The sequence below is a fragment of the Glaciecola punicea genome, from assembly GCF_001756615.1.
Classification (GTDB): Bacteria; Pseudomonadota; Gammaproteobacteria; order Enterobacterales; family Alteromonadaceae; genus Glaciecola; species Glaciecola punicea.
This window is the reverse complement of record NZ_LZXY01000003.1, coordinates 115,344-173,014: the sequence shown is the minus strand read 5'-3', so window position 1 is coordinate 173,014 and position 57,671 is coordinate 115,344. Positions and strand designations below refer to the sequence as shown.

Genomic DNA, 57,671 nt, shown 5'->3' with positions numbered 1-57,671 from the left:
CTTGCAATCTGGTTTAATGGACGGCACGCTCAACCCATTTGGTATCGCATATGCTTTACCAGACTTTATTTCTCCTAAAGATGGTACTAGCATCGCAGCTCATGATCTGGATAGCTACAACAATAACATTGGTTACATCACCACTAATATTCGCACAAGCTCACAACAAACCGTTGATTTTGTAATGAGCAACAGTGAAGTTTTTGAGCTGGACGCTGGCTATGTAGGTGTTGCTTTTGGTTTTCAAAATCGCCAAGAAACATTTACTTTCACGCCTGATAGAATAACAAGTGCGGGTTTAGGAAGTGTTGCATCGTCAAGATCGCTGTCCGTTAATGGCGAGACAGATGTTGATTCAGTGTTTGTTGAAGTCGCAATACCAGCCCTGGAAAATTTAGATTTACAGCTTGCCTTACGCTATGAGGACCATGGAAAAGAAATCGGCACTACTACCGATCCCAAAGTTGCTGCATTATACAAGCTAACAGAAGATATCTTACTGCGCGCATCATACGGTTCATCTTTTCAAGCACCAACGGCAATTCAAGCAGGAGGAATAACAAGCAATACCGGTGTTGATTTTCTAACAGCAAATGGACGAGTTACTTGCAACGCTCAAAATGCAGAACAAGGCGACTTTATTGCAGATACTTCGGCTAAAGTCCTTGGCAACTTAAACCCACAGTCAGCTGACAACATCAACTTAGGGATAGTGTGGCAAGCCTCGAATAAAAGTAGCGTGTCGGTAGATTACTGGCAATACGATTACAAGGGTCTTATTGTAAATGCTCAATCGCCGCAAGCCGTATTAGATAGCGATTGCGACGATGGGATATTGAATGACCCTAATATCACCAGAGCTTCTGACGGGGTTCCTCTATTTATTAATACTTCCTTAGAAAATGCCGATAGTGCAAAAACTGATGGTATTGATGCTAAATTTAAATATGGCTTTGACAGCAATATGGGTGCATTTGATTTTAATGTCACAGTATCTTATGTTATGTCGTTTGAAGCGGTTCTAAGCGGGGTTACTATCGACGTAGCAGGAAGACGCAACGCCAACACAAACTCTTTTGGAGCGATGCCAGAACTGACGGGGAATGCTAGTGGGAGGTGGACAAAAGATAACCACCAAGCAACGCTTACTTTTCGTTATACAGATTCTTATTTACAAGATGATGCAGCGCGAAACAACGATCTTTTAGGGCAAAACATAGATAGCTTTACGACTCTAGATTTTCAATACCGGTATGATGCCTCACAGATAATCGGAATTGGAAGTTGGATAATGCTCGGGGCTAATAATCTCACCGATGAAAACCCACCACGATATGGTGCTCGTCCATTTTTTGATGAGGAAGCGCACTCCATCCGTGGCAGAGTCCTTTATGCAGAAATTGGTGTAACATTTTAATACGGATGTAATAAACAGTCTATTCCCGAGGTAAAGATCATGCTATGCCGCCAAAATTTCGATAGCAGAGTTTACTTCGGGGCTATTTATTGTATATTCTGGCGAAGGTGAATACCTATTCTGCGCTAAATAATAGTTTTGGATTCTGCAAATTCACCTGCGAAGAAAAAGAGTTCTCCGAGGCACACAAGTATCCTCAATTATTAAGGAAAATCAATGCGTCAAAAAGTATTAGCCGTCCTATTATTTACCACTTTCTTGGCAGGATGCGCAGGCAGTGCACCTAGATTAGGCATCACAAATGGCGAGTTGAGCCCATGCCCCATCACACCCAACTGTGTAAACACGCAAGCAAGCACTGATGTCGACTCTATACAACCAATCTTGTTCACCGGAACACAGGCTGAGGCAAAAGAGCGACTCTTAACCGTTCTTAAGCAAATGAAGCGAACCCAAATCACACAAGAGCGTGAAGATTACATTCGAGCCGAAACTATCTCTGCAATTTTCCGATTTGTCGACGATGTTGAGTTTTATTTCCCCTCACGAGAGAGTGGAAAAATCATCATACACGCACGCTCTGCTTCACGCCTTGGCATTTCAGATCTTGGCGTAAACAAAAAACGAATAGAAAGCATTAGAGAACAATTCAACGCAAATTGATAACGCTAATTAAAGTACTTAACATACGCTCAAGTCGTATGCTAAGTAACACTGTGAGGTGAATAGTTTATGCTATGGCTGCTAAGAGCTTTTCAGCGGCCAGTTCTGAACTTGCCGGATTTTGGCCAGTTATCAATAAGCCGTCTTGAACAGCAAACACACTCCAATCTTCACCTTTATGATAGTTACCACCACGCTTAATTAACTCATCTTCTAATAAGAAAGGCACAATGTTAGTCAACTGAACGGCCTCTTCTTCACTGTTCGTAAAACCTGTGACGGTTTTGCCCTTAACAGAGTACTGACCTGAAGTATCTTTAATATTCAAGAAAGCAGCGCTTGCATGACATACCGCAGCGACTGGCTTATTGGCCGCTAAGAAGCCTTCGATTAAGGCAATAGATAGCGCATTATCCGTTAAATCCCACATTGGTCCGTGCCCGCCTGGATAGAAAACGGCGTCGTAATCTGCCGCCTTAACATCGCTTAATGTAGCGGTGTTGGCAATTAGGGCTTGCACGTTGGTGTCAGCATCGTAGCGTTTGGTTGCCGGGGTTTGAAAGTCTGCTTGTTCACTTTTTGGATCAATCGGTGGCTTGCCGCCTAGTGGAGACACTATGCTCACTTCTACGCCTGCATCGATAAACGCATAATAAGGTGCTGCAAATTCTTCCACCCAAAAACCAGTTTTTTCACCACTATCGCCTAGCTCGGCATGCGAGGTTAACACCATTAAAATGTGTTTAGTTTTTGCTTGTGTATTCATTATTTTTCTCGCATCTGCTTTTAAAGTCCAGGCAGTCTATGTCTTTTTATAATTTCTAACAATATGTAGAAAATAAACAACATTGTTTTAATTATTGATACAATGTTTGTTATGATGCATTATGAATGTACATTTCGAACAACTCAAAAGCATGATGGTCTTTGCTCAGATCGTTGAGCAAGGCAATCTTACTGCGGCCGCTCAACATATTGGTTTGTCTAGAGCCGTGGTTAGCTATCACCTCAAAAAGCTAGAGTCTCAGCTTGAGGTGAAGTTACTTAATCGCTCTACCCGATCAATTTCATTGACACAGGCCGGCACTGAGTATTATCAGTCTTGTCGAATGATTGCCGAACACGCCATCATGGCCAATCAGCAAATTGAAAATCTCAAAAGTGAACCCCAAGGCTTATTGAAGATTACCTGCCCGGTTAATGTTGGCCTGAATATGGTGGTGCCTGCACTCAATAATTTTCGCAGCCTATATCCCAAAATACAGCTTGATGTAACCTTAACCGACGAAGTACTCAATATTATGCAAGAAGGAATTGATCTTGCTATTCGCGGCGCTCCCCTACCCGATTCAGGCTTACAAGCACTCAAGCTTTCTAAACTGTCGACCTGCTTATGCGGCTCTGCTGACTATTTTAAGAAACGAGGCCGGCCGACCCAGCCAGCTGATTTACACGAGCATGAATGGGTAGTGTATAAGCTCAGCTCTAACACCCTTGAACTACGTAAAGGCATCCTTTCATATACCATTGAAATGAAAGGCGGCATTACCACCAACAACGCTGCTGCACGCACGGCCTTTATTGAAGGCGGGCATGGTTTGGGCAGGATCCCGGTATATGACGCTTGGCCCAAAATTCAAGCGGGTACCTTAGAGTCGGTACTAGATGATTATCAGCTAAACGACATCGATATATATGGCGTTTTTCCTCCAGGTAGCGCTGCCTCTAAGAAACTTCGGTTGTTAATCGATTACTTGAAAGAATATTTCATAAAGATTGATCGCCAAACTCGCAAAACTATGTCTAATAGACGATCTTAGCCTGCTACGTCGTATGCAATTAGCGTAACGCAGTGAACGTCTAATGAACAAAAAATCGGGCATTTAAGTAATTCAAATTTTCGGGTAACAAAATGCTCTATTTACCATTACTCAGAAAACGATGCGACTCGATGGTAATCGCTAGACCGTCAGTGTCTTTTAACATCTCTGGTAGGAAGGACTGATCAATTTTAATTAAGTACACTGCAGGTTCATGTCGCCCAAGATGGCTTAGAAATTGAAGCCTTAATTGCGCTGCCAAAATTTGGTAAGGCTCCACATCTTACAGTAATAAATCCGCATGGCGGACCTGGCACAAAAGACCGAGACGGTTTTGCTCCTTGGGTGTATTACAGATTCAATTTAGCGGCGCTGCCTTTTCATGCCAGTGCCGCTATGCCTACGCGCATTCATGCTATATAATTACGTAACTTAATTTTACAAAAGACTTTACATGTCCTCTACCGAACTTCCAAAAGCAGCAGACTACAACGCCTTTTTCAACAGTGTTTTACGCCGTCTTAGATTTGCCTTGTCCTTAGACGATAACGCCACTATTAGCATATTCAAGCTTGTTGATTACAAGATGGAAGAAGAATATTTGCACGGCATGATGAAAAAAGAAGAAGAAACAGGTTTTATACCTTGTCGCGATAAAGTGTTAGCGCTGTTTTTAGATGGCCTTATTATTAAAAGACGCGGTAAGCAAGACAACCCAAATGCGAAACCAATAAAAGTACTTAGCGGCAGCGACAGGCTTTCAAACAATGACATTTTGCGTAAAATCAGAATTGCCATGAGCTACCGCGAGGAAGACATGATGGCTATTTTACGCCTAGCTGAATTTAATGTGGGTAAAAGCGAGTTAACGGCTTTGTTTAGAAATACTGATCATAGAAGCTACCGCCCCTGCCAAGACCAAATGCTTCGTAATTTCTTGCAAGGCATGGTAATTAAATACAGACCCGATGCGAAAAACAAAAAATAAGGCGCTTTGTTAGGCGCGCCAATCTACCGCTTTATTATTTTTCCGTACCCTACGTACTTCATGGCCACGTTGCATCTTTCGTAGCTCTGGCCGTAGGTTTGCATAATTTCTGTGCTGTGTACAAAGCCATTTTTTTCGTACAGGTGAATAGCGGCTTCACACTTTGCATTGGTTAGCAAAAATAGCGTTTTTACTTTCATGCTCAAGGCTTGATCAATGACGTGATGCAGTAGCTTTTCACCTACTTTCAAACCGCGCACTGGTGACAAGACCCCCATTTTGGTAAGCTCAAAGACACCTTCGCCTTTACTGATAAATGCACAAGTGCCTACTACTTTGTGCTTAGGATGCTGCGCAAACCATATTTTTCCACCCTTATCAATAATGTAGTGCTGGGGCTCGTTGAGCACCTTTTTGTCGATCTCTTCAAGCACAAACATGTCGTCTATCCACTGTTTGTTTATTGCGCCAAAATGATGAGCCAAGGCTGGTGTATAGTCGATGAAGGTGATTATATCTTTGCTACTTTTCTGCATGCGTCTTTACCTTGGCATCACTAGCGTTAGCCTCATCAACCTCAACAACATCGGCCACAACAGCATCAAACTCAGCATTATTAAGCTCATCAAGCTCCGAGCCGCTAGGCTGTGGCTTTAACGTGGCATATAAACGATTGTCCGTCACCAAATATTGCTTTGCAGCCTCTTTTACCGCCGCTAAGGTAACACTGTCAACCAAGGCCTTATAATCATCTATTGGCAGAGGCATGAAGGGCGTATAGTGATTCAGCATGTAGTTTAACCAAAACCCGTTTTCTTTTAGATTTTTTTCACGACTGGTTTTTGCCTGTGTTTTGAAGTTGTCTATTGCCTGTTCATCAATATTACCATCAACAAAGCTTGCAAATATGGCGTTTACTTCTTCATAAAGTTCATCCACTCGCTGCGGATCACAGGTAAAGCTCACGTTTATACTATAGTTTTCATAAGGCCAGCGACTCAATCTGGCGCGCACGCTCACCGAATAAACCCCAGCTAAGTCCTCGCGTAAACGAAGCCTTAAGTCTTTTTCTAAAGCAGCGTTAAGGGCAGACATTGTCATTTGATTCTGATACGTCCACACTGCATCACCAAACAAACTCATAATTACCGTGGCTTTGTCTTCAGTGCCTTTTTCCATATGAATTTGATAGTCACCGCGAAGGGCGTAGTCAGGCAGTTTGTTGCGCGGATCTTTGACGCTAGTGGTGGGTAAGCTCGCTACGTAAGTCGACAAATAAGCATCCATGTCATCTAAGTTAATATCGCCTACAAAAATGAAGGTGAAGTCACTGGAGTTTGCAAATCGCTGTTTGTAGACAGTGTAAATGGTGTCTAAATTTTGCTGGTCGAGCATGCCCACATCAAACTCAACGTTGCGCGGATTATCCGACTGTGTTTTAGACTGTATTGCCGCATAAAACTGTGCACTAGAGCTGTTGTACTTATTTTCTAGCTGAGGTCTGTATGTTTCTTTCAACCATTCAAAGCGCTCAAGATCTTTAACCGGCGCTGTAAAGCGCAAATAAATGCTTTGCATCATGTACATTAAGTCTTCTTTATTGCTGCCTCCGCGCATACTTTCACTGTAAGTACTAATGTTCGGGTTGACTGAAAAACGTTTTTCACGCGAAAACTGGGCAAGCTGCTCCGTGTTTAATTCACCTAAGCCCATAAAATCAAGGCTGTTCATAAGCCCAAACGAGCGTAAGTAGGTTTCGTCATCTACAAGGGCATATCCGCCGTCACTGATGGCGGCAAACTGTATTGCGTTTTCTTTAAAGGGAGTGGGTTTTAGGATGATCTTTATGCCATTTGATAATACCCATTCATGCGCATCCCACTTTTCAATACGTCTTTTAGACAGCACGCTGCCAGCCTTAGGCAGCTCGCGCATAAGCACAGACACCTGCTCTTTATCGGCTAAAACCTGAGTAGGGACGCTTTGCACCTGCTGCCAAATTTGCGCTAATTCATCTTCATTAGGCAGTTCACTTAACATATTGGTAGGCGCAGTTAAAAATACCACAGCATTTTGATGGGCGGCCCACTCAATCATTTGCGCCTGCAAATCAGCCAAGATAATTTCATCTATAAACACTTTAGATAAGACATAGTCTTGCGCTAAGCTAGTAATGGGGCCTTCGTTTAAGAAGTACTCCACGTATCCGCCTAAATATGCCGAGTGGCTTAGGGTGTTTTGGCTCTCAAGAGCACTTTCAAACCATTCCAAATACAATCTTTTTTCGGTCGCAAGCTCTTGCTCGCTTATGCCATGGTCAACTACGCGCTTTACTTCCGTTAGCAAGCGCGTAAATGCCGCCTTGGTTTGCTCAGGTTTAACACTGGCTCTAAAGAAAAATTCTTCCGACGTTGGTATTGTTTGATTGGAGCCTATAAGCGCGCCTGTAAAGGGACTGCTTGTGTCAAGCGCCAAGTCACTTAAACGCTTGCTTAACACCCCATTCAACAAATTTTTAATCACCTGTTGTTTATACTGTGTTTGCGTAGTAAACGCAGCGAATGGCTTCGTGTTTCGCCACGAACTCGAGAGCGTTATGCCGCTAAGCTCCTCATCTGTAAACACATTAAATACCGCAGAGTCATAAACGTCCAAGTATTGTGCGGGCACAACAACGGGCGTCTTTGGCCGCTTAATATCCCCAAAGTACTTTTCAATTAAACCTTGAATTACTGCCGCATCAAAATCACCCACCGCCACAACCGACATTAGGTCGGGCCGGTACCACGTATTATAAAAGCGAATAAGGTCTTCATGCTTACCAAAGGTAATTATTTCCTGCGTGCCAATAGGTAGACGACTCGCATAATTAGTGCCTGCAAACATAACCGGCCACTGCTGTTTAGCGATACGCTCGCCTACCCCTTTACGCGAGCGCCATTCTTCAAGCACAACCCCGCGCTCTTGGTCTATGGCAGTAGGGTCAAAGGTAACTTTGTGCGCCCAATTTTCGAGTATATGTATCGCCTTTTCAATAAGCTCAGGATTATCGGTGGGTACTCGCAGCTTATAAATGGTGTTATCAAAGCTGGTGCTAGCGTTTAAATGAGCGCCAAAGCGCATACCAATAGACTCTACAAATTCAATAATTTCTTGTTCTTGGAAGTCTTGCGTGCCGTTAAACGCCATATGCTCAGCAAAGTGCGCAAACCCCTGCTGACTATCATCTTCAAATATAGAACCAGTTTTTACGACTAGCCTTAACTCAGCGAAATTTTCCGGTTTTGCATTTTCACGAATAAGGTAATTAAGACCATTGCCAAGGGTTCCCTTTACTATATTTTCATCAACGGGCAAAACATTAGAAAGTTGCTGCACAGCCCTTATGCTTGTGTCACTTGCCACTGGCACACTTGCTATGGTGACGTTTTTAGCCGATTCACACGCAAAAAGAAAAGCACAAAGGCAGAAAATCAGCAGCAATTTGGCACTTAGAAATCGTGTTTTGCTGACACAAAGGCCGTTGTAAGCATGACTGTTTAGCACGCATTTATCATTGGAAAAGCTCAGTAGCATCTATAAAGACCTATTTTAATGTGGACGCACATAATATGTTATTTTCACTTTTTTGAGAATGAAAAAGCAGAAGACCTTATTCACATCAGATAAACAAAGTGTAAACCAACACACGCTAGCTCAGCAGCAACCAGTAATGAGGAACAAGGGTTGCCATTGACAGCGCCCACGCTAAGCTGCGCAAAATATGTAAATTAGCACAATAAAGCGCAATATAAACAAGCCGAAGCACGACAAAGGCAACACACCATGCCCCAGTATTCGCATTTTGAGCATCTAGTGCTAATACCAACAAAATTGTTGGTGCAAAATAAGCAATGGCTTCATAGCAGTTTTGGTGCGCCGCAAGTGCTCTAGCCCCTAAGCCTTCTAGGTTAGCCTGCTGCTGACGTGGATGCATATTGTCGTATTTACCTTGCCTTGACATAGCAAAAGCCAAGGGCACTTTTGCAACCATGGGCATGAATATCACCGCTGCAACACATATAATAATGATAAACACTTGATCTCCTTATTTTTACTGACTAATCTAGCTACACAAAATGCACCGTAGCTATATGAAGCATGCACACTACAGTAATTTAACCTGAAAAAGGATACTATCTTGACTGAGTTTTACCAATGAATATATTATTAGTAGAAGACGAACCCACCGTAGCAAGATTGATCCAAAAAGGACTAAGTGAGAGTGGTCATAGCTGTGAACATGCAGACAACGGTAAAGATGGCTTGAGTTTCGCTACGTCAAAACAATATGACGTTATTATTTTGGATCGCATGCTGCCACAAATGGACGGAATAGAGGTTCTTAACAGCTATAGGAGCCAAGGTGTAATAACACCAACGCTTATATTGAGCGCAAAAAATAAGGTTGAAGATAAAGTAAAAGGCCTGCGCGCGGGCGCTGAAGACTATTTAACTAAGCCCTTCGCCTTTGAAGAACTATTAGCCCGTATCGAAATTTTGGCTTCTCGCAATGCACCCTTAAGTAATACTAATTTAACCTTAGGTGAACTTGACCTAGATTTGATTAACCGCAAGGTAACGCGTGAAGGCAAAGTAATAGACTTGCAGTCAAAAGAGTTCAAACTGCTAGAATATTTGATGCACAATCCTGGTAAAATTGTCACACGTACCATGCTGCTTGAAAAAGTATGGGAGTACAATTTTGACCCGCAAACCAATGTCATTGACGTACATATTAGTAGGCTACGCAATAAAATAGACAAGGGCTTCGATTATCCTATGATTGAAACTATTCGCGGCGCTGGTTACATGATTAACAACCGTTAATTAGCTAGCCTTTCAAAATGCCCATTAAACAGGAAAGACACCGTGCGAGCCATCTCCGACTATACGAAAAGCTCCAGTTTTGTGGTCAGCGTTTTCTTCATTATTTTGTTAATGGCGGGCGTAGGCTTTAACACTTACACGCTAACCGTGGCCAGCGATGACTTATTAGTACGCGAAACCCAAGCTGCGATTCAAGCCGACTTAGGAGGCTTTCGAAGCCTCTACAACGGCTCAGGCCGTCAAGCTGTAGAACAGGCTATTGACGAACGTATTAGTAATAAAGCCAACGATTTTTTATACTATTTTAAAGATAAAAATAGCACCTACCTAGCCGGTAATTTAGCCCAATGGCCAAGTGAAAACATAGCCCTTTTTAGCAATGGCGTACTCGACATTCAAGTGTCTTTAGGGCAAAAGTACAGCCAACAAGGTAACCCTGCTATGGCCCAAAAAGAGCGAGCCATGGCAATGGTTATTGAATTTACGAATGGCGATAGCCTGTTAGTTGCCCGCAGTTTACAAGACATTGAGTTTGCAGTTGCGCTCGCGCAAACCTCGTCTTGGGTTCTGATAGTCATCGTTTTTGTAATCGCTATCACCAGCTTAGGGGTGTCTTATTATGTGGTAAGTCGAATCAATAATATAGCCGATACCGCCGGAGATATAATCACCACCGGCAATTTAAGTGATCGTTTGTATATTGAGTCGCAGTGGGACGACTTAAGTAAGCTTGCTCTAGTGCTTAATCAACTGCTCGATAAAATAGAGTCGTCGGTAAAGGCCATTACATCAGTTTCAGATAACATTGCACACGATCTGCGCACGCCATTAACCCGTTTGAAAGGACACATAGAAGATTTAAAAGACAGTAAAGAACGCGCTGAACTTATTGAGGAATGCGATAATCTGCACGGCATTTTCAACTCACTTTTACGTATTAGTGATATAGAAAACAGCAACAAAATATCGGGCTTTTCAAACATAATGTTAGACGAAATTTTGGGTGACGCAGTTGATTTATATTCTCCATTGGTGGAAGCAAAAAATATCACCCTGACCTTTGAAACTGACATTATTTTGCTATTTGTAGGCGATAAAGATTTATTATTCCAGTCTTTTGCTAACGTATTAGACAACGCCATTAAATTTACACCAGAAAATGGTCAGATTGCCGTTGAACTTAAACAGCAAGACGTTGCCGTAGTATTTAGTGTAGACGACTCTGGACTTGGCGTAAGTGAAGAAAACATTGTGAACTTAACCCAGCGCTTTTACCGAGAGGACGACAGCCGCACCACTAATGGAAATGGCTTAGGACTTGCACTAGTGAGCGCGATTGTGTCACTTCACGGCGGTAAAATATGGTTCGAAAATTCGCACATTCCACCGCAAAGTGGATTGCGCTGCGCGTTTAGTCTTGTTTCTGCATAAATATGGTGACCTCGGCCATAACAATCCCAAATTTTTTGATATACGACCTGTTCATCATATTGTTGCCATCCATCGCCCAAAACCAATCGTCGAAATTAACGCGGTAAGTGGTGCCGTCAACGTCTAGGTCCATCTCGTAGGCAAAATTAAAGGCGTTGCCATAGGCAATACCTTTGGCTTCTCCTACTATGTCGCCTGCATTGCCTATATAAGTACCATTTGCATTTTTGGTAATGGTCCAGATTCGCTTTGTTGGTCCATCGCCCATGCCGTAGGTAAAGGTTTCATCTAAGATTAACGCGCCATCTTGGATACTTCCGTCAATGTCAACAACAAAACGCTGCACAATCTCGCCAGAGCGATTTTGGACAATTCCCCATGCCGTTACCTTGCCGTCAAAAAATGCTTCTAATTCAAACTTTGGCTCTTGCGATGTGTAGTTTTCGCCGTCTATTGATATAGAGCAGCCCGCAAATAAGAAAACAGTAGCGACTGCCGTAAATAATTTATACAAGGGACGGATGTATGAAGACTGTTTCATTGTTACCTCTTTATTTTACTAGACCTAGGAGCTGTCGTCTCATCTCGGGCTCAGATGTTTCTTCAGACAGCCATATATCAAAAAACCATATGCTAAATTCTTTGTCATGAACTTTGCCCAGCGGCGTCTCGTTAAGGTAGAAATGGCTAACATTTTCGGCATCTACCACACCGGTTATCATCTCACCTTCTTTGACGTTTGGGAAAATGTCCTGCATTTCTTGATACCATTTTGCCAATCTTACCTCATCATTCATACCTAAATCACGCATTTCGTCAACTGACCTGCTGGCTATTTCTTTGCCTTTGAAATCGCGCAAATACTTAAGCTCCAGCGCAAAAGGTTTATTTTCCTCAAAGGTTCCCTGAGGTGCGATAAGGGACGCATCGTATATATCCCAAAAAATGACTTTTAAGCGAGCCTTTCCTACTAACGCTGGCGCATCAAAATGCGCTTGTAAAGCAACAGGCGATACTTGTGCGCCTGCGTTAAAAGATAAAAAATTTAACATAAAGAGGACCGCCATGGCCCTTTTGATAATTGAAGGTAGCATTAATATTTTGCCTAAGATGAAAACAGATAATATGTAAAACGTATATCATTTAGCTTTAGATTATTAAGTTTGTGTAATCAACACTGTAAGCGGTGCATTATGCATGTTTACCTTGTTAATATGCTATTTCCTAATTTATGTATACGTCTTGTAATCAAAATATAGTCAGTATAAGCGCTGACAGATTTATTAAAGAGCGAAAATGGATTTAAACATACGCTTGCCTTCGCCGGTTGAAGATATAGCAGGACCCTTTATTATCGATGAAAGAAATGCCGATAAAACATCACTTTCAAGCAAAATTTCAGTACTCGTTAAGCGAGATGACTTAATCCATCCTATTATGTCTGGTAATAAATGGCGCAAGCTAAGCGCGGCACTTACCACTATTAGCCAACAGCAATATCAGCATGTTGCCAGCTTTGGTGGCGCTTACTCTAATCATTTACATGCACTAGGGTATGCCTGTGCAGCATTAAATATAAATTTTACAGCAGTAGTAAGAGGCGACTATAGCAAGCGGCTTACTCCTACCTTACAAGACCTGCAGCGGTGGGGTACGCACTTACACTTTGTGTCAAAAATTGAATATAAAAATAAAACAAGCGCGCAGTATTGCCAATTGTTACGCCAGCAATTAAACGCAGATTATCTAATTCCTGAAGGCGGCTCACATGCAAAAAGCATCGTTGGTGTTGGCGCAATAATGACGGAATTAGAAACTCAGGCTCCTGATATTACTCATATTATACTGCCCGTAGCAAGTGCAGGAACCTTAGCAGGCTTAGTCTTAAATGAGACGCTACCTCACGTTAAAATTATCGGCGTTGGTGTATTAAACGGAGAAGGTTATTTAGAAGATTTAGTAAACGGTCTGCTTGCCTCATCAACCCCTAGCTATCAGCGAAAAGAGTGGAAAATATTGCACGACTATCATCACGGAGGATATGCCAAGACAAGTGCATCTTTAAGACAATATGTGAGTGAATTCAATCAGTTTTACGCAGATCAAAACAGACTTAGACCACTTGCCATCGAGCCTATTTATTCGGGTAAGTGCTTTTATGCCTTAAACGCCTTGCTAAGCGCTGATTATTTCCCATCTAATAGTAAAGTTCTTATTTTACACACAGGCGGTTTGCAGGGTGCTCGGTCTTTGCCAGCCAACAAAAATAGTTCCACTTAATAGTGCATTCATTTCTGCACTAAAACACCCTGAAAAAAGAAAACTGAACTTTTAACACAAGGTTGGCGTTAACTATTGCATGGTCAATCAATTAGGCAATTCGGAATGAAAGAGCGCTTTATTTTACAGCAGCACTTACCCTTAGCGCACATGATTAGCAGTGCTTTAGACTTTTGCGAGTCCATGTTATTGCGCAGCGATATGCTCTATCCGTTTGCGCTAATTTGTGCCAATAATGAAATACACAGTATATTTGCAAATGACGAGGGCCAACTCGCTCACGGCGCAATGATTGAATCACTCCAAGCACAAATTCAAGCGCATAAAAATATTGAGCCGCGCTATGCAAGTGTGCTGGTTTACGCGGCTGACATTAAGCAGTCAAGCATACCTGATACAGACGCGCTAATACTAACAATCACCGACTCCCAAGGCCATAACACCATTACACTGTATCCATTCACACGCGTTAAAAGCGGTATAAAAATAAGCCAGCCCTGTACCTGTGACTTTCCAGACTAAATCGACACTTGTCAGCGTGTCCATCACCTCGTATTATCCGGCAAAAATTGATAGTATCTACATTATTATACTATCAAAACGTTACTGTTTTTAAGGAATTCTAATATGTCAAAAGTATTAATTATTGGCGCGGGCGGCGTGGCCTCTGTGACAGTCAAAAAATGTGCTCGTTTACCAGAGCTGTTTGACGAAATTTATTTAGCTAGCAGGACCATTTCGAAATGCGAAGCACTCCAAAAAGAAGTCGGCATTGACCGTGTTAAAGCGGTGTTTGCAGTTGATGCAGACAGCGCCGCGCAAGTCACTGCGCTTATTCAAAAAGTGCAGCCCGACTTAGTCGTTAACTTAGCTTTACCTTACCAAGACTTGCCCATTATGGACGCCTGCCTAGCCACTAAAACTGACTATTTAGACACCGCCAACTATGAACCCAAAGACGTCGCTAAGTTTGAATACTCATGGCAATGGGCTTATCAGGACCGCTTCAAAGAAGCTGGCATTATGGCCTTACTTGGCAGTGGCTTTGACCCGGGCGTTACAAATGTATATACCGCCTATGCTGCGAAACATTATTTTGATGAAATACATTATTTAGATATTGTTGATTGTAACGGTGGCGATCACGGCCAAGCCTTTGCAACCAACTTCAATCCTGAAATCAATATTCGTGAGATTACGCAAGTAGGCAAATATTTTGAGAATGGAGAATGGAAAGAAACGCCACCTTTGAGTGTGCGCGAAGATCTCGATTATCAAAACATTGGTGTAAGAGCGTCGTATTTAATGTTTCATGAAGAACTAGAGTCTATTGTGAAGCATTTTCCTAGCCTAAAGCGCGCGCGTTTTTGGATGACCTTTGGCGACGCATACCTGAATCATTTAAAAGTGCTCGAAGGTATCGGCATGACCAGCATTACGCCTATCGATTTTCAGGGTCAGCAAATTGTGCCTTTAGAGTTTTTAAAAGCGGTGCTGCCAAACCCAGGCTCATTAGCACAAGGTTACACCGGCCAAACCTGCATTGGTACCTACGTTACGGGTATTAAGGACGGGCAAGAAAAGACCATCTTTATTTATAACAACTGCAGTCACAGCGCATGCTATGAAGAAGTCGGTGCGCAAGCTGTATCCTACACTACAGGCGTTCCTGCCATGATTGGTGCAGCCTTAATGTTAAATAAAACGTGGCATAAACCAGGCGTATGGAACATGGAACAATTTGATCCAGACCCCTTTATGGACATGCTGAATGAACACGGTCTAGCCTGGCATGTTATAAAATGTGAGAGCCCATTTAAATGAACCGACACTCTTTGTTTGTAGATAAGAATATCCCCAGCCCCTGTTTTGTGTGTGAAGAGGACAAACTGCGCGCCAATTTGGTACTTATGCAAGACGTACAGCAGCGCGCCGGCGTAGACATTATTCTTGCACTTAAAGGGTTTTCAATGTGGTCAACTTTCAGCATTGTTAGTGAGTACTTACAAGGCGCCACCGCAAGCTCAGTTTGGGAAGCTAAGCTGGCCAAATATGAAATGGGGAAAGAGGTTCACGCCTATTCACCGGCTTATAAACCGCAAGATATGGACGAACTCATAGGCTTATGCGAACACATTTCATTTAATAGCATAAGCCAGTGGCAACAGTATAAAGACCAGCTATTGGCAAGCAGTGTATCGCCTGGTCTGCGTATAAACCCTGAAAACCAAGAAGCTCACACACCTTTATACGATCCTTGTGCCCCAGGTTCGCGCTTAGGCATTTTGGCAGAGCAGTTAAATGGCGTCGACATAAGTGGCATTGAAGGTTTTCATGTGCATAACTTGTGCGAGTCTGACTCTTTCGCCACCCAGCGTACGCTTGAAGCGATTGAAGATAAATTTGGGCAATATTTGCCCACTTTAAAATGGTTTAATTTAGGCGGTGGACACCTTATGACCGGCGCTAATTATGACCTTGAACACTTAATTAGCACGCTTAAGGCGTTTAAAGTGAAGTATCCTAATCTGCGTATTATTATGGAGCCGGGTTCGGCAGTTGCTTGGCAGGCTGGTCCTCTAATAGCTGAAGTCGTCGACATTGTTGAGAACGGCCAGAAAATAGCTATTTTAGATATTTCCGCTACGGGACACATGCCCGACGTACTCGAGATGCCCTATCGACCGGCTGTTTATGGTTCAGGCTTGCCAAACGAAAAGGCATACACTTACAAGTTAGGCGGTAATTCGTGTTTAGCGGGTGATGTTATCGATGACTATAGCTTTGACCAACCCTTGAAAGCGGGCGACAGGCTTATTTTCGAAGATATGTTGCATTATACTATGGTAAAAACAACGTTTTTTAATGGCGTAGAACATCCCGCTATCGGAATATTACAAAGCAGCGGTGAGTTCAAACTTGTGAAGACTTTCACGTATGAAGATTTTAAAAATAGGCTTTCATAAAATAGCGCTAATCTTAAAATACAAGAAAGCCCAAGTTTTTAAGAGCTTGAGCTTTTTATTTTCGCATAGTGGATCACGGCGGTTCATTAGGAAGCTTACATGAGTCAAGCTAGGTATAATTGACAATGCTTAATGACTATTTAGTTCACTTTTAGATTTTCGGTATAAGGAGGCCAGCCTAAGGGCTTACCTGCTAATACATGCAGATGAATATGATAAACAGTTTGTCCACCGTGCTCATTGCAATTCATAACGGTTCTAAATCCGTGTTTATCTGCCCCAAGATCTTTTGCTACTTTTGCTGCAACACGATGCATATAGCCAACAAGCGCCTCATCTTCTTGACTAATGTCATTAGCAGTGGCGATAGGCTTCTTTGGGATAACGAGAAAATGAATAGGTGCCTGCGGATTGATATCACGAAAAGCAAGCACACGTTCATCTTCAAATAAAATGTCGGCTGAAATTTCTTTTTCAATAATTTTTGTAAAGATTGTAGCCATGTTTCTATCCTTTATTTTCCGTTTAATTCGCGCCAAACTGGCGTAGGTCTTACATAAGAGATTTTAAAAATATTTGGATAATATTAAGCACTAATAAATTTAACTATACACAATGTAGAGCAGCACTGTACCTAAAATTAATCGATATATCACAAAAGGTAACATGCCTATTCTGGCAATCCAGCTTAAAAATAAATAGATGCATAAATAAGCGGCAACAAAAGAAAAGCCAGCACCATAAAATAACGCGCTCCAGTCAACTTGCGTTTTAAGGGCTAATAGGTCTATGGTAGCGAACAAGCCCGCGGCTAAAATAATGGGGATAGAGAGTAAAAACGAAAATCGAGCGGCACTTTCGCGGTTTAAACCTAACAGTAAACCAGCAGTCATCGTTATACCAGAGCGAGATGTACCAGGAATAATGGCAAGTGCTTGTGCGATACCAATAAGCACAGTGTCTTTAAAGGTGATGTGAACGGTAGTTTTAGTTTGCTTTGCCTTTATGTCGGCATACCATAGCAGCAGGCCAAACACGATAGTTGTAATGGCAATAACAAGGGCTGAGCGCGCATTTAGCTCAATCCAGTCTTTCATTAAAAAGCCAAAAAAACCGGCTGGAATAGTGCCGATGATTACCCACCAAGCGAGGCGCGAGTCGGTGCTTTGCGTTTTACTAAAACCATGGTTAAGCCAAGCCAAGGCTAAGCGCCAAATATCTTCGCGAAAATAAATCATAACCGCCAGCAAGCTACCTAAATGCACAGCCACGTCAAAGGCTAGGCCTTGATTACGCCAGCCTAAAATTTCTGCTGGTAAAATAAGATGCGCAGAGCTTGAAATAGGTAAAAACTCAGTCAATCCTTGAATAATGGCTAGAACAATTATTTCATAAATAGTCACTGCGCTTGTCCTTTGTATGTAAAGCCCGACGGCCACAATCGCTGATGTTTATTTTTGCTATGTAATAAAAACTCAGACCACAAAATAAGGTAAGATTTTTGCGTGGTAGGATGAATATGATTCGGCACAATTTCGGCCATAGGCTGCAGCACAAAGGCATTATATTCAATTTCGCCGCGCGGTAATTTTATTGGCGTGCTGGTGATGACGCTGTCAAAGGTCAGCAAATCTAGATCAAGCGTTCGATTGCCAAACTTTATGTCGCGTGTTCTGCCTTGTTTATCTTCAATGGCTTTTAAGCGCTGACAAACGCATTTGATGGACAACGAAGTACGTGCCAGCACGACTAAGTTATAAAAGTTGTTGCCGTTAAAACCAACCGATTCACTTTCAAAGACTGTGGATAACACCAGCTTGCCAAAGCTATTCTGCATGGCCTGTATTCCTAGCGTGGTGTTATGCTCCTTTTCAACATTAGAGCCTACGCTAATAAGAATTTCATGCTGCATAGATGCATCACTCATGCCCGATTTCGGACAATTTGTATGCCTACAGCAGTCACATTATCGAGAATGTCGGGCTTGTTGATAGTAAGACAAACAGACTGCGCGGTAAACTCATCTAAGAGCATTTTAGCCATGTGCTCACCTAAGGCTTCAAGTAGTTTATAGCTGGCAGTGTCGGCAATATCGGCCAGTCTGCCTGCAATTTTGCCATAGTCTAAGGTGTCATTTACGTTGTCGCTTTGACCGGCTTGGGCTAAGCAAGTCTGCAGCTCTATATCGATGATAACTCGCTGCTTGGCAAGGCGTTCAAAGTCGTAAACCCCAATTAGGGTATACAGTTGAAGCCCCTTTATATACACTTTGTCCATTCACACACTTTAGTCGATTACGCTGCGCGCAACCCTTGGTAGCTTTAATATTGGCGCATAGTGTATCCAACCTCATAGGTTAAGTACATGACTACATGGGTCGTTTTGCATATTGTTGGGGCATATTTGCTTGGCTCGATTTCAAGTGCGGTACTCGTAACAAGGCTATTTGTCGATAAAGATATACGCAAACAAGGCTCAGGTAACCCTGGCGCAACTAACGTACTAAGGGTAGCGGGTAAAAAAGCAGCGACTGCCGTGCTTGTTTTTGATGTGCTAAAAGGCACTGTTCCGGTGTACATAGGCTTTTTATTCGGCTATGAACCTATGGTGCTGAGCATTATCGCAATAAGCACTTGTCTTGGGCACATGTACCCCATTTTCTTTTCGTTTAAAGGCGGTAAGGCCGTTGCTACGGCATTAGGTGCAATAATGCCGTTAAACAGCTGGCTGGCTTTATGCGTACTAAGCACGTGGATTATCGTTTTTGCGATTACTAGAATTTCATCCATCGCCGCGATTGCAACACTTATTCTGGCACCTGTGTACGCCTACCTTTTTAAGCCCCAGTATACCCTTGCGGTGGCCATACTATGCTGTTTAATTATAATTAAGCACAAAAATAATATAGCGCGTATTTTAAGCAAGTCGGAAGAAAAAATACGCAAGCACAGTAGCAAAAAATAACATATAGCATATCGCTATACAGCGCTTAGCGTCTCCAGCGACCAGCGCGGCATTGCTTTACTGTCAAGCGCCGTGCTTTCGCCTGCGGCTAAGCGCATACAGCCAGCATAAGCAATCATAGCGCCGTTGTCGGTACAATATTCAAAACTTGGATAATACACTTCAAAACCATCCGTTTTACTCGCCTTCGCAAATTCATCGCGCAGCATTTTATTAGCCGCGACACCACCGGCCATTACAATGCGTTTAAGGCCTGTTTGCGCGAGCGCCCGGCGACATTTTATAAGTAAAGTGTCAACTACCGCTTCTTGAAATGCATAAGCGATATTGGCACGCGTTTGCATATCACACGGCTCACTTTTTATGGTGTTAGCGACAAACGTTTTTAGACCACTAAAACTCATATTAAGGCCTGGCTTATCGGTCATGGGCCTTGGGAACTTGTAAATACCCGTATGACCTTGCTCTGCTAGTTTAGCTAATAAAGGCCCGCCCGGATAATCAAGACCAAGTAGCTTAGCCGTTTTATCAAAAGCCTCACCCGCGGCGTCGTCTACTGATTCACCAAGCACTTCATAGCGACCAAGCCCCTGTACGTTTACCAACATACTGTGGCCTCCTGAAACAAGCAACGACAAAAATGGAAACGGTGGCTTTGGCTCATCTAACATTGGGGCTAACAAATGCCCTTCCATATGATGCACGCCTAAGGCCGGTACTTGCCAAGCATAGGCCAACGATTTCGCCATGGACGAGCCCACCAAAAGCGCGCCAATTAAGCCAGGACCACGAGTGTAGGCGATGCCACCAATATCTTTAGCGCTTAAATTAGCTTGTGCAAGCGTGGCTGTGACCAGCGGTACAATTTTACGTACGTGATCACGTGACGCTAATTCAGGCACTACACCGCCGTAGTCAGCGTGTAGCTTTACTTGGCTGTAAAGTTTATGCGCTAACAGACCTGTTTCATTATCGTATATTGCAATACCGGTTTCGTCGCAAGAAGTTTCAATGCCAAGTACTTTCATAAAAAAAGAGCTGCCTTTTGTTAATAGTAAAAGATATACCGCATAGTATAGTGTAAACTGTCTTCTAGCGTAAGTTTAGGCTGTTAATTTTAGCCTTATTTGATTGCGTTTTGGTATATCTTTTATGCTTTACATGGGCAGAAAAAGTACATCAATACACACGTGAATATAGACACCTTATTTAATTTACCGTTGAACTAGCCATATAAGTACTACACAAGCGCTAAAAAGCCCTGTTTATTCCATAAATTTCATGTTTTAGGCTTTACAAAGTTTTAAATAAACAGTACTATTTCGCACCAATTTTTAGCCCGGGTCTCTAAATTGAAGAGTGGTTATTTTAATGTTAACCATACGCGCCCGGATGATTTAATTTCAAAGGTGAATATTTAACATGCCAATTGTGAAAGTAAGAGATAACGAACCGTTTGACATCGCACTAAGACGATTCAAACGTTCATGTGAAAAAGCCGGTGTATTGTCTGAAGTACGTCGTCGTGAGTATTTTGAGAAACCGACTTGGGAACGCAAGCGTAAGAAAGCTGCTGCCAAGAAGCGTCACATGAAAAAGTTAGCGCGTGAGAATGCTCGTCGCATTAAGTTGTATTGATTAATACACATATGAATTGATTAAAAAAACGGGCGTCTAAATTAGACGCCCGTTTTAGTTTACGAGTATTATAAAAGTCGTTAATATTGTAAATAACGGTAGAGCCTTAGGTCGCATGCAGCTTTGTATCATAGCAATGCTATACTTCATTTAACTCAACAACAGGACACGACTATGTCACTACTAAACGAACTCAAAGAAGCACAAAAAGACGCCATGCGCAGTAAGGACAAACTTTCCTTGGGAACCATTAGAATGGCACTTGCGGCAGTCAAACAACGTGAAGTAGATGAGCGCATTGAGTTAAACGACACTGATATTTTGCAGATCTTAACCAAAATGGTCAAACAGCGCCAAGAGTCAATTGCCATGTTTGTAACAGGCAATCGTGAAGACTTGGCGCAAATAGAAAGGCAAGAAATAGAGGTGGTTCAACGCTTTTTACCAGCGCAGCTTGGCGCTGATGAAGTCAATGCCATTGTAGACGCCGCCATTGTAAGCACCAGTGCCAGCAGTATTAAAGATATGGGCAAAGTAATGGGCGTGGTAAAACCCCAGTTACAAGGTAGAGCCGACATGGGCGCAGTTAGCAGTATCATAAAGTCTAAACTCAACTAGCTAATACAGGGTAAGCGGGTAATATGGCCGGGCGCATTCCTTCAAGCTTTATTGACGATCTGATCGCGCGCAGCGATATAGTCGAGATTGTTGACAGCCGTGTAAAACTCAAAAAAGCAGGCCGTAACTATCAGGCCTGCTGCCCATTTCACAATGAAAAAACCCCCTCTTTCTCAGTTTCTCAAGAAAAACAATTTTATTATTGCTTTGGCTGCGGCGCTAAGGGCAATGCTATTAGCTTCATTATGGAGTATGAACGCTTAGATTTTGTTGAAGCGGTTGAGGATTTAGCCAAGCAGTATGGCCTAGAGGTGCCCCGCGAAAAAGGCGGTACGCCCTTAAAATCACAAGAACAGCGCAACGAACGCGAACAAGACTACGAGCTTATGGGCAAAGTGGCGCGATATTTTGAATATCAGCTAAAGCATCATAAAAACGCGCCGCAAATTATTGATTATTTAAAAAACAGGGGCTTAAGCGGCAAAGTTGTTAAGCATTGGGGAATAGGCTACGCGCCCCAAGAGTGGGACGCACTGCTAAGTAAATTTGGCAATGATGCACCCGCAGTAGAACGCTTGTTAGCCCTAAAAGTCGTTAACCAAAATGATAACAAACGCCGCTATGATTTTTTTCGCCATCGCGTCATGTTTCCCATTCATGACAAACGCGGCAGAGTAGTCGCCTTTGGCGGGCGTATTATAGATGACGAGGGACCCAAATACTTAAACTCGCCTGAAACGCGCATCTTTCATAAAAGCTATGAGCTTTACGGCTTGTATCAAAGCCGCCAAGCCAATCGCAAACTTGAGCGCTTAATGGTGGTTGAAGGTTATATGGATGTGGTCGCACTATCACAGTTTGGCATTGATTATTCAGTCGCGGCACTAGGTACGGCTACCACGCCTGACCACATCCAAACCTTGTTTAAGTCGACTAGCGAAGTGGTATGTTGCTATGACGGTGATCGCGCCGGGCGTGAAGCCGCGTGGCGTGCACTTGAAAACGCCCTGCCTTTTTTACAAGACGGTAAGATCATGAAGTTTTTGTTTCTCCCAGACGGCGAAGACCCCGATTCAATGGTAAGAAAGATAGGCAAAGAAGCGTTTGAAACGCTGATTAGTGAAGCGAAGCCTTTGTCAGGCTTCTTTTTTGATGCTTTAATTAAAAAACATTCTATTGCCTCTATTGAAGGCATGGCAGCTTTGAAAGCCGAAGCTATGCCTCTGATAAAACAAATTTTAGGCGAAAACCAGCGCACAATGATGATGGCACAGTTAAAAAAAGTCTGTAAAGAAGGCGATGGGCACGACTACGATGCGGACACCAAGCATGCTAACAAGCATCGCAAAATAAAGCGTACTGATTACAAATCGCCTGCAAATATTGTGCTTTCGCCATTACGAATGATAATAAGACTGCTGCTTGAATCACCTCGTTTGGCCAGCAGCGTGGACATTGTTAACCCACACTCATTAAGCGTTGATAAAATTTCAGGGCTTAGTATGCTGCTTGAAATATACGACTACTGTTTGCGCGTGCCTAACGCTAACACTGCCTCATTATTTGAGGCTTTTAGAGAGCACCCTCACATACATCATTTAAGTAAGTTATTTTCAGCGCCTATTGAAGATAACATAGATTTGGAAGCTGAGTATATTGCATGTTTCTCAACGCTGGTCAAATGGCAGGTTAACGCAAGGCTCGATGAGTTAATGGCGAAACAGGAGTTTGAACTACTAACGCAGGACGAAGTGAAGGAAATAACTGCATTACTTTTAGCCACCGATAGTTGAGCGTCATTATTTACTAAAGCGAAATGCATACATATATACAGACCTTCACGGGACGTGTTTTCAAAACACGAATGCCTTAGATCACTACATAGAAGTATTTCACAATATGAAACTTATAGTGAACTTTACACGGCTGTCTTAGTATTCATTTATAGTGGAATAACTAGCCCAACATATGCTAAAGTGGCGAGTTAGAGTTTATGGAAATATAGCAAGTTTGTTTTGTTACTTTTCGAAAATACCACGTTGTAGTAGCATTTGGTATTATTGTTACTGAAAATTAATAAAACAGGCGTAAGTTAACAAGGCCAATGAGCAGCCATGTTCAAGGTCAACTACGTTTAAGGTATAATGTGCAAAGTAAGCAGTCCCAGATAAAACTCCTGATTGCCAAGGGTAAAGAACAAGGTTACTTAACCTTTGCCGAAGTCAACGACCATCTTCCCGCTAATGTAGTGGATTCAGACCAAATTGAAGATATTATTCGCATGATAAACGACATGGGGATCAAGGTGTTTGAACAAGCACCCGATGCCGATGAATTATTAATGCAAGAAACCACCACCGACGAAGATGCCGCTGAAGCTGCAGCGCAGGCCCTTGCAACCGTCGAGAGCGAAATTGGCCGAACAACCGACCCGGTTCGCATGTACATGCGTGAGATGGGCACGGTAGAGCTATTAACACGTGAAGGCGAAATAGAAATTGCCAAGCGCATAGAAGAAGGCATTAATCAGGTGCAGTGCTCCGTTGCTGAGTACCCTGAGGCAATTACCTACTTGCTTGACCAATGGGACCTTTACGAAGCGGAAGAAATTAGACTAAGCGACATCATCATTGGCTTTATCGATCCTAACGAAGACGATGTAGCACCGTCCGCTACCAATGTCGGCTCTGAATTAGCCGATAGCGATCGAAACAAAGATAACAATGATGACGATGACGAAGAAGACGAAGAAGTCGACAATTCTGTTGATCCTGAGCTAGCACGCGAAAAGTTTGCGGCCCTTCGCGTTCAGTACGGCATTGCCCGCGACGTCATTGAATCAAAGGGTCGTTCTCACAAAGCTGCGCGCAAAGAAATTGCTGCACTAAGCGATGTATTCAAAGAGTTTCGCCTAATACCTAAGCAGTTCGACCGCATGGTCAAAAACATGCGCGGCATGATGGATCGCGTGCGTATTCAAGAACGCTTAGTGATGAAGTACTGCGTCATAAACGCAAAAATGCCCAGAAAAGATTTTATTAAAGCCTTCGCCGGCAACGAAACTTCTACCAAGTGGCTACACAAGTTACTTGAAGGCAAGCAAGACTATGTAGAACGCGTACTTGAGTTTAAAGAAGAGATTGAGCGCTGCGTCAGTAAAATGAACGCGGTTGAAAAAGAAACGGGTTTGGTTATTCCAGACATCAAAGACATCAATCGCCGCATGTCGATTGGCGAAGCAAAAGCGCGCCGTGCTAAAAAAGAAATGGTTGAAGCTAACCTGCGATTAGTAATCTCAATTGCCAAGAAATACACAAACCGTGGCTTACAGTTCTTAGATTTAATCCAAGAAGGCAATATCGGCTTGATGAAAGCGGTTGATAAATTTGAATATCGTCGTGGTTATAAGTTTTCTACTTACGCCACGTGGTGGATCAGGCAGGCTATTACACGCTCTATTGCCGACCAAGCACGCACCATCCGTATTCCGGTGCATATGATTGAAACGATTAACAAACTAAATCGTATCTCTCGTCAAATGCTACAAGAGATGGGGCGTGAGCCAACGCCTGAAGAACTCTCTGAACGCATGGTGATGCCAGAAGATAAGATCCGCAAAGTATTAAAGATTGCAAAAGAACCAATTTCAATGGAAACGCCTATTGGCGATGATGAAGACTCTCACTTAGGTGACTTCATTGAAGATGTGACTATTACGCAGCCTTTAGACTCCGCCACGGGCGGTAGCCTTAAAGACGCAACGCAGGAAGTACTAGCGGGTTTAACTGCTCGTGAAGCCAAAGTACTGCGCATGCGCTTTGGTATCGATATGAACACCGACCATACGCTAGAAGAAGTAGGCAAACAGTTTGATGTAACGCGTGAAAGAATTCGCCAAATAGAAGCTAAAGCATTAAGAAAGCTTCGCCACCCTAGCCGCTCTGAGCAACTCAAGAGTTTCTTAGACGATTAGAGCGTTATACCCTTACAAGTAAAAAAGCCAGAACAGTGTTCTGGCTTTTTTTTTGCAGATGAACGATGAATTAAATTGATTGGCTCTGTCGGCAGTTCAGGTGCTATTGATGTTGTAATGCCACTTTACTATACTAAATTTTTGAAAGTATAATCGTTTTTCGTAGCCTTTATGTTATTCAAAAAAAAGGAACCAGTATTAACGTGCCACAAATGTATTGCAGATCAACACTGCCCCTTTTTTATTTACTTTTTTATTTTCTATTATAGCTGCTTACTTGGGCCTTTATCATTCGGCACTTCTTGCGTGAGCTGCTCTAGCTGCTTCGTACGCTTTAAGGGCGAACCTGTATTACGCGCTAAGTAAGAATAAGCGGTAGGTACAATAAATAGCGTCATAAATACACTGAACAAAACACCCGAAAAAATAACGGTGCCAATTACCGCGCGTGACTCAGCACCGGGGCCTGTGGCGAGCACCAAGGGCAATGCACTGAACAAGGTAGTGAAGGCTGTCATGACAATGGGGCGTAAGCGCATCATAGAGGCTTTTTTAATGGCTTCTTCAAACTCGGTCCCTGCGTCGCGCAGTTGATTGGTAAACTCTACAATTAAGATACCATTCTTAGCCGCTAATCCTATCAGCATTACCAAGCCAATTTGGCTGTAGATATTAATTGAAAACCCGGTTAAGTATAGGCCCAAATAAGCGCCAACGAGCGCTAACGGCACCGTGAGCATTATTACCAAAGGATGCACCCAACTTTCAAACTGTGCGGCTAGCACTAAGTACGTAATTGCTAAGGCTAACGCGAAAATAAACACAAACGAAGAACCCGACTCTTGATAAAGCTGAGACTCGCCTTTGTAGTCAATCGACACTTCAGCGGGTAGCTCGGTAGCCACTATATTTTCTAAAAAGCTTAAGGCCTCTCCTACAGTGTAGCCGTCAGCTAAGTTTGCACTTATCGTAACCGCGCGCATTCTGTTGTATCTATTTAAGGTATTTGAAGTCGCTTGCTCGGTCACGTTGAGCAGATTGTCGAGCGGAATTAGCTGACCACTGCGATCACTTCGCACAAATATGTTGTCTATGCTACTGGGGCTTCGAAAATCGCCGTCGCGACCTTCTAAAATAACGTCATACTCTTGGCCTCTGTCCAAAAACGTCGACACGCGACGCTGGCCCAACATAGTCTCTAGCGTGCGCCCTATTTCGGAAATTGAGACGCCTAAATCGGCAGCGCGCTCACGATCAATTTGCACCAGCAGTTGCGGCGAGGTTTCTTTGTAGTCTGAATCTATTCGCAGTAAATTAGGATTCTCAGACGCTTTATCTATTAAAATATCTCGCCACTGCACAAGCTCTTCGTAAGTGTTCCCCTGCAGTACAAACTGAACGGGTCGGCCTAAACCGCCGCCGCCTAATGCCGAACGCATAATAGCAAAGGCCCGCACATCAGGTAACTGGGATAATTTACCACTTACTTCATTCATTAGTTCAAAAGTAGAACGCTCTCTAGTCTCCCAATCAGCCATACCTACAATGGCAATACCTGCGCCGCCTCCAAAGCCAGGCGTACGTATGAGTACCCTAGTCACTTCGCCTGTGTCTCTGTACGGCAGGAGAATATCTTCGATTTGCTTGAGGTTACGCGAGTTGCTTTCATAACTGGCGCCTTCTTGAGCCTGCATAATTATAAAGAAATTGCCGCGGTCTTCACGTGGTACAAATTCTTCTGGAATTTTGCTTTGTAGCTGAACAACAACCGCAATACTGGCCACGATCAATAACAACATAACAAAGGGCTGTTTCATGGTTGTACCAAGAGACTTATAGTAACGCTCCTCTAAGCGTTTAAAGTTGGTGTCTACAAACACCCCAAAACCCGAAGTACGTTCACGTTTTTTAAGTATTTTAGAGGCTAACATTGGCGACAAGGTTAGCGCGGTAAAACTTGAAAACGCGACGGCTGCGGCAATGGCTATTGCAAACTCGCTGAACAAACGGCCTATGTTACCCTCTAAAAAGACTAAAGGCACAAACACCGAAATAAGCACAAGCGTTGTTGCTATGACTGCAAAACCTACTTCGCGCGCGCCTCTGTAGGCTGCTAAGATAGGCTCTTCGCCCATTTCAATACGCCGGTAAATATTTTCCAATACCACTATTGCATCGTCTACCACCAAGCCTATTGCCAATACCAATGCTAGCAGCGTGAGTAAATTGATAGAAAAACCCATGGTAAACATCACAATAAAAGCAGCCACTAATGATACAGGTACTGTGACAGCAGGAATTAACGTAGCGCGGATATTCCCTAAGAATAAGTAAATAACCACGACAACCATAAACATGGCGATGGCTAGGGTGTTATAAACTTCACTTATCGATTCAGCGATAAATACAGACGAATCGTAGCTGTTTACAATAAAAATATTATCAGGCAGTGTTTTTTCTATTTCGGCTATGGCCGCGCTCGCCGACTTCGCCACTTCAAGAGTATTGGCTTTGGATTGTTTAACAATCCCTAAGCCAATCATATTTACGCCATCACCTCTAAAATCGGTTTCGTCATCTTCAGCGGCTAACTCAACGACTGCAACGTCTGACAGCCTAACCAAAAAACCGTCAACCCCTGCCGCCACCGTGAGCTTGCCAAAATCTTCGGGTGATAAAAAACTGCGGGCCACGCGCACATCAAAATCTCGCTCTTGCGACTGTACTCGGCCAGCGGGTAATTCTACGTTTTCAGAACGAATAATACGTTCAACGTCGCCCACGGTGATACCGCGGGCCGCCATTGCGTTTCTATCTAACCACACTTTCATGGCGTAGGTGCGTCCGCCACCTAAAACAACCCGCGCTACACCGTCGGCAACAGACAAGCGATCGATAACGAAGCGATCAGCATAATCGGTTAATTCCATAGTGTTTAAGTTAGTGCTGCGCAAGTTGAACCACATAATAACGTCTTCATCTGAATTGGTTTTGGCCACTTCAGGTGGAAAAGCTTGGTCGGGTAGGTTATTAGCGGCTCTTGATATTCGCTCGCGTACGTCGTTGGAGGCGGCGTCTATATCACGGCTAAGGTTAAATTCAATGGTAATGCTAGAGCGTCCACTGCGGCTAGACGAAGAAATATTTTTTATACCTTCAATGCCACTTATACGCTCTTCAAGTAATTGGGTAATTCGGGTTTCTACAATTTCAGCCGAAGCACCCGGATAACTGGTGTTTATTGATACAATAGGGGGATCTATGTCGGGGTATTCACGCAGCGATAAAAAAGTAACTGCGACAATGCCGAACACTAACAACAAAAGGTTTACAACGGTCGCAAACACGGGCCGTTTTACCGCTAAGTCAGACAGTAGCATTACACATCTCCCTGAACATCAAGCACTTTCACACCAGAGCCGTCGCGCACTCTTAAGGTCCCCTGTACTATGACGGTTTGGCCCACTTCAATACCCGATACAATTTGGACCCAACCAGGCTTGCGCTCGCCAATTTCTACCTGGGTTTTTATGGCTTTGTTGTCACCGTTAACCACAAACACAAATTGCCTGTCGCCTTCAGGCACTATTGCACCTTCTGGCACCACTAGAGCATCGAGCACACGTTTTTCTAAATTCATTTGTAGCAGCATGCCCGGACGCAGCTTTAACTCGAGGTTAGGTATTTGCGCACGTACCTGGATTGAGCGGGTGCGAGGATCTATTCTTGAATCTATATTGGTTATTTTACCTACAAAGATTTCTCCTGGATAAGCAATTGAGGTAGACACTACACTTTGGCCATCTTGAATGCTGGCAAAATGGGTTTCAGAAATAGAAAAATCTACTTTCATAAGACTTAGGTCATCAAGTGTAGTGACGATATCGCCGGGGCGAACAAGGCTTCCTACACTCACTTGGCGCACCCCTAAACGGCCGCCAAAAGGTGCTGAAACCACAAGCTCTTGCAAGATAGCTTTGGCCACCTCACGCTGCGCTAAGATAGCTTCTACTTTCGAATCTTGTTCATCTAATAATTGCTGCGACGCTGCGCTTCGCTCGGCCAGTCCTTGTATACGTTGAAGCTGACGGCGTGCTTCTGTCAAATTGATATTAAGTTCGTTTAAGCGCGCTGTTTCAGCTCGGTTGCTAAGCTCTAGCAATGGCTGATTGGCCTTTACTAAATCGCCATCTTCAAACAATACTTTAGTCACTGTTTGTGCGCGCTGCGCAGTAATATTTACTGATTCATTCGCGGTTGCTGTACCTAAGGCCTCAACCACAATAGGGAAAGGTTGCTGGCTGGCCGCGTATACCACTACCGGCGTTTCACCTGTACCAAGCTGGCCCGGTTGTTCTTCTTGAGCAGGCCAGTTCATATAAACCAAAAATCCAACGAGAACAAAAACACCGATGAGGAGGGGAGATAACTTTACAAATCTTAACATAACACTCTCAAATGAACAGGCTCGCCTGCTGTTAACTAATTAATAGCTTGTGTAACGCCTATTGGCAATTTAGAGTACCAACTCTAATCCTTTAGTATAGTACGTAAGCGATGATAAATGGATGTAAATTAACAATTATATTAGTGCTTGCATTATTTGTGCTGTCTTGTCGTCAGCAGGAGTTTGCGCAGCCGAGCTGCCGGGTCAACGCAAATTTTGTATCCACCCATCAAGGCCCAGGCGCTTGCGTAATCAAAATGAACAATAAACTCTTAGTAACGCAATTAACATCGCGCTTATACGACCTGCCAATTGCGCAGCTATCATCAAATAACGAAGCGCGCTTCACCTCCTCACAGTGTTTAGCGCATCAAGGGATGTGGCAGCAAACCGGCCTTAATGTTGAGGTTCAAAGCGTTGTGGGTGCACAAGCGGACGGAACTTGGCTATTTGGCTGCACTGTAAGCGCTGGTTTTGACGGCACTGAAGCCCCATTTGATGCACCGCCTTGGAGCAGCCCTAGCGTTGACAAGATTGCGTTTGTTGATCCATTTGAGATTGATGCACATCACTGGGCGCGCAAACGCCAGTTCACTATCGTTCGCGACGCCTTCATTTTGCGTGGCGTCCAAGCCGACAATAGGTGAAGAATACGGTACACATTATTATACTATTGCTAATAAGTACTTAGACAATTAATCAATGCTACTGGTCTGACGAGGCTCAATCAGGTAAACTAATCTCAGAATTCACTACTCAAGGTTAAGTGAAATCACAAGGTGCTTGGCAAAGACTTTGGATTGAATGACTGTATTCATGACCTACATATAGCACCTGCCCTGTAATTATGACGAATAGGAAACTAACATGCATCAATATCAAGCCCCTATGGCCGATTTTCAGTTTTTATTAAAAGAGTGGTTAAACTTAGACAGCCACTACTTAGCCATAGGCGCACAAGGTATGGACGCTGAGCTGGTTAGCGAAGTAATGACACAAGGTGCTAAATTTGCAGAGCAAGTTATTGCTCCGCTCAACCGAGAAGGTGATGAAATTGGCTGCAAACTTGAAAATGGCGCAGTAAGCACGCCGCCTGGCTTTGCAGCAGCCTACCAAGAATACGTAGGCAATGGCTGGAATGCAATGCTAGGCAACCCAGACTTCGATGGCCAAGATTTACCCTATACCGCCGCAGTGCCTATTCATGAAATGCTCAACTCAGCTAATTTAAGCTGGCGACTCACGACTATGCTCACTGAAAGTGCGGTGTTAGCGGTTGACAAACACGCTAGCGAAGCACTTAGGCAGCAGTATCTAGCCAAGCTTATTAGCGGCGAATGGACAGGCACCATGAACCTCACGGAGCCACAAGCCGGCAGTGATTTATCGCTGCTTACCACCAAAGCTGAGCCGCAAGATGATGGCACCTATGCAATCACAGGAAACAAAATTTTTATCACGGGCGGCGATCACGACTGGACCAGCAACATTGTTCACTTAGTGCTGGCCAGACTGCCCAAGGCTCCAGAAGGTGTTAAGGGCATTAGCTTGTTTTTAGTGCCTAAGTTTTTGCTAAACGAGCAAAACGAAGCCGCTGAAAAAAACAAGCTAGGTGTAGGCAGTATTGAAAAGAAAATGGGCATTAAAGCGAGTCCAACCTGCGTAATGAATTTTGATGGCGCTAAAGGCTGGCTAGTGGGCGAAGAAAACAAAGGCCTTGCCTGTATGTTTACTATGATGAATGACGCGCGCTTTCAAGTAGGCATGCAGGGCTTAGGCACCTGCGAGGCGTCTTTTCAAGGAGCGCTTAGCTACGCCAAAGACCGCCTACAGTCAAGAAGCCCTAAAGGCCCACAGCAGCCCGATGCAAAAGCCGACTCAATTATGCACCAGCCTGATGTAAGAAGGATGCTGCTAACGCAAAAAGCCTTCACCGAAGGCTTGCGTGCGCTATCCTTGCTGTATGCACAGCAAATGGACATTGAAAAATATTGTAAAGACTACCGCAAGGCTCAAGCTCAGCAAATTTTGGCGTTTTTAACCCCTATTTGTAAAGGTTTCATGACCGATATTGCGACTGAGGTGACCAATATTGGTATTCAGGTATATGGCGGCCATGGCTATGTGCGCGAATGGGGCATGGAGCAATTAGCTCGCGACACCCGAATTGCACAGCTATATGAAGGCACTAACGGCATTCAAGCAGCCGACCTTATTGGCCGTAAATTAAGCCGCGACGGCGGCTTAATGTTGAACGCAACGGTAGAAATGCTGTCAGCTAGTATCAACAGTATGTCGAATAAAAAACAGCTAGAGCAGGCGCAAATGTTACTGCATGAATGGCATCAAATATCGGCCAAATTAATTCATGTTGATGCCTTAGACGCGGCTGGCGCAGCTACTGATTATTTGCATTACAGTGGCTACGTACTATTGGGCATACTGTGGCTACAAATGGCCGACGCCGCTAAAAAATCTGCAAACCCTAAAATTAAAGCAGGCAAACCTGCTACCTGCGAATTTTACATAAAACGTATTTTGCCGCGTAAAGAAGCGCATCGATCAGTTCTGTTAAGTTCAGCGTCTGATTTAATGTCGCTCTCAGATGAAGCGTTTGATTATTAGGCTTACTTAATCCATATTCAGTGCTTTATAGTTTAGCACTTATACACACTATTTACGCTAAGGGCGCTGATGCTGCGTCAGAGATTGGGTGCAATAGAGCCGCTAAGCCCTGCGCCAAATCATCCACAATGTCATCAACCGACTCTAAGCCCACCGACAACCTAACTAAATTATCACTTATGCCATGCACCAAGCGCTCTTTATCATTATATGCGCTGTGGGTCATGCTTGCCGGGTGCTGAATCAAGCTTTCAGCATCGCCTAAGGATACTGCACACTGAATCATTTTCAATTCGTTCATCAACTGCTTACCGGCGGCCATCCCGCCTTTTAATTCAAACGCAATCATTCCCCCAAACATCTTCATTTGCTTAAGCGCTAAAGCATGTTGCTCAAAATTAGGTAAGCCAGGATAGTACACTACTGAAACCTGCGGGCATTTATCTAAAAATTGAGCCACGATGAGGGCCGAGCGCGAATGCTGCTGCATTCTTAGTTCAAGCGTCTTTAATCCTCTTAGCACCAGCATGGCCGTAAAAGGAGACATGCAAGCACCGGTCATATCCTTTACCCCTTCTAAGCGAATTTGGTCAACCATGGCTTTGCGACCTACTAGTACGCCGGCAATTAAATCGCCATGACCGCCTAAATATTTGGTTGCTGAGTGCACCACAATGTCAGCGCCCAGCTCAATAGGCCGAGTAATGAGCGGGCTAGCATAGGTATTATCAACCACCGATATAATATTATGCATTTTGGACAGCGCCGACACCGCCTCAATGTCTATTAAGCGCATGTTCGGATTAGCAGGCGTTTCATAATAAATCACTTTGGTGTTCGGCGTAATAGCGGCGCGTAAAAGCGCGATATCAGTTAAATCAATATGGGTGATACTTACCCCAAACTTGGCTAACCCTTTATGTAAAAAAGCGTAAGTGCAGCCATATAAAGTCTTATCCACAATAATTTCATTGCCCGCTGCCAGCAAGGTCCATAAAGTTGAGGTAATTGCGCTTATGCCAGAGGCCACAGCTAGGCCTGCTTCTGCCTTTTCCAAGCAAGCTATACGTTCTTCTAATACCGTTAAGGTAGGGTTTGATACTCGTGAGTAAAAATGCCCTTTCTGCTCACCTGAAAACAAGTCTGCGCCGTGCTGTGCATTTTCGAAGGTAAACGTTGAGCTAAAATGTACAGGCGGATTCAGGGCCCCCTGATGTTGTCGGGCGCAATAGCCATGGTGAATAGCTTGCGTTGCGAACCCTAAGTTCTGTCGTTGTTGATGCTTGCTTGGCAGATCGCCACGATGTTTACTTTGATTATCTGTTGTTGGATGATGTAATAGACTTTTCATTTTTTATTCACTTTTAACGACTTATTAACCTACACATAATATGCTAACTCGTGCGCAATTTTCTTGCGAATAGTGTCGTAAGTGCTATCTTTATTGGCATATATTCATTAAATTAATAAAAATCACGCAACTTATGGATAAAACAGATCGCAACATCATTCGAGCCTTGCAAAAAAATGCTCGCATGACCAATCAAGAACTTGCCGACACCGTCAATCTGTCGCCTTCCCCTTGTTTAAGGCGAGTGAGAGCGCTAGAACAGCAAGGTATTATAAGAGCATATACACTAGAGATAGACAACGAAGCCTTTGGTTTACCTGTAACCGTATTTGTGCGCGTGCAGTTAGAAAAGCACACACAAGAAGTGGTGGCCCATTTTGAAGCGCAAATTAAAGAGCAGAAAAATGTACTTGAGTGCTTTGTTATGACTGGCCGGGCCGACTACTTGCTTAAAGTGGTGGTTAAAGATTTGCACGACTATGAACATTTTGTGCGCCATAGCCTGCATTCAATTGGCTGTATAGCTTCTATCGACACCAGCTTCGCCTATGGCGTGGTGAAAAAAACCACTTTACTGCCTGATCACCACATTGTATAAATGCGTCTGCTGCACTTATGGAAGCAGTAGCGCTTTAGTATCAAAAAGCGCACTTTGAGCTATATCAAATTCAGGTGATATATTTTTGCCAAAACATAGCATTACCCAATTCAGGGTTAAGTTGGTAAGCGCTAAATCCTGATTTTTCATAGGCACGAATAGCCGATTTATTTCCTTGCAGCACTTCGAGAGTCAATTTACTACAGCCTAATAGCAACGCTACCTCTTGGATACCTTTGAGTAAAAACTGGCTCACATCTTGTCCTCGCTGATCACTGTTGACTGCAAAATCGTGAATATTCATGACCCCTTTGCCTGCAAACGTAGAGAAACTTTCTATACAATTTGCAAAAGCAACAGGCTGCTCATCTTTAAACACTAAAAAAGAATGCATATAGGATCTTGTGGCCAAAGCATGCGGCAGTGATTGCATGACATGCTCACTTATAGCCTCGCCGCCGCCCATAGGATCTTTTGCATACAGCTGCAGCAAAGTAAGCAGATGCGCCATATGTATTTGCTTACTATAATCCACTTTTACAAAGGTGAGGGTATTGTTCATCTTGGTCATTAGTTATCATTTTTAGGTTTTTTAGTAGTTAAAAGTACCTGAATTGGAAGGCACCATCAACTTATGGTAACAAATCTGCTTAAGATTATTTTATGCAAAGACTATTACATTTAGCCTAAACACACTAATATAAGCAATTATAAGCAATCAGCTACTAACCAAGAACCCAACTATTCACTGAGTAACTATGGCGGATCAACTTCCTAATTTGATTGAAGAGGTCGTCGCATGTGACGATCTTTTACAAGACACAAGCATCGCTAATACTATCGCCGCATCCGATCCGGAAAGTTTGGCATTATTGCTTGAATCGGTGCCATTAGAACCTCGCTTAATAAGCTGGCAGCAAGTACCTAATGCCAAAAAACTAGATGTTTTAGTCGAAATGCGCGGCGATCCTCGCACCACCGTAATAGAATCAACGCCCAAAGAAGAATGGGAGATTATATTTCAAAATGTAGACGCCGAGCAACTGCTTGAAATATCTGATACGCTACCCAGTGATTTGCTAGAAATTGCCTTAGCCGCCATGGGCAAGCAGCAGCGGCAGTTTTTCCAAGACGCTAGCCAGTATAAAGATGAACAAATAGGACATTGGCTTAACCATGAACTTTTGGTGCTGCCAACTAATGCCAAAGTGCGCGATGGACTGCGCCTGTTAAGGCGAGAGCTACCCGACACCACCGAGTGCATATTTTTACTAAACCGCGCCGGTCAGTTCTCTGCCGCAGTAAAATTAAGCTCATTGTTTGGTGAACCCGACCACCTGCCATTAGTGGATTTATCTGAAGACTATATTAGTGTCGTAAAAGCCGACCAAGACGCGGTACAAGCAGCCCGTGAAGTGCAAACTAGCGGATATATATCACTCCCTGTGGTTGACGACGGCAACAAACTGTTGGGCAGAGTAGACATTGTGACCGCCTGTGAACTGGTTAATGAAAACTATGAACGTCAAATCATGTCCTCGGCGGGCATGGATGAAGACGAGGATTTATTCTCGTCGGTGCCAACGAGTGCAAAAAAACGCGCAATTTGGCTGGGTATTAACCTCATGACGGCGTTTTTAGCCTCATGGTTTATTGGTTTATTTGAAGCAACCTTGCAAGAAGTTGTTGCACTGGCAATCCTTATGCCGGTTGTGGCCAGCATGGGCGGCATTGCAGGAAGTCAAACCTTAACCCTCATTGTGCGTGGGTTAGCATTAGGGCAGGTGACCAAAAGTAACCGCAAGGCTTTGCTTGATAAAGAGCTTAAAGTCGGCATATTAAACGGCTTTATTTGGGCTTTTGTGGTCGGCGCTATCGCCTACTTGTGGTTTGACAGCAGTTTGCTGGGCGTGGTGATAGGCATTGCTATTTTGTTGAATATTATTGCCGCGGCTATCACCGGGGTAATTCTGCCACTTATCTTGTCGCGCTTGAAAATCGACCCGGCGTTGTCTGGCTCTGTCATACTGACCACGGTGACCGATATTGTTGGCTTTGTTGCGTTCTTGGGTTTAGGCAGTATATTTCTGCTATAAAGTATCCATTAGAGGCAAAACTAGCGCTTACAATCAGGCGATAATCAGTGAAGTTTGCGATACCGTCGTTATTCACATCACCCGGCATACGGGTTAAGGTTGCCTTGATACTGATAAACTCTGTTTGCTACTCAAATCGAAGTCTTTGTTACCGCGAATCGAGTTAACTGAAATATCGGCCGGATGCAAGTGATGTGTATCAGTAAACGCTATTTCAGAACAACTACCAAGACAGCGGCTGCTCTGCCACGTTTGCTCCCTATTCCAATTATCGGGCTTAATACTTTGTAGACCACTGGCGTTGCCGAAATGAACTTAATTTCAGCAGGAGCTTTTTAGTGATTTTTTACACTGTGATTAAGCCTTGTCTTCAACAATACTCTTAGCGAACCAGTCGCTTAGCATTCTCTTTTCATACTCAAAGGGTTTGTTTCGTCCCGAAATGCCAATTCCGTTTAAATAGCTCATGTCTTTTAAATTAACCTCTTCACTCTTAATTACTGTGCCGTCTGCATCAACTAGTTCATAGCTAAATTCAATGCGCGGAATATCAATGTTTCGCATTACCCGTATATCTTGCATGGAGTTTGAAAACCCCACAAAAGATGCTGGTTCGATTCGTCCAGCTAAATCGACATTGGTTACGGTCACGTTTAAGGTTTGCCCTGCTGGTAAATCTTCTGCCAGTTCGTCAATGTGTTTTTCTAATTGAGTAAAAACATGCCGACGAAACTTTGTACGTGAGGAATTCGCATCTCTTACATCGGTATACGACTTAGGCTCTACCCACGTTACCGACACTCTTTGCAGCTCATTGTCGCTGATATAAACGTCTTCGCTTTTTTCTTTAGCACTTGCCGATAACGGCAGGCTTAAAGATAGTGCAGCTGCAGCACAAAGACTAATGTAAGTGTTCATACGTAATCCTTTGTTAAGGTGTAAAAATATGTCGTTGAGACCAAAAGAATAAGGTTTCAAGCGCTATCGTTGCAAACGTTGACATTACTTTAGAGATCCGAGTCTGGTAAAAGTTCAGCGCTTTTAGTTTCTGCACCAAATTTATGTAAGCTTGAGCCAAAGATATACGGATTTTTATCTTTTTGTACGCAATATAATATATAAAATAATAAATAAAACCGCTTGATAGATTCAACTGAATCAGTTGCCTCAATATGTAGGCGACCTGATGCGGTATTGAGGCCATGTTGTTGCGCATGAAGCGGTCACGTAAAGCCATAGTTTTGCTGCACGCAGTCGCCTCTATTACCTTGTTATACCAAGAAACGAGGGTAACTGAGACGTCCCCAAAGAAATTTTTCGCAAAATCAGAGCGCAATATGACAATCAGGATGATTATTTGAATAATGGTGGAGTAATAGTTTGATCTCAGTTGACTTTTGTAATCTAGTTTTTGATATACTAAAGGCAAGCGTTAATGTATGGGTAAAATAGGCTGTATAGCATGTCTGAAAGAATTCGAGTGAAAGATATCACACCAGTGAAAATTGAGAAGCCAACGGTAGAGATAACAAAACCAAGCTACTCAGCTCGAAGTAGGATTTATGTGCGTTCAGTGAAGGGCATGTTAGAAACAATTAGGCGTGTTTTTGGCTTTGTGTTCTTAGGTATATTTGCCATTGCCCCATGGATCCAATTTCGAGGCCAACAGGCAATTTTGTTCGATTTAGCCGAGCAGCGTTTTAATATCTTTACCCTTACCCTTTGGCCACAAGATTTAACCATTTTAGCCTATATCATTATTGTCTCTGCCTTTGCATTATTTTTTGTGACCACCTTTGCAGGTCGTGTCTGGTGTGGGTTTATGTGTCCGCAAACCACCTGGACATGGATTTACATTTGGTTTGAAGAAAAGATTGAAGGTACACGTAACAAGCGAATAAAGCTTGATGAACGTAAAATGGACGCCGACAAGCTAACGCGAAAAGGCTTAAAACACTTCGCTTGGGTGAGCGTAGCGCTGTTAACCGCGCTAACATTCGTTGGCTACTTCGTGCCTATAAATGAGCTTTTCATCGATTTCTTCACCTTTAACACCACGTTTTGGGTAGCTTTCTGGGTTATATTTTTTACCGCGTGCACCTATGGTAACGCAGGCTACATGCGCGAAATAATGTGCACTCACATATGCCCATACGCACGCTTTCAGTCTGCTATGTTTGACAAAGACACCTACACAGTATCGTATGACGCAACTAGAGGAGAACAGCGCGGTCCGCGTTCGCTCAAGTTAAGCCCCGATGAAGTACATAAAAAAGGCCTTGGCGACTGCATAGACTGCAACTTATGTGTACAGGTTTGTCCCACCGGCATCGATATTCGTAACGGTCTGCAGTACGAATGTATTAACTGCGGTGCATGTGTAGATGCTTGTAACGGCGTGATGGATAAAATGGGCTATGAAAAAGGCCTAATTAGGTTTACCTCCGAGCATCAGCTTGCCGGCGGCGTAACAAAAGTAATGCGTCCTAAACTCATCGGTTACGCGGTTGTACTAGTACTTATGAGCGCATTGTTAGTATATGATATTGTGTCAAGAGCACCTCTTGACGTAGATATTATTCGCGACCGTAATTCACTTTTCAGAGAAACCAACGAAGGCTTAATTGAGAACGTATACACTTTAAAAATCCTCAATAAAAGTCAGTTAGCGCAAACATATAGCGTGGAAGTGCTTGGCTTAACTCAGCCTAAATTTATTGGCAACAGCAGCGTTACGGTGAAAGGCGGCGGCGTATACACCTTGCCTATTAGTGTGGCGGTAAACCCTAATAACCTTGAAGAAGGCACGCAAAGGATTTACTTCAAAGTGACCACGTCGGTTGACGGTGACATAGTGGAAGTAAAAGAACGCAGCACATTTATTTTCACCGGTGTCTGACTTTACCTTTGAGGGACTTACCCCGGCGTTAATTTTAGATGCCATTGAAAGCCTAGATATATATGTGAGCTCTGGGCTACTGGCGCTTAATAGCTACGAAAACAGAGTGTATCAATTCGTCACTGAAGATCACGGCCGCATGGTGGTTAAGTTTTACCGGCCTAATCGCTGGTCTACCGCACAAATACTTGAAGAGCATGAGTTCTCACTTGAGCTGCACGCCCTTGGTTTGCCCATTGTTGCACCCCTTAAGTTTAACGGGGAAAGTTTACATACCTTTTGCGGCTATCGTTTTGCCTTATTTTTGTCAATGGGTGGGCGTGAGTTTGAAGTAGACAACTTAGAACAGCTTGAAGGCATGGGCAGTTTAATTGGGCAAATTCATGCGAAAAGTGCCAAAAAGTCGTTTACGCATCGCTTGGGAATAAGTGTCGCTGAGTTCTTGCATGATCCGGCTCACGCGCTCAAGCACAGTGAACTTGTGCCCTTTCACCTTCACCTGCCGTTTTTCACTATTTTGGAACAGGTTTGCACCCTTGCTGAATCAAAATACACAGCTGCGGTTGCCAACATTACTCAAATTCGCCTACACGGCGATTGCCATCCCAGCAATATTTTATGGCGCGATGGCCCAATATTCGTCGATTTAGATGACTGCCGCACCGGCCCCGCTATTCAAGATTTGTGGATGATGCTCGCAGGCGATATTAATCAACAGCAAATACAGTTAGAGACATTAATTAACGCGTATAAGAAATTTACGCCCTTCAACCCAAGTGAACTTGCCTTAATAGAGCCACTACGCGCCATGCGAATGGTGCATTACATGGCTTGGCTGTCAAAACGCTGGGAAGATCCGGCTTTTCCGCGCGCCTTTCCTTGGTTTGGAGAAGACAAGTATTGGGAAAATCAGATACTCTCGCTAAAAGAGCAGTTCTCGGCGCTGCAGCAGCCTTCTATTCATTTGCCTTCATTTTAATATATCTTCGTATCAAAATGCCTTACTATCGTAGTTAATTCTTTACCAATGTATACGTCATAGCAATGAGCAAACATACCAGTGGGGCACAAGCCTATCAAAAACAAGAACAAGGCTATCGCGACAAAGCCCTAAAAATGTATCCTTGGGTGTGTGGGCGCTGTGCACGCGAATTCGTCTACTCAAGACTACGCGAACTCACCGTGCATCACATCGACCACAACCATAGCAACAATCCGTCAGACGGCAGTAACTGGGAGCTGCTTTGTTTATATTGTCATGACAATGAACATAACAAATACCATGAATTCGTGATGTATGGCGCCACCGCTGAAGAAAAAATTGAAGAGGCTACACACAATCCGTTTGCCGATTTAAAAGCTTTATTGAATAAAAAAAAGTAGTGTTGGCATGCACAAATTAAATGTACGCCACTTAAGGCCCGCGTTTATATTTTAAACCCCCCTTACCGATACTTACTTACTTACACAGCGTTAAATACACAACATTCGTTTCTTAAGGAATTTTCTTTTATGGCATTTAGCACCTTAGGTTTGTGTGATGCGCTTTTAAAAACCATCGAGCAGCAAGGTTACACTGCGCCTAGCCCTATACAAACTGATGCGATCCCTGCGGTGTTAAGCGGGCGTGACGTGATGGCATTAGCGCACACAGGCACAGGCAAAACCGCTAGCTTTACTTTACCTCTGCTGCAGCTGCTTGCTACTGGTATAAGCGCGCAGCCCGGCCATGTTAGGGCCTTAGTCATTGCCCCCACGCGTGAGCTTGCAGCTCAAGTTGCACAGAGCGTTGAAAACTATAGCGCAAACATGAATATTAGAAGTACCGCTGCATTTGGCGGTGTCAGAATTGAGCCGCAAATTTTCGCCTTAGAATACGGCGCAGACGTACTTGTTGCTACACCCGGGCGCCTACTCGATTTACACAACAAGCAGGCACTTAACTTTGAGCATCTTGAAATACTGGTATTAGACGAAGCCGATCGCATGTTAGATTTAGGCTTCATTGATGACATATTACGCATTCAAGCACTACTGCCTAATAAGCGTCAAACCCTTATGTTTTCAGCTACCTTTTCTAAAGAGATTAAAATGTTGGCTAAGAGCATGTTATTTAATCCAGTGGTATTAGAAATGGCTGATGCAACGCGCAGTCTTGACAACATTAAGCAACAGCTACACCCGGTAGACAAGGCGCGTAAAACAGATCTTCTGATCCACCTTCTGGTGCAACACAAGTGGCCTCAGGCATTGGTTTTTTGCCGCACCAAACGCGGCGCTGATGAAATAGTGACAAAGCTTGAGAGCCTTGGTATTAACGCCGACTCGATCCATGCAAACAGAACCCAGCGCGCGCGCACCTTAGCTTTAGACGGGTTTAAGAACGGCACCATTAGCGTGCTTGTTGCCACCGATATTGCTTCGCGCGGTATTGATATAAGCCATCTGCCCTGCGTTATTAATCACGACCTTCCCTTTGTGCCACAAGACTATGTGCATCGTATTGGCCGGACCGGTCGTGCTAACGCCACCGGCCTCGCCATTACCTTGTTCAGCGAAGACGAAACTGAACAACTACGCGCGATTGAAGCGGTGGTTGGGCATACCTTTGCACCAGAAATAGTCATAGGGTTTGTACCTACTAATATAACACCTACTAAAAAAACACCTACAAAGTCTGCTATAGATGAGCCTGAGTATGGAAATTTTGAGGCAGACACCACACCGCGACGCTTTCGCAAGTCTACTGCGAATAAAAAACGTAAAAAATAAATAGCATCCGCTAAGCGGCATTAAGTACTAGCACTTTCACACAGTCCCTCTATAATATAATTAAGTCAGGTGCGAAACCTAATATTGATTTTTTTCAGCAGCTTAGCGTTTTGTTAAACGGGAAATAGGTGCAAAACCTATGCTGCCCCCGCAACGGTAATCAATTTTCTTAAAACACTTCGTTTATAGACAAACTTTACATTTACACTGGTGTGATTTATTCCACTGATGCGTCGTCCACTGTGGTTAACTGCATTTTTGCAGGGCTATGGGAAGGAATTGTAAAACATATTGTGAGCCCGGATACCGGCCTGTCTTCAAAGCATGCAAGCTTTTCTTTTTGTTGGATAAGGCTTGGCATGTGAGCTGTTTTTAAAATCAGTGACGCTTAAAAAGCATAGCCTTTATGCTTTTACTTTTTATGTTGTGCTCGGGCGGAGCGCTTACAAGGAACTTTATGAAAATTCAAACTACTGTGCTGGCAGCCGCTGTGCTGATCAGTCTATCTATGGGTGCGCAAGCGCAAACACAAGCCAATTCAAATAAAAAAATCGAAACGATCCGTGTGTTAGGCACGCATGCGCCTATTGCGGTAGGCCAAATTGCCGGGTCGGTCACCATTATTGATGAAGCGCGCATAAGAGCATCGGGTGGCATTGGCATTACCGACCTTTTACGCACCGTCGCGGGGGTTAACATTGGCAAAACGGGCACTGCAGGTAGCTTAAGCGAAGTACGTTTTAGAGGCAGTGAAAGCAACCACGTTATGGTGTTGGTAGACGGTGTTGCTGTGAACGATGTTGGTCAAGGCGGTCTAACAGACTTTTCCCACTTACTGCTGGCTAATATTTCACGCATAGAAATATTAAGAGGGCCACAAAGCGCTATTTGGGGATCAAGCGCTATTGCCGGCATTATTAGTATAAGCACTAAAGGCGCAAGTAGTAATAAACTGCAAGTTAGTACCAATGTGTCTGCAGGCAATAAAAGCACCTATAGTGCTAGTGCTCACTTTGGCCAACAGTTAAGCGACTTTGGCTTTAAATTGAATACCTCTACCTATAAAACCGGCGGCGAAAATATCAGCCGCACAGGGTTTGAAGCCGACGGCTACCGAAATACCGACCTTAGTGGCGGCATAAATTATACGTTTAGTGAAGACAGTCGCATAGACATAAGTGCGCGCATTCTCAATTATGAAACAGATGCAGACGGCTATGACTTTTCCACAGGCTTGGTTGGCGATGGCAATGTAGTGGCCCAGGGTGATCAAATTTCGCTTGGCCTTAACTGGCATTTTACACCACTTACCAATGGCCAGCGAAACGGCATTTATTCGCAGCTTTTATCCCTTCAATACTCAAAGCAACACACCGACAACTTTACCAACAACGCCTTTGACCGTATGTCGCAAGGAGAAAAGCTGCGCGTGTTGTGGTCGAACCGTTTTGAATTTACGCCTAATAGATGGCTGAACATGGGGCTTGAAAGCACCAATGAGGATTTTGAGCAACGCGGCCCTGCCTTCACCAGCGGCCTGAATCAAAACCGAAGCAACGACACGTGGTCGCTAGTAACAGATGGGATTTATGCCATTACCAATGCCCTAAGCCTAAGCGCTAGCTACCGCTATGACAACAACGTCGAATTTGATAACGCCGACAGCTACCGAGTAGGCGCCACGTATGCCGTTAACAACGACTGGCGCGTATTTGTATCGCAGGGCCAAGCGATTACAAATCCTACCTTCATAGAACGATTTGGTTTCTTCCCTAATTCATTTTTGGGTAACCCAAACCTTACACCCGAACAGCAAAAAAGCACTGAAATAGGCATAGAAGGTGCATTTAACAGTGTGAGTGTCCAGCTTAACTGGTTTAGCGCCAAACTTGAAAACGAAATACTCGGCTTTGTTTTTGTGCCCGCAACAGGCGAGTTTACCGCAGACAACGCAAGTGCAAACAGCAGCCGCGATGGGCTTGAGCTTAGCTTACAAGGACAGTTCAAGACCCTAACGTGGCAAGCACAATATAGCTATTTAGATGCGTCGCAGGGTAATAGCATTGAACTTCGCCGCTCACGTCACATCGGCTCACTAAGCACGACTTATACAATTGATCAGCAGCATCAAGTGTACCTTCAGGCTGATTACACAGGCACTAAGTTTGATAACTTTTTCCCGCCTGCCGGGGCTGCTCAAATAGTCACGTTAGACAGCTATTGGTTGTTAAGTGCAAACTATCAGTATACTTACAGCGAGCACTTGAGCGCGAGCCTGCGTTTTTCGAATGCGCTCGACGCAGAGTATGAAGATGTTTTTGGCTATAACACAGACGGCAGCACAGTGCTTCTCAGCGTTCGATATAGCTTATAAAATCATCTAAGCTTACTGGGATAGTAAGGCCGCACCCCTTTCTTGTTAAATATCTTGAAAATTGAGAATACTTGCACCAAAGGGGCTGTATGCTATTGTATGGCAAAAATTAAGATAACACGCACTTGTGAAATATTTTACAGTCAATTTCGAGTCTAACAATTATAGGAATATACAATGAAACGAATTTTAAGCTCTCTGGTGTTAGGCCTTGTACTCTCTTTTCAAGCCAACGCTCAGGTAGAACTGTGGAAAGAAGGCACACATTTTGACGTGATTGCCGAAACAGCCTCAGAAAAACCCATGATGAAAGAATATTTTTCATTTTGGTGTCCAGCTTGTTTTCAGTATGAACCACTAGTGGCACAGTTCAAAGAGAAGCTTCCACAAGACGTTCAATTTACCAAAGTACATGTGAATTTCATGGGCCTAACCAGTCGCGATATACAAAGTGAAGCCACTAAAGCAATGATGATTGCACGCGCTATGAAAGAGGAACAGAAATATGTTGGCGCAATTTTCAACTACATCCACGTTCAGCGCGCGTCTATCACAGGCCTGGACGACTTACGCAAAATATTCGTCGTTAACGGCGCCGACGGTGAAGAGTTTGACAAGCTAGCTGCTAGTTTCAGCGTCAACAGTCTAGTAAATCGCAATAACAAAAGCATAGACGAATTTCGTGAGCATCTAACAGGCGTGCCTACTTTTATCATCAATGAAAAGTTTAAACCTACGTTTAGAAATGATATGAGCGTAGACGATATGATTAATTTAGTCATGTGGCTGAGTAAGCAAAAGTAAAGTTTAATAGTAAATAAACATAAAAAAAGGCGGGGATCTCCCGCTTTTTTTATGCATTTAGAACTGAACATTTATTTTCAATCAAAATTTTCGTGTTCGACAAGGTTTGTGGCGGTTTCGACCTTAACATTAACGTTGCGCAAGCCAGTAAGCTTGCGTTCTTATTTAGGCTAGAAAGTATCTCCATTTGTAACAAAATTACAAAAGCGTTATCATACTTGCCGGTTTAAGGTTAAAGAACCAAATTTTAACAGTCACTCCACCCTCAGAGCGCCTTATCCCTGAAAGCTCTCTGTAAGGTGCACTGTTTCGATTCATGCCATAGTTAGCGTATTATTTACGTTTCACATTTATTTTAAAATTATAATATCAATTTTCCTCTACTCTGAGAAAAATTTTCAAAATTAGGCAACTTACATGCTCGAACACATTAAAAAAGACTGGCTTTCGAATATCCGTGGTGATGTGCTTGCTGGTATCGTTGTAGCTTTAGCCTTAATACCAGAAGCGATTGCTTTCTCAATTATTGCGGGTGTCGATCCTAAAGTGGGTCTGTATGCCTCATTCTGTATCGCTGTAATCATCGCTTTTGTTGGTGGCCGTCCCGGTATGATTTCAGCTGCTACAGGCGCAATGGCCTTACTTATGGTCACACTGGTAAAAGACCATGGATTAGAATACTTACTTGCAGCAACACTCCTAACAGGTGTGTTTCAAATATTAGCCGGATTTTTAAAGTTAGGCGGCTTAATGCGATTTGTGTCGCGCTCAGTGGTGACCGGATTCGTGAATGCACTGGCCATTCTCATCTTTATGGCGCAATTACCCGAACTCACTAACGTTACATGGCATGTTTATGCCATGACCACTATTGGTTTAGGCATCATTTATCTGTTTCCGTACGTCCCCAAAATTGGTAAATTGATTCCCTCTCCTTTGTTGTGCATTGTCGCATTAACGATAGCAGCAATGTTTCTAGGGCTAGATATTAGAACAGTGGGTGACATGGGCGATTTGCCCGATACCTTACCCATATTCTTGTGGCCCGATGTTCCACTTAATCTAAACACCCTAATGATTATTTTACCATACTCGCTTGGCTTGGCCGTGGTAGGCCTGCTTGAATCGATGATGACGGCAACCATAGTAGATGACCTTACCGATACAAGCAGCGATAAAAATAAGGAGTGCAAAGGACAAGGTATTGCTAATATTGGCGCCGGTCTATTTGGCGGAATGGCAGGCTGTGCAATGATTGGGCAGTCAATTATTAACGTGAAGTCAGGCGGTAGAGGGCGATTATCTGCTTTTGTTGCGGGTACAGTTCTCATTATCATGGTAGTCTTTTTAGACGATTGGGTTCAACAAATCCCAATGGCCGCACTGGTAGCGGTTATGATCATGGTGTCAATTGGCACCTTCTCTTGGTCTTCCATCAAGGATTTACGCAAGCATCCTATGTCATCAAATATTGTAATGATAACCACCGTTATTGTGGTTGTGGCTACGCACAACTTAGCCATTGGTGTATTAGTTGGCGTGCTATTAGCTACGCTGTTCTTCTCTAACAAGATTAGCCGCATTATGGCGGTAAAATCGCACTATAGCGAGCCTGAAAATAAGCGCACGTATGAAGTGATTGGTCAGGTGTTTTTTGCGTCAGCGGAACAATTTATAAACGCATTTGATTTCAAAGAAGCTTTAGAAAACGTGGTTATAGATCTGACACACGCGCATTTTTGGGATATCACCGCCGTTACATCCTTAGATAAGGTCGTGATTAAATTTAGACGCGAAGGTGCCACGGTAAACATCGTAGGAATGAATGAAGCAACGGCAACCGTAGTAGATGAATTCGGCATACACAATGATCCCAAAGAAGTCAAAAAGATGTTTGGCGGGCACTAAGTGAAACCGATGTTTAAGAAATCACAAAGCGACGATAAATACAGGACAAAGGGATGACAAAAATAATCACGTGTGTGGACGGTTCGGCAATGACAACAGCCGTGACCAACGCAGCCATCTGGGCGTCAAATAAGCTTGATAAGCCCATTCTTTTTTTACACACAATTGAAAAAGAACAGCAGCACGGCGCCGATAATTATAGCGGGGCGATTGGTTTAGGCGCGCGTTCGGCGCTCTTACAAGAATTGACCGAGCTGGATGAACAGCGCGGCAAGCTAGCTTTAAAATTGGGTAAAGAGTTACTCGAGCGGGTTTCAAAGCAAGCTCAGGACTGTGTTACACAAAAAGTTGAATCGATGCAAAGACACGGTGAGCTTGCAGATGCAATAGTCGACATTGAAGATAAAACCCGACTGATAGTGATTGGCCGCAGTGGAATGGAACATGGCGATAACTACAGTGCACTGGGATCTAATATTGAGACACTGCTGCGCAAGGCCTCACATCCTGTCGTGCTTATTCCTGAGACATTCACCCAACCCACTTCATTTATGGTTGCTTATGACGGCAGACAAACCGCCGATAATGCGCTGCAGCGAGTCATTGATGGCGGCTTACTGCATGGCCTTCACTGTCACCTCGTTTCGGTGAAAAATAACGAAACCAATGTCGAGGAAAAATTTATAGCCGCCCAACAAAAGCTGAAAGAAAAAGGCTTTGACCTTACAGCATCCTTCGTTGAAGGTGATATTTTTGATTCTTTAATGGACTACAAACAAAAACATAAAATTGATCTTATTGTCATGGGAGCGTTCGGGCACTCTAAGCTTCGTCAGTTCTTTTTAGGCAGCAACACGCTAAAAATGCTAGAGCGCAGCAAAGTACCCATGGTGGTTTTAAGATAGATTCAATTTACTTTAGGTAAAACATTACCAAATGATCTAATGGCTTGTTTTATGACTTCCTCAGGCGTAGCCATTGTCACTGTTAGCTTACTTTCCCGAGCCTCCTAGGCAATTTGGTGACGTAGGCGCACTGCCCTGCTTTTTCGCCCAGTCATCTGCGGTGTAGGTGTGCAAAGCTAAAGCGTGCACAGAGCCTGCCAACTCCTCACTTAACAGCGCATTTACCATGCGGTGGCGTTGGATAAGTCTTTTTTGCTCAAATGCATCACTCACCACCGTCACTTTAAAGTGAGTTTCGGAATTTTCAGGCACATTGTGCATATGGCTTTCATTGAGCACCTCAAGGTAGCGCGGCAAAAATTTGGCGTTGAGCTTTTCAGTAACAACGGTTTGTATAGTGGTTTTTGTATTCACAAGTAAAGCCTTTGAAAATGGATTATGGTTCGGCGCCGATGTTCAAAGCCATAATTACCGGCTCTGTTCTATTGCTATGTCGGCATATAAACAGCGCTATAGACCCTATAAATGCGCTATGGTTATGTGGGTAAATACCTTAGTAAAGCTGATTTTTGACTCGACATTCGTCAGCCAACGATTTACCCAACAATTATTTTTTTTGCGTAACGTGTCTAAACGTAAAGTTAAGCCTTGGGCCGGTTTGCGTGCGACTTTTATTCATTCCATGGTGCCAATACTGCTGCGTGTCGCCCTTCATAACAAGCAACGAGCCATGTTCAAGACCTATTTTGTAGGTTTCTTTGGTGTGTATATTTTTAAACGTAAAACGCCGTGTTTGCCCTAAACTGACCGAGGCAATAATTGGCTGCGCGCCAAGTTCAGGCTCGTTATCTGCATGCATGCCCATACTGTCTCTACCATGGCGATAATAGTTCGCCAGGACTGAATTGAAGCGTGCCCTACATTTTTGCTCACATGCCTGCTTTAATTTAGCCAATCGTATGTCCCACGGCAGTGGCTGCATAACTAATCTGGAATATTCATATTGGCTGTCAGGATCGCCGTACCAAGCTTGCAGCCGAGGAATAAGTCGCTGTTGTCCATAAAGGGTGATACTAGGCTGCTGCCACTGAAGCTGCGCAATGAAGTAGTCCATTAAGCTTTTAGCATGCTTATGACTTAGCCAGTTAGGGTAATACTCCACATGCGCATTTTCCATCGCTAGGATGAACACCGCCTCTTCTTGCGAGGGGTCAGATGCGTTAATAAGTGGGATTTTTTGTTTGTTCATTATTGTTAGCTTTGGTTGCTCATCTAATATTCATTTCAAAAATTTCGTATCAATACCAATCTGTATAAAGATGGTCAAACTCCCACTATATTACCATGAGTAAGCCAACAAAGACGAGTAAACACGAATAAACACCAGTGTTAAGACGTCAGTATTCAGTTCTGCTGCCACAAGTTGAAACACACCTTAGGTATACGGACTGCATTTTATATTCAAGTACACAATAAGTTGCTGTAAACATGCCTAACACTGCGCTACTATTTAAGGATAAAGCGCACCACATGCTGCAATAACATTATTATGAAACTACTATGAACAATACTCAGCTCCATATTCAAGCCAACACCTTTTCTTTAAAACGTTTCCCAAGCAACCCGTTTGACAAGTCCTTGCGCGCATGGGACGCGGCCGACGAATATATTATCGATCATGTCGCCGATACGATAAACCTTATCGAGCTGGCGCATATTGTTATTGTAAATGATAGCTTTGGTGCCCTTACTTGTGCAATGGCAAAACTCTCGCCACAGGCTAATATTAGCGTATACACCGACTCGTACATGTCTATGCGTGCTATTGCGCAAAATTTAAAAGGCAGTAACTTGGATAAGAATAACGTGACGATGCACAGTAGCCTAATGCTTAGCGAACTGGCGGGTAAAAGTGTTGACCTAGTGCTGTTGAAAGTGCCTCGCACATTGTCATATCTTGACTACTTACTTTTTACACTTAGCCAAACGCTCGGAACTGCGAGCAATACGGGCCAATCGCCAATAGTGATAGGCGGCGCGATGGTTAAGCTGGTGACTTCTTCGGTGATGAACATATTTAACGCCCACATGGGCAATACCACTACCTCGTTAGCGCGCAAAAAAGCACGCTTAATATTTGCTGAATGTGCTGTAAAAACCGACAATGGTGGCAACGTCGCTCAAACTTTATCATTGAACCCGCACTGCATACACGAAGTACAAGACAAAGAAATTGACCTTACGCTGCATAATTATCCTAACGTATTTTGCCGGGATCAGGTAGATATTGGCGCAAGGTATATGCTAAAAGTGCTGCCTAGTATTACCAGAGCTAATCAAGTAGTAATTGATCTAGGCTGCGGCAACGGTATTTTGGGCACTAGCTTACTGTTACAAAATGCGGCTAATGCACCCAAAATGATTTACATAGACGAATCGTTTATGGCGATAGAATCAGCTAAAGTAAGTCTTAACAATAGTACAGTAGATGAACGACTAAAAGCACGCGCAGAGTTTTTAGTCGGGCATTGTTTAGATGAATTTATCAATCACAGTGAAGATAGCTCGGGTAATCTTAAGGGCGTTGATCTTATTTTATGCAACCCTCCTTTTCATCAGCAAAACACGATCATTGACGACATTGCATGGCAGATGTTCACTGATGCAAAAAAGGCACTAAAAGTAGGTGGTGAACTTAGAATTGTGGGCAATCGCCATCTTGATCACCGTGCTAAACTAAAAAAGCTTTTTGGCGCCTGTGAGATTATTGCCAGTGATGCTAAATTCGTAGTGCTTAGCGCTATTAAACAACGCGCAAGAGCATAAGACGAACAAAGTCAGCCTGTGATTATCTGATTGTACCCTTGAGTGTTGTCGATCGCTCTTGATACTTCAATCCGATAAAAGAAATTACTGTATCAATAGTCTATTTTGAGCCTCGTATTAAAAATAGTGTGTCAGCTGGTGAGGCACTATCATTAGTTAAGTAAAGGAAGGTTTTTATGAGCACTTTTCGACTATGCATAATTAGCATATTGGTAGTCACCACTTCATTTGTAGCGCATTCTCAAGCGCGTGAAACGCCTAAAACGGAAAGCCCCATTGGCGCAGCCGTGCAACAAGATAACTTTTTCCCGCAGGTAAAGTTTGAGACCAGCATGGGCGACATTGTCATTGAGCTTTCACGTGCTAAAGCGCCCGTGACCGTTAATAACTTCTTGACCTACGTGAAAGAAGAAGGGTACGACAACACACTATTTCATCGCATAATTGCCGGCTACATAGTGCAAGGCGGCGCGTATACAACTGACTTTACAGAACGTAAGTCGAATTATAAAATTATTAACGAGTCGGGCAACGGACTCAAAAACGAAGCATATAGCATCGCAATGGCCCGCATGAGCGACCCGCATTCGGCTAAACGTCAGTTCTTTTTCAACATGAAAGACAACGACAATTTAGATCCTGGCCGCAGATGGGGCTACACCGTATTTGGTTCGGTAATAGAAGGTAAAGAAGTGCTTGATGCAATTTCCTTAGTAGACACCCGCGTGAACCCTGAAATTGGCTTTCCCGACACGCCGGTTGAAAACGTAGTATTAAAGCGTGCGATTATTATGCCTGAACCAGTTTTTGACTAGGCTTAAAAGCATAATATTTAAGGGTTACAGTAGCCACAATAAAACGCGCTCACATTTAGCGGAGCGCTTTTTTCAGGCCCACTAAAGCCGCAGTGATTGCACAGCTCAGTGGGCGACACTATTTTTGTTGTCGCTTGGCCGCAAAGCTCACACGGTAAATAAGCGATAGGATTTCGATATTGCGCTTAATATCTACAAAGGCCAAAAACTCCTCGTCAATAACACCCATGCCCATTAATGAACTAAAACTGCCCTCACTGCCGATACCCTGCTCGCAGCCGCTAAGTTTGCAGGCTAAATATGCTTTTTTAAGAGCGCATTCTATCGGATTTAGTGTGCGGGCTATGGTTTGGTCAAAGGTGCCTAATGTATCGGTATCAAACTTGTCGGTATGCACCAGCACCGTATTAAATGCCGACACCAGAATAGGCGCCAGCGTGTTTTGCTTGCCGTGTTTAGTCAAAAAGGAAATTTTAGCTTGAACGTTGAGGTCTATCTTGGTCATATATTAGCTATTTTCGTTATTTAGACAAGAATGCTATAATGACCCCTTGCGAAAGTGTAGTTTTTAAATTTGCTACTTATCAACTACCTTGCTAAGCATTTAAAAAGTCTACGGATCAGTGCATATCTACATACATGAAATTATGAACCACGGATAATAAAACGAAACAGCACGATATGCCGGTAACCCAAAGTAATTCAATAACAAGGGGACTTACATGAAAGCATCAGACCTTATGGTAAAAGCATTAGAAGCCGAAGGGGTAGAATATATTTTCGGTATTCCGGGTGAAGAAAATTTAGATTTACTGGAATCATTACGTCATTCATCTATTAAACTTATTCTTACACGTCATGAACAAGGCGCTGGCTTCATGGCCGCTACTTACGGGCGCTTAACTGGTAACGTTGGCGTGTGTTTGGCAACCTTAGGCCCCGGAGCAACTAACTTAGTGACTCCCGCCGCCTACGCACAGCTTGGCGCTATGCCAATACTAATGATCACCGGCCAAAAACCCATTAAAACCAGTAAGCAAGGCCGCTTTCAGGTCATTGATGTAGTTGATATGATGCGCCCTATTACTAAGTATACCACCCAAGTGGTAAGTGGCGATCGCATCCCCTCTATTGTACGCGAAGCATTTAGACTAGCCAGCGAAGAGCGCCCAGGCGCAGTACATATTGAATTACCCGAAGATATTGCCGCCGAAGAAACCAACGCAACTCTTCTCACGCCCAGTGTGGTACGCAGGCCAATTGCTGAATACAAAGCTATAAAAGCGGCTATAGATATGATTGAAGCGGCTAAATCGCCAGTACTCGTTATAGGGGCTGGCGCAAATAGAAAGCTCACCTCTAAAATGCTACGCGAATTCGTTAACAATACTGGTATTCCCTTCATTACCACGCAAATGGGTAAAGGCGTGTTAGACGAAACCGACGAAAAATTCATGGGCAACACCGCGCTGTCCTCGGGTGACTTTGTGCATCGTGTTATTAGCCGTGCCGATCTCATTATTAACGTGGGCCATGATGTGGTAGAAAAGCCCCCTTTCTTTATGGAAAATAATGGCAAAAAGGTTATTCACGTGAATTTTGAAACGGCTGCGGTTGATCCTGTTTATTTTCCCCAGTTAGAGGTGGTAGGCGATATTGCCAACAGCATTTGGCAAATAAACCAAGCCATAGACACACAGTGCAAATGGGAACTCGATTTTTACAGCGACGTCAACAAAGCTTATATTGAACACCGAAATGTCGCAGAAAACGACGACCGCTTTCCAATTTTACCCGAGCGCGCGGTTAAAGCGGTGCGCAGTGCCATGCCAAAAGACGGCATAGTGACTTTAGACAACGGCATATACAAAATTTGGTTTGCACGAAACTACCCTGCCGCACTTCGTAACACTTTGTTATTAGACAACGCACTAGCCACCATGGGAGCCGGCTTACCTTCAGCCATGGCCGCAAAGCTAGTTTACCCAAACCGCTGCGTCATTACCGTATGCGGCGACGGCGGTTTTATGATGAACAGCCAAGAGGTAGAAACCGCGGTGCGTTTAGGCCTTCACATTGTCATTATTATATTACGCGACGACGCCTACGGCATGATTAAATGGAAACAAAGCGATATGGGCTTTGGCAACTATGGTCTTGACTACGGTAACCCCGACTTTGTCAAATATATAGAGAGCTACGGCGGCAAAGGCTGGCGCATAGCAGCAGCTGCGGATTTACAAGGCCAAATTGAAGCCTGTTTAGCCCAGCCCGGCGTGCATTTAATAGATGTGCCGGTAGACTACAGCCTAAATGATGAAACCTTAAATAAAACTATTCGCACACTTAGCAGCAAACTTTAAGGCTGCCTGTTGTGCTTGTATAAAATAAAAGGAATAAACTATGAAACTAGCAGCTAAATACCCATACTTTTTGGCTAACAAAGCGGTGTTTGCCAACACCGACTTAGAAGTCACCAATAAATATACGCAAGAAGTGGCTACCAGAGTTGCCCTTGCCGACGCCAGCGTTATAGACAAAGCAATTGCTGGTGCAAAAGCCGCGCAGCCTGCCCTTAACAAAATGCCAGCTTATAAACGCCAGCAAATACTTGAACACTGCGTAATGCGCTTTAAAGAACGCTTTGACGAACTGGCCTACGCACTGTGTATTGAAGCAGGCAAGCCCATTAAGGATGCAAAAGGCGAAGTAACGCGCCTAATCGACACCTTCAAAATTGCTGCAGAAGAATCGGTTCGTATTTCTGGCGAAGTTATTGAGCTAGAAATTACCGAACGCGCTCATGGGTACACCGGTATGACAAAACGTGTGCCTATAGGTCCATGTTCTTTTATATCACCGTTTAACTTCCCTTTGAATTTAGCCGCGCATAAAGTAGCACCGGCCATTGCAGCAGGCTGTGCTTTTGTATTAAAACCTGCTAGCAGAACGCCGTTAGGCGCCATCATTATAGGCGAAGTATTAGCAGAAACCGATTTGCCTGAGGGTTCATTCTCAATATTACCATGCAGCCGCGACGGCGCAGACTTATTCACCACCGACGAGCGCTTCAAGCTGTTAAGCTTTACCGGTTCACCCGAAGTTGGCTGGGCACTCAAAGCAAAAGCCGGTAAAAAATCGGTAATATTAGAATTAGGCGGCAATGCAGCCTGCGTCGTTGATCGCGACACCGACCTAAAAGACGCCGTAGAGCGCATTGTATTTGGGGCGTATTATCAAAGCGGCCAAAGCTGCATAAGTGTGCAGCGCATAATTGTGCACAGCGATATATATGAGGATTTCAAAGAAGCCTACGTAGAAAAAGTCAAAAACTTAGTCCACGGCGATCCGCTCAAAGAAAACACTTTTATTGGCCCGATGATTGCCGAGTCGGAAGCTAAACGCTTAGAACAATGGATTAACAAAGCGGTAGAAAAAGGCGCTAACTTACTGTGCGGTGGCAAACGCGATGGCGCAATGCTCACCGCCACTATACTTGAAAATGTACCCACCGACTGCGACGTAAACAGCGAAGAAGCTTTCGGTCCAGTATCAGTTATTAGCCGCTTTTCTGATTTTGACGAAGCCTTGAAAGAAGTCGACAACAGCAAGTTTGGCCTACAGGCGGGCATTTTTACGCGCGACATTTACAAAGCGCATCAAGCGTGGAATCAATTAGAAGTTGGCGGCGTAATAATAGGTGATGTACCCAGTTGGCGAGTAGACAACATGCCCTATGGCGGCGTTAAAGAGTCGGGCTTAGGCCGTGAAGGGATCCGCTATGCCATTGAAGATATGACTGAAATTCGCTTAATGGTGCTGCGCAATCCAAACCCTTAGTTTTGACCCACCTCTCTAGCTTATAGGTGCTCCAACTCGCTCAAGATATTGACCATAACCAGCATCAGTCATCTGTGCCTTGGGTATGAATCGCAGCGAGGCTGAGTTCATACAATAGCGCAGCCCAGTGGGCGCGGGACCATCGTTAAACACATGGCCGGAATGAGAATCTGCAATTGCACTGCGAATTTCAATACGCAACATTCCAAACCAAGTGCGATCGTCTTTTTCAATTACGGCATCAGGGCTGATAGGCCGAATAAAGCTTGGCCATCCTGTACCTGATTTGTATTTGTCGGTAGATAAAAATAAAGGCTCGCCAGAAACGATGTCAACGTAAATACCTTCACGCTTTTCATCCCAGTATGGATTCGAGAAAGCTCGCTCAGTGGCGTCTTTTTGAGTCACTTTATATTGGATATCGCTTAGCTGCTCTCGTAGTTCTTCATCGCTAGGCTTTTGGAAGGACTGCCAGTCAGGCGTTTCAGCCTCGGTCATGGCTGTAAGACTTATAAAGCCAATAATTAAGACTATTACTGAGTAGAATATTTGACGATTCATGCTAATCACCTTGTTTGCGGAATCCGCTGTTGTGTTTGAAGCTTCAAAAGAAATGTATGTGCGTTAAGTCTCTACTTCACAATAAAGTATGTAGTCTTTTACACGTTAAAACCTACTATGGGATCAGTACAAAGACCTAAGCGTTGTGATACACAACTATGACGAGAATAAAGACCTCAGGTTCAATTTATCCCTTGATTATCTTTATGCATTATTTTTCGACACTTTTTATTGCCAGCAGCTTGTTATACTTGGTAGGCAAGGAAATTAGAAGTACTTAAATTAAAGGCTCTATCATGCAAGGACTGAAAGATAAAATAGTACTAGTAGCCGAAACGTTTTAAGCACATACATACAGATGATTTTGAATTACACTTAGCTCTCAGGCATTCACTTATGAAACTTTTACACAAGTTTTACTGTCCGAACTTATAAGCTGTTTTGGAGAAAATTATGAAATACAAACTACTGAGCATTTTACTGCTAGGTTCAATGTTCATCGCGACGCATGCTAAAGCTGAAAAAGCAGTGTTTGCCGGCGGTTGCTTTTGGTGCATGGAGGCCGACTTTGAGAAGCTTGAAGGTGTATCAGATGTTATCTCTGGCTTCACCGGCGGTACTTTGGAAAATCCGACCTATTCTGGGAACCATACAGGGCACTACGAAGCCGTACAAATTACATACGATCCAAGCGTGGTTAGCTATCAAGACTTGCTTGATCATTTTTGGGTGAACATTGACCCCTTTGATGCACGCGGGCAATTTTGTGATAAAGGCTTTAGTTACTTAAGTGCGGTGTTTGTAGACAATGAGCAAGAAAGAAAATTGGCTGAACAATCAAAACGAAAGGTAGTTAAGCAATTTCCTAATCAAAAAGTGGTGACGCCCATTTTATCCACTTCAATTTTTTACCCCATAAAGGGTGCAGAGAGCTACCATCAAGATTATTACAAAAAGAGTCCTGTTAGATATAATTTATATCGTTGGAACTGTGGTCGCGATGAGCGTTTAGCAGAAATTTGGGGTGAAAAGTAGCCTCGACAGCGCATTCACTAGTTATATTGGAAGGTGTTTTTAGCGCTGTACTTATGCAACGATAAAGCAAAGGTACAAAGGAGTTAAGAGATGACTACGCTAATAAGTGTCCAAATTAATGGCGAGGCAAACGTTGCAAATAACCTCGACAAAGTTGAAGCGCTGGTTAAACAAGCCTGCGAAAAAGC

Annotated in this window: 53 protein-coding genes and 1 riboswitch (2 of these 54 cut by a window edge); of the genes, 33 read left to right on the top strand and 20 right to left on the bottom strand. The window is 43.6% G+C overall.

Features of this window, described 5'->3' with window-relative positions; translation table 11 throughout:
- Positions 1-1,417, top strand: the 3' portion of a protein-coding gene (locus tag BAE46_RS04965) for a TonB-dependent receptor plug domain-containing protein (RefSeq protein ID WP_070111896.1). The gene continues 1,379 nt to the left of window position 1, outside the view; 1,417 of the gene's 2,796 nt are visible here — the last part of the coding sequence; its start codon lies off the left edge, out of view; its stop codon occupies positions 1,415-1,417.
- Positions 1,418-1,633: 216 nt separating this feature from the next.
- Complete coding sequence (locus BAE46_RS04960; RefSeq protein ID WP_070111895.1) at positions 1,634-2,080, top strand: DUF1499 domain-containing protein; 447 nt, start codon at positions 1,634-1,636, stop codon at positions 2,078-2,080.
- 67 nt (positions 2,081-2,147) lie between these two features.
- Here the strand turns inward: BAE46_RS04960 and BAE46_RS04955 are convergent, their stop codons facing one another.
- Positions 2,148-2,846: a type 1 glutamine amidotransferase domain-containing protein gene (locus tag BAE46_RS04955; protein ID WP_040520943.1), complete on the bottom strand. Its 699-nt coding sequence runs from the start codon at positions 2,844-2,846 to the stop codon at positions 2,148-2,150.
- A 121-nt stretch (positions 2,847-2,967) separates the two neighbouring features.
- Here BAE46_RS04955 and BAE46_RS04950 point away from each other — a divergent pair, with 121 nt between their 5' ends.
- Together BAE46_RS04950 and BAE46_RS04945 are read left to right on the top strand one after the other, a co-directional pair.
- On the top strand, positions 2,968-3,900 hold the full coding sequence (locus tag BAE46_RS04950) for a LysR family transcriptional regulator (protein ID WP_006006373.1): 933 nt from the start codon (positions 2,968-2,970) through the stop codon (positions 3,898-3,900).
- A gap of 454 nt (positions 3,901-4,354) precedes the next feature.
- Positions 4,355-4,888 (top strand): YehS family protein, encoded by a 534-nt coding sequence (locus BAE46_RS04945; protein ID WP_006006372.1) that lies wholly within the window; start codon positions 4,355-4,357, stop codon positions 4,886-4,888.
- A gap of 23 nt (positions 4,889-4,911) precedes the next feature.
- Here BAE46_RS04945 and BAE46_RS04940 read toward each other — a convergent pair whose 3' ends face one another.
- The 3 genes from BAE46_RS04940 to BAE46_RS04930 form a co-directional block, all read right to left on the bottom strand.
- Positions 4,912-5,424, bottom strand: coding sequence for a GNAT family N-acetyltransferase (locus BAE46_RS04940; protein WP_006006370.1), 513 nt, complete (start codon positions 5,422-5,424; stop codon positions 4,912-4,914).
- Entirely contained in the window at positions 5,411-8,293 is a 2,883-nt protein-coding gene (locus tag BAE46_RS04935) for a M16 family metallopeptidase (RefSeq protein WP_171901007.1), read from the bottom strand. The genes BAE46_RS04940 and BAE46_RS04935 overlap by 14 nt, the downstream gene beginning before the upstream one ends.
- A gap of 286 nt (positions 8,294-8,579) precedes the next feature.
- On the bottom strand, positions 8,580-8,966 hold the full coding sequence (locus BAE46_RS04930; RefSeq protein ID WP_006006366.1) for an MAPEG family protein: 387 nt from the start codon (positions 8,964-8,966) through the stop codon (positions 8,580-8,582).
- Positions 8,967-9,085: 119 nt separating this feature from the next.
- Here BAE46_RS04930 and BAE46_RS04925 point away from each other — a divergent pair, with 119 nt between their 5' ends.
- Both BAE46_RS04925 and BAE46_RS04920 read left to right on the top strand, forming a co-directional pair.
- Positions 9,086-9,757, top strand: a complete 672-nt coding sequence (locus BAE46_RS04925) for a response regulator transcription factor (protein ID WP_070111893.1) — start codon at positions 9,086-9,088, stop codon at positions 9,755-9,757.
- 42 nt (positions 9,758-9,799) lie between these two features.
- Positions 9,800-11,188: a HAMP domain-containing sensor histidine kinase gene (locus BAE46_RS04920; protein WP_040520942.1), complete on the top strand. Its 1,389-nt coding sequence runs from the start codon at positions 9,800-9,802 to the stop codon at positions 11,186-11,188.
- Here the strand turns inward: BAE46_RS04920 and BAE46_RS04915 are convergent.
- Positions 11,169-11,729 (bottom strand): DUF3833 domain-containing protein, encoded by a 561-nt coding sequence (locus BAE46_RS04915; RefSeq protein ID WP_070111892.1) that lies wholly within the window; start codon positions 11,727-11,729, stop codon positions 11,169-11,171. The genes BAE46_RS04920 and BAE46_RS04915 overlap by 20 nt on opposite strands.
- Before the next feature lie 10 nt (positions 11,730-11,739).
- Positions 11,740-12,240, bottom strand: a complete 501-nt coding sequence (locus BAE46_RS04910) for a chalcone isomerase family protein (protein ID WP_083256806.1) — start codon at positions 12,238-12,240, stop codon at positions 11,740-11,742.
- 244 nt (positions 12,241-12,484) lie between these two features.
- Here BAE46_RS04910 and BAE46_RS04905 point away from each other — a divergent pair, with 244 nt between their 5' ends.
- From BAE46_RS04905 to nspC, 4 genes are all read left to right on the top strand, one after another.
- On the top strand, positions 12,485-13,468 hold the full coding sequence (locus BAE46_RS04905) for a 1-aminocyclopropane-1-carboxylate deaminase/D-cysteine desulfhydrase (RefSeq protein ID WP_006006361.1): 984 nt from the start codon (positions 12,485-12,487) through the stop codon (positions 13,466-13,468).
- A gap of 105 nt (positions 13,469-13,573) precedes the next feature.
- Complete coding sequence (locus BAE46_RS04900) at positions 13,574-13,990, top strand: hypothetical protein (RefSeq protein ID WP_006006360.1); 417 nt, start codon at positions 13,574-13,576, stop codon at positions 13,988-13,990.
- A gap of 105 nt (positions 13,991-14,095) precedes the next feature.
- Positions 14,096-15,292: a saccharopine dehydrogenase family protein gene (locus BAE46_RS04895; RefSeq protein ID WP_006006359.1), complete on the top strand. Its 1,197-nt coding sequence runs from the start codon at positions 14,096-14,098 to the stop codon at positions 15,290-15,292.
- Positions 15,289-16,434: a carboxynorspermidine decarboxylase gene (gene nspC, locus BAE46_RS04890; protein ID WP_070111891.1), complete on the top strand. Its 1,146-nt coding sequence runs from the start codon at positions 15,289-15,291 to the stop codon at positions 16,432-16,434. Before BAE46_RS04895 ends, nspC begins: the two co-directional genes overlap by 4 nt.
- Before the next feature lie 140 nt (positions 16,435-16,574).
- Here the strand turns inward: nspC and BAE46_RS04885 are convergent, their stop codons facing one another.
- The 4 genes from BAE46_RS04885 to folB form a co-directional block, all read right to left on the bottom strand.
- On the bottom strand, positions 16,575-16,937 hold the full coding sequence (locus tag BAE46_RS04885) for a histidine triad nucleotide-binding protein (RefSeq protein WP_006007034.1): 363 nt from the start codon (positions 16,935-16,937) through the stop codon (positions 16,575-16,577).
- Positions 16,938-17,036: 99 nt separating this feature from the next.
- Positions 17,037-17,837 carry an undecaprenyl-diphosphate phosphatase gene (locus BAE46_RS04880; protein ID WP_006007037.1) on the bottom strand — a complete coding sequence of 267 codons (801 nt, stop codon included), beginning with the start codon at positions 17,835-17,837 and terminating at the stop codon, positions 17,037-17,039.
- Positions 17,834-18,361: a 2-amino-4-hydroxy-6-hydroxymethyldihydropteridine diphosphokinase gene (gene folK, locus BAE46_RS04875; protein WP_040521064.1), complete on the bottom strand. Its 528-nt coding sequence runs from the start codon at positions 18,359-18,361 to the stop codon at positions 17,834-17,836. The genes BAE46_RS04880 and folK overlap by 4 nt, the downstream gene beginning before the upstream one ends.
- On the bottom strand, positions 18,358-18,711 hold the full coding sequence (folB, locus tag BAE46_RS04870) for a dihydroneopterin aldolase (RefSeq protein ID WP_006007041.1): 354 nt from the start codon (positions 18,709-18,711) through the stop codon (positions 18,358-18,360). The genes folK and folB overlap by 4 nt, the downstream gene beginning before the upstream one ends.
- A gap of 87 nt (positions 18,712-18,798) precedes the next feature.
- Here folB and plsY point away from each other — a divergent pair, with 87 nt between their 5' ends.
- Positions 18,799-19,398, top strand: coding sequence for a glycerol-3-phosphate 1-O-acyltransferase PlsY (plsY, locus tag BAE46_RS04865; protein WP_070111890.1), 600 nt, complete (start codon positions 18,799-18,801; stop codon positions 19,396-19,398).
- A 14-nt stretch (positions 19,399-19,412) separates the two neighbouring features.
- On the opposite strand, the gene tsaD is transcribed toward plsY, so the two are convergent.
- Positions 19,413-20,426, bottom strand: coding sequence for a tRNA (adenosine(37)-N6)-threonylcarbamoyltransferase complex transferase subunit TsaD (gene tsaD, locus BAE46_RS04860; protein WP_006007045.1), 1,014 nt, complete (start codon positions 20,424-20,426; stop codon positions 19,413-19,415).
- A 394-nt stretch (positions 20,427-20,820) separates the two neighbouring features.
- Here tsaD and rpsU point away from each other — a divergent pair, with 394 nt between their 5' ends.
- The 4 genes from rpsU to rpoD all read left to right on the top strand — a co-directional run bounded on the left by rpsU (position 20,821) and on the right by rpoD (position 25,627).
- Positions 20,821-21,036 carry a 30S ribosomal protein S21 gene (gene rpsU, locus BAE46_RS04855; RefSeq protein ID WP_070111889.1) on the top strand — a complete coding sequence of 72 codons (216 nt, stop codon included), beginning with the start codon at positions 20,821-20,823 and terminating at the stop codon, positions 21,034-21,036.
- Between the two features lie 174 nt (positions 21,037-21,210).
- Entirely contained in the window at positions 21,211-21,654 is a 444-nt protein-coding gene (locus BAE46_RS04850) for a GatB/YqeY domain-containing protein (RefSeq protein ID WP_006007049.1), read from the top strand.
- Between the two features lie 23 nt (positions 21,655-21,677).
- Positions 21,678-23,447 (top strand): DNA primase, encoded by a 1,770-nt coding sequence (dnaG, locus tag BAE46_RS04845; RefSeq protein WP_006007051.1) that lies wholly within the window; start codon positions 21,678-21,680, stop codon positions 23,445-23,447.
- 353 nt (positions 23,448-23,800) lie between these two features.
- Entirely contained in the window at positions 23,801-25,627 is a 1,827-nt protein-coding gene (gene rpoD, locus BAE46_RS04840; RefSeq protein WP_040521088.1) for an RNA polymerase sigma factor RpoD, read from the top strand.
- A gap of 263 nt (positions 25,628-25,890) precedes the next feature.
- On the opposite strand, the gene BAE46_RS04835 is transcribed toward rpoD, so the two are convergent.
- Positions 25,891-29,007, bottom strand: coding sequence for an efflux RND transporter permease subunit (locus tag BAE46_RS04835; protein ID WP_070111888.1), 3,117 nt, complete (start codon positions 29,005-29,007; stop codon positions 25,891-25,893).
- Positions 29,007-30,005, bottom strand: a complete 999-nt coding sequence (locus tag BAE46_RS04830; protein ID WP_006007057.1) for an efflux RND transporter periplasmic adaptor subunit — start codon at positions 30,003-30,005, stop codon at positions 29,007-29,009. The genes BAE46_RS04835 and BAE46_RS04830 overlap by 1 nt, the downstream gene beginning before the upstream one ends.
- Before the next feature lie 326 nt (positions 30,006-30,331).
- Here BAE46_RS04830 and BAE46_RS04825 point away from each other — a divergent pair, with 326 nt between their 5' ends.
- Positions 30,332-30,721, top strand: a complete 390-nt coding sequence (locus BAE46_RS04825; protein ID WP_141567293.1) for a hypothetical protein — start codon at positions 30,332-30,334, stop codon at positions 30,719-30,721.
- A gap of 220 nt (positions 30,722-30,941) precedes the next feature.
- Positions 30,942-32,699: an acyl-CoA dehydrogenase C-terminal domain-containing protein gene (locus tag BAE46_RS04820; RefSeq protein ID WP_006007061.1), complete on the top strand. Its 1,758-nt coding sequence runs from the start codon at positions 30,942-30,944 to the stop codon at positions 32,697-32,699.
- A 52-nt stretch (positions 32,700-32,751) separates the two neighbouring features.
- On the opposite strand, the gene megL is transcribed toward BAE46_RS04820, so the two are convergent.
- Entirely contained in the window at positions 32,752-34,050 is a 1,299-nt protein-coding gene (gene megL / locus BAE46_RS04815; RefSeq protein ID WP_216094982.1) for a methionine gamma-lyase, read from the bottom strand.
- 133 nt (positions 34,051-34,183) lie between these two features.
- Here megL and BAE46_RS04810 point away from each other — a divergent pair, with 133 nt between their 5' ends.
- Complete coding sequence (locus BAE46_RS04810; RefSeq protein ID WP_006007065.1) at positions 34,184-34,648, top strand: Lrp/AsnC family transcriptional regulator; 465 nt, start codon at positions 34,184-34,186, stop codon at positions 34,646-34,648.
- 70 nt (positions 34,649-34,718) lie between these two features.
- Here the strand turns inward: BAE46_RS04810 and BAE46_RS04805 are convergent, their stop codons facing one another.
- Positions 34,719-35,219: a GNAT family N-acetyltransferase gene (locus BAE46_RS04805; RefSeq protein WP_006007067.1), complete on the bottom strand. Its 501-nt coding sequence runs from the start codon at positions 35,217-35,219 to the stop codon at positions 34,719-34,721.
- A gap of 187 nt (positions 35,220-35,406) precedes the next feature.
- On the opposite strand from BAE46_RS04805, the gene BAE46_RS04800 reads away from it, so the two are divergent.
- Positions 35,407-36,744 carry a magnesium transporter gene (locus tag BAE46_RS04800; RefSeq protein WP_070111886.1) on the top strand — a complete coding sequence of 446 codons (1,338 nt, stop codon included), beginning with the start codon at positions 35,407-35,409 and terminating at the stop codon, positions 36,742-36,744.
- 357 nt (positions 36,745-37,101) lie between these two features.
- On the opposite strand, the gene BAE46_RS04795 is transcribed toward BAE46_RS04800, so the two are convergent.
- Positions 37,102-37,662, bottom strand: coding sequence for a DUF3016 domain-containing protein (locus tag BAE46_RS04795; RefSeq protein WP_006007071.1), 561 nt, complete (start codon positions 37,660-37,662; stop codon positions 37,102-37,104).
- Between the two features lie 544 nt (positions 37,663-38,206).
- Here BAE46_RS04795 and ccoG point away from each other — a divergent pair.
- From ccoG to BAE46_RS04750, 8 genes are all read left to right on the top strand, one after another.
- On the top strand, positions 38,207-39,643 hold the full coding sequence (ccoG, locus tag BAE46_RS04785; protein WP_040521072.1) for a cytochrome c oxidase accessory protein CcoG: 1,437 nt from the start codon (positions 38,207-38,209) through the stop codon (positions 39,641-39,643).
- A complete protein-coding gene (locus tag BAE46_RS04780) occupies positions 39,636-40,622 on the top strand; it encodes a serine/threonine protein kinase (protein ID WP_006007075.1) in 987 nt (328 codons plus the stop codon). The genes ccoG and BAE46_RS04780 overlap by 8 nt, the downstream gene beginning before the upstream one ends.
- A 65-nt stretch (positions 40,623-40,687) precedes the next feature.
- Positions 40,688-41,026 (top strand): YajD family HNH nuclease, encoded by a 339-nt coding sequence (locus BAE46_RS04775; RefSeq protein ID WP_006007077.1) that lies wholly within the window; start codon positions 40,688-40,690, stop codon positions 41,024-41,026.
- Positions 41,027-41,155: 129 nt separating this feature from the next.
- Positions 41,156-42,415 (top strand): DEAD/DEAH box helicase, encoded by a 1,260-nt coding sequence (locus BAE46_RS04770; protein WP_006007079.1) that lies wholly within the window; start codon positions 41,156-41,158, stop codon positions 42,413-42,415.
- Between the two features lie 50 nt (positions 42,416-42,465).
- Positions 42,466-42,744: riboswitch (cobalamin riboswitch) on the top strand.
- Positions 42,745-42,872: 128 nt separating this feature from the next.
- Positions 42,873-44,789 (top strand): TonB-dependent receptor plug domain-containing protein, encoded by a 1,917-nt coding sequence (locus BAE46_RS04765; protein WP_070111885.1) that lies wholly within the window; start codon positions 42,873-42,875, stop codon positions 44,787-44,789.
- Positions 44,790-44,966: 177 nt separating this feature from the next.
- Complete coding sequence (locus BAE46_RS04760; protein ID WP_006007084.1) at positions 44,967-45,593, top strand: thiol:disulfide interchange protein DsbA/DsbL; 627 nt, start codon at positions 44,967-44,969, stop codon at positions 45,591-45,593.
- 417 nt (positions 45,594-46,010) lie between these two features.
- Positions 46,011-47,501, top strand: coding sequence for a SulP family inorganic anion transporter (locus BAE46_RS04755; protein ID WP_006007086.1), 1,491 nt, complete (start codon positions 46,011-46,013; stop codon positions 47,499-47,501).
- Positions 47,502-47,554: 53 nt separating this feature from the next.
- On the top strand, positions 47,555-48,406 hold the full coding sequence (locus BAE46_RS04750; protein WP_070111884.1) for a universal stress protein: 852 nt from the start codon (positions 47,555-47,557) through the stop codon (positions 48,404-48,406).
- 87 nt (positions 48,407-48,493) lie between these two features.
- Here BAE46_RS04750 and BAE46_RS04745 read toward each other — a convergent pair whose 3' ends face one another.
- Both BAE46_RS04745 and BAE46_RS04740 read right to left on the bottom strand, forming a co-directional pair.
- Positions 48,494-48,820: a BolA family protein gene (locus tag BAE46_RS04745; protein ID WP_006007090.1), complete on the bottom strand. Its 327-nt coding sequence runs from the start codon at positions 48,818-48,820 to the stop codon at positions 48,494-48,496.
- A gap of 193 nt (positions 48,821-49,013) precedes the next feature.
- Positions 49,014-49,655, bottom strand: coding sequence for an alpha-ketoglutarate-dependent dioxygenase AlkB family protein (locus tag BAE46_RS04740; RefSeq protein WP_083256797.1), 642 nt, complete (start codon positions 49,653-49,655; stop codon positions 49,014-49,016).
- A gap of 311 nt (positions 49,656-49,966) precedes the next feature.
- On the opposite strand from BAE46_RS04740, the gene BAE46_RS04735 reads away from it, so the two are divergent.
- A complete protein-coding gene (locus tag BAE46_RS04735; RefSeq protein WP_070111883.1) occupies positions 49,967-51,232 on the top strand; it encodes a methyltransferase in 1,266 nt (421 codons plus the stop codon).
- 176 nt (positions 51,233-51,408) lie between these two features.
- On the top strand, positions 51,409-52,047 hold the full coding sequence (locus BAE46_RS04730) for a peptidylprolyl isomerase (protein WP_070111882.1): 639 nt from the start codon (positions 51,409-51,411) through the stop codon (positions 52,045-52,047).
- A 118-nt stretch (positions 52,048-52,165) separates the two neighbouring features.
- Here the strand turns inward: BAE46_RS04730 and BAE46_RS04725 are convergent, their stop codons facing one another.
- Positions 52,166-52,552, bottom strand: a complete 387-nt coding sequence (locus tag BAE46_RS04725; RefSeq protein ID WP_006007100.1) for a hypothetical protein — start codon at positions 52,550-52,552, stop codon at positions 52,166-52,168.
- 217 nt (positions 52,553-52,769) lie between these two features.
- Here BAE46_RS04725 and BAE46_RS04720 point away from each other — a divergent pair, with 217 nt between their 5' ends.
- Together BAE46_RS04720 and BAE46_RS04715 are read left to right on the top strand one after the other, a co-directional pair.
- Positions 52,770-54,410: an acetolactate synthase large subunit gene (locus BAE46_RS04720; protein ID WP_070111881.1), complete on the top strand. Its 1,641-nt coding sequence runs from the start codon at positions 52,770-52,772 to the stop codon at positions 54,408-54,410.
- Between the two features lie 40 nt (positions 54,411-54,450).
- Complete coding sequence (locus BAE46_RS04715; RefSeq protein WP_070111880.1) at positions 54,451-55,887, top strand: aldehyde dehydrogenase family protein; 1,437 nt, start codon at positions 54,451-54,453, stop codon at positions 55,885-55,887.
- Positions 55,888-55,902: 15 nt separating this feature from the next.
- Here the strand turns inward: BAE46_RS04715 and msrB are convergent, their stop codons facing one another.
- A complete protein-coding gene (msrB, locus tag BAE46_RS04710; RefSeq protein ID WP_070111879.1) occupies positions 55,903-56,448 on the bottom strand; it encodes a peptide-methionine (R)-S-oxide reductase MsrB in 546 nt (181 codons plus the stop codon).
- Between the two features lie 453 nt (positions 56,449-56,901).
- Between msrB and msrA the strand changes: the two genes are divergently transcribed.
- Together msrA and BAE46_RS04700 are read left to right on the top strand one after the other, a co-directional pair.
- Entirely contained in the window at positions 56,902-57,483 is a 582-nt protein-coding gene (gene msrA / locus BAE46_RS04705; protein ID WP_006007108.1) for a peptide-methionine (S)-S-oxide reductase MsrA, read from the top strand.
- A 90-nt stretch (positions 57,484-57,573) separates the two neighbouring features.
- Positions 57,574-57,671, top strand: the beginning of a protein-coding gene (locus BAE46_RS04700; RefSeq protein ID WP_006007110.1) for a carbon-nitrogen hydrolase family protein. It continues 778 nt past the right edge of the window; only the first 98 of its 876 coding nucleotides appear in the window; the start codon lies at positions 57,574-57,576; the stop codon falls past the right edge of the window.

Bases quoted from the DNA above. Each gene is read 5' to 3' on its own strand.
- BAE46_RS04740 (WP_083256797.1), bottom strand. From the start codon at position 49,655: ATGAACAAACAAAAAATCCCACTTATTAACGCATCTGACCCCTCGCAA.
- BAE46_RS04730 (WP_070111882.1), top strand. From the start codon at position 51,409: ATGAGCACTTTTCGACTATGCATAATTAGCATATTGGTAGTCACCACT.
- BAE46_RS04750 (WP_070111884.1), top strand. From the start codon at position 47,555: ATGACAAAAATAATCACGTGTGTGGACGGTTCGGCAATGACAACAGCC.
- tsaD (WP_006007045.1), bottom strand. From the start codon at position 20,426: ATGAAAGTACTTGGCATTGAAACTTCTTGCGACGAAACCGGTATTGCA.
- BAE46_RS04725 (WP_006007100.1), bottom strand. From the start codon at position 52,552: ATGACCAAGATAGACCTCAACGTTCAAGCTAAAATTTCCTTTTTGACT.
- BAE46_RS04940 (WP_006006370.1), bottom strand. From the start codon at position 5,424: ATGCAGAAAAGTAGCAAAGATATAATCACCTTCATCGACTATACACCA.
- msrB (WP_070111879.1), bottom strand. From the start codon at position 56,448: ATGAATCGTCAAATATTCTACTCAGTAATAGTCTTAATTATTGGCTTT.
- BAE46_RS04915 (WP_070111892.1), bottom strand. From the start codon at position 11,729: ATGAAACAGTCTTCATACATCCGTCCCTTGTATAAATTATTTACGGCA.
- BAE46_RS04765 (WP_070111885.1), top strand. From the start codon at position 42,873: ATGAAAATTCAAACTACTGTGCTGGCAGCCGCTGTGCTGATCAGTCTA.
- BAE46_RS04900 (WP_006006360.1), top strand. From the start codon at position 13,574: ATGAAAGAGCGCTTTATTTTACAGCAGCACTTACCCTTAGCGCACATG.
- BAE46_RS04960 (WP_070111895.1), top strand. From the start codon at position 1,634: ATGCGTCAAAAAGTATTAGCCGTCCTATTATTTACCACTTTCTTGGCA.
- BAE46_RS04715 (WP_070111880.1), top strand. From the start codon at position 54,451: ATGAAACTAGCAGCTAAATACCCATACTTTTTGGCTAACAAAGCGGTG.
- folB (WP_006007041.1), bottom strand. From the start codon at position 18,711: ATGGACAAAGTGTATATAAAGGGGCTTCAACTGTATACCCTAATTGGG.
- BAE46_RS04760 (WP_006007084.1), top strand. From the start codon at position 44,967: ATGAAACGAATTTTAAGCTCTCTGGTGTTAGGCCTTGTACTCTCTTTT.
- BAE46_RS04810 (WP_006007065.1), top strand. From the start codon at position 34,184: ATGGATAAAACAGATCGCAACATCATTCGAGCCTTGCAAAAAAATGCT.
- BAE46_RS04850 (WP_006007049.1), top strand. From the start codon at position 21,211: ATGTCACTACTAAACGAACTCAAAGAAGCACAAAAAGACGCCATGCGC.
- BAE46_RS04830 (WP_006007057.1), bottom strand. From the start codon at position 30,005: ATGAACTGGCCTGCTCAAGAAGAACAACCGGGCCAGCTTGGTACAGGT.
- BAE46_RS04905 (WP_006006361.1), top strand. From the start codon at position 12,485: ATGGATTTAAACATACGCTTGCCTTCGCCGGTTGAAGATATAGCAGGA.
- BAE46_RS04820 (WP_006007061.1), top strand. From the start codon at position 30,942: ATGCATCAATATCAAGCCCCTATGGCCGATTTTCAGTTTTTATTAAAA.
- BAE46_RS04800 (WP_070111886.1), top strand. From the start codon at position 35,407: ATGGCGGATCAACTTCCTAATTTGATTGAAGAGGTCGTCGCATGTGAC.
- BAE46_RS04950 (WP_006006373.1), top strand. From the start codon at position 2,968: ATGAATGTACATTTCGAACAACTCAAAAGCATGATGGTCTTTGCTCAG.
- plsY (WP_070111890.1), top strand. From the start codon at position 18,799: ATGACTACATGGGTCGTTTTGCATATTGTTGGGGCATATTTGCTTGGC.
- BAE46_RS04775 (WP_006007077.1), top strand. From the start codon at position 40,688: ATGAGCAAACATACCAGTGGGGCACAAGCCTATCAAAAACAAGAACAA.
- BAE46_RS04825 (WP_141567293.1), top strand. From the start codon at position 30,332: ATGAACAATAAACTCTTAGTAACGCAATTAACATCGCGCTTATACGAC.
- BAE46_RS04795 (WP_006007071.1), bottom strand. From the start codon at position 37,662: ATGAACACTTACATTAGTCTTTGTGCTGCAGCTGCACTATCTTTAAGC.
- nspC (WP_070111891.1), top strand. From the start codon at position 15,289: ATGAACCGACACTCTTTGTTTGTAGATAAGAATATCCCCAGCCCCTGT.
- BAE46_RS04885 (WP_006007034.1), bottom strand. From the start codon at position 16,937: ATGGCTACAATCTTTACAAAAATTATTGAAAAAGAAATTTCAGCCGAC.
- BAE46_RS04910 (WP_083256806.1), bottom strand. From the start codon at position 12,240: ATGTTAAATTTTTTATCTTTTAACGCAGGCGCACAAGTATCGCCTGTT.
- folK (WP_040521064.1), bottom strand. From the start codon at position 18,361: ATGAGTGATGCATCTATGCAGCATGAAATTCTTATTAGCGTAGGCTCT.
- BAE46_RS04945 (WP_006006372.1), top strand. From the start codon at position 4,355: ATGTCCTCTACCGAACTTCCAAAAGCAGCAGACTACAACGCCTTTTTC.
- msrA (WP_006007108.1), top strand. From the start codon at position 56,902: ATGAAATACAAACTACTGAGCATTTTACTGCTAGGTTCAATGTTCATC.
- BAE46_RS04925 (WP_070111893.1), top strand. From the start codon at position 9,086: ATGAATATATTATTAGTAGAAGACGAACCCACCGTAGCAAGATTGATC.
- BAE46_RS04955 (WP_040520943.1), bottom strand. From the start codon at position 2,846: ATGAATACACAAGCAAAAACTAAACACATTTTAATGGTGTTAACCTCG.
- megL (WP_216094982.1), bottom strand. From the start codon at position 34,050: ATGAAAAGTCTATTACATCATCCAACAACAGATAATCAAAGTAAACAT.
- BAE46_RS04755 (WP_006007086.1), top strand. From the start codon at position 46,011: ATGCTCGAACACATTAAAAAAGACTGGCTTTCGAATATCCGTGGTGAT.
- BAE46_RS04770 (WP_006007079.1), top strand. From the start codon at position 41,156: ATGGCATTTAGCACCTTAGGTTTGTGTGATGCGCTTTTAAAAACCATC.
- BAE46_RS04720 (WP_070111881.1), top strand. From the start codon at position 52,770: ATGAAAGCATCAGACCTTATGGTAAAAGCATTAGAAGCCGAAGGGGTA.
- BAE46_RS04895 (WP_006006359.1), top strand. From the start codon at position 14,096: ATGTCAAAAGTATTAATTATTGGCGCGGGCGGCGTGGCCTCTGTGACA.
- BAE46_RS04805 (WP_006007067.1), bottom strand. From the start codon at position 35,219: ATGACCAAGATGAACAATACCCTCACCTTTGTAAAAGTGGATTATAGT.
- rpsU (WP_070111889.1), top strand. From the start codon at position 20,821: ATGCCAATTGTGAAAGTAAGAGATAACGAACCGTTTGACATCGCACTA.
- BAE46_RS04835 (WP_070111888.1), bottom strand. From the start codon at position 29,007: ATGCTACTGTCTGACTTAGCGGTAAAACGGCCCGTGTTTGCGACCGTT.
- dnaG (WP_006007051.1), top strand. From the start codon at position 21,678: ATGGCCGGGCGCATTCCTTCAAGCTTTATTGACGATCTGATCGCGCGC.
- BAE46_RS04735 (WP_070111883.1), top strand. From the start codon at position 49,967: ATGAACAATACTCAGCTCCATATTCAAGCCAACACCTTTTCTTTAAAA.
- ccoG (WP_040521072.1), top strand. From the start codon at position 38,207: ATGTCTGAAAGAATTCGAGTGAAAGATATCACACCAGTGAAAATTGAG.